The sequence below is a fragment of the Novosphingobium sp. PhB165 genome (assembly GCF_004341845.1).
In the GTDB taxonomy this organism is placed as follows: domain Bacteria; phylum Pseudomonadota; class Alphaproteobacteria; order Sphingomonadales; family Sphingomonadaceae; genus Novosphingobium.
The window spans coordinates 1072279-1129949 of record NZ_SLVB01000001.1; the positions used below are offsets into that span (position 1 = coordinate 1072279).

At 65.0% G+C, this 57671-nt stretch carries 53 protein-coding genes (1 of these 53 running past the window's edge); 22 read left to right on the top strand and 31 right to left on the bottom strand.

The annotated features are described in order from the left end of the window. Positions 1 to 379, bottom strand: partial view of an NUDIX domain-containing protein gene (locus tag EDF56_RS05090; RefSeq protein WP_279389697.1) — the 5' portion only. Its footprint begins 23 nt before the window's first position; the window shows 379 of its 402 coding nt (coding positions 1-379); its start codon is at positions 377 to 379; its stop codon lies beyond the left edge, outside the window. 114 nt (positions 380 to 493) lie between these two features. Between EDF56_RS05090 and EDF56_RS05095 the strand changes: the two genes are divergently transcribed. Both EDF56_RS05095 and EDF56_RS05100 read left to right on the top strand, forming a co-directional pair. Further along, positions 494 to 682 (top strand): Flp family type IVb pilin, encoded by a 189-nt coding sequence (locus EDF56_RS05095; RefSeq protein ID WP_132385584.1) that lies wholly within the window; start codon positions 494 to 496, stop codon positions 680 to 682. A gap of 127 nt (positions 683 to 809) precedes the next feature. Beyond that, on the top strand, positions 810 to 983 hold the full coding sequence (locus EDF56_RS05100; RefSeq protein WP_132385585.1) for a Flp family type IVb pilin: 174 nt from the start codon (positions 810 to 812) through the stop codon (positions 981 to 983). A gap of 298 nt (positions 984 to 1281) precedes the next feature. On the opposite strand, the gene EDF56_RS05105 is transcribed toward EDF56_RS05100, so the two are convergent. Together EDF56_RS05105 and EDF56_RS05110 are read right to left on the bottom strand one after the other, a co-directional pair. After that, complete coding sequence (locus EDF56_RS05105; RefSeq protein WP_279389698.1) at positions 1282 to 2175, bottom strand: tyrosine recombinase; 894 nt, start codon at positions 2173 to 2175, stop codon at positions 1282 to 1284. A 4-nt stretch (positions 2176 to 2179) separates the two neighbouring features. Beyond that, the gene (locus EDF56_RS05110; protein ID WP_243652394.1) at positions 2180 to 4051 is read right to left on the bottom strand and encodes a hypothetical protein; all 1872 of its coding nucleotides are present in this window, start codon (positions 4049 to 4051) and stop codon (positions 2180 to 2182) included. Between the two features lie 213 nt (positions 4052 to 4264). On the opposite strand from EDF56_RS05110, the gene EDF56_RS05115 reads away from it, so the two are divergent. The 4 genes from EDF56_RS05115 to EDF56_RS05130 all read left to right on the top strand — a co-directional run bounded on the left by EDF56_RS05115 (position 4265) and on the right by EDF56_RS05130 (position 7733). Then, complete coding sequence (locus EDF56_RS05115; protein WP_132385586.1) at positions 4265 to 4840, top strand: shikimate kinase; 576 nt, start codon at positions 4265 to 4267, stop codon at positions 4838 to 4840. Beyond that, positions 4831 to 5946: a 3-dehydroquinate synthase gene (gene aroB / locus EDF56_RS05120; RefSeq protein ID WP_132385587.1), complete on the top strand. Its 1116-nt coding sequence runs from the start codon at positions 4831 to 4833 to the stop codon at positions 5944 to 5946. The genes EDF56_RS05115 and aroB overlap by 10 nt, the downstream gene beginning before the upstream one ends. A gap of 83 nt (positions 5947 to 6029) precedes the next feature. After that, complete coding sequence (locus EDF56_RS05125; RefSeq protein ID WP_132385588.1) at positions 6030 to 6215, top strand: DUF3008 family protein; 186 nt, start codon at positions 6030 to 6032, stop codon at positions 6213 to 6215. Positions 6216 to 6338: 123 nt separating this feature from the next. Further along, complete coding sequence (locus tag EDF56_RS05130; protein WP_132385589.1) at positions 6339 to 7733, top strand: peptide MFS transporter; 1395 nt, start codon at positions 6339 to 6341, stop codon at positions 7731 to 7733. 144 nt (positions 7734 to 7877) lie between these two features. On the opposite strand, the gene EDF56_RS05135 is transcribed toward EDF56_RS05130, so the two are convergent. The 11 genes from EDF56_RS05135 to gor all read right to left on the bottom strand — a co-directional run bounded on the left by EDF56_RS05135 (position 7878) and on the right by gor (position 20262). Continuing rightward, positions 7878 to 8660, bottom strand: a complete 783-nt coding sequence (locus EDF56_RS05135) for a thioesterase family protein (RefSeq protein ID WP_132385590.1) — start codon at positions 8658 to 8660, stop codon at positions 7878 to 7880. Then, entirely contained in the window at positions 8660 to 9031 is a 372-nt protein-coding gene (locus tag EDF56_RS05140) for a tRNA-binding protein (RefSeq protein ID WP_132385591.1), read from the bottom strand. Before EDF56_RS05140 ends, EDF56_RS05135 begins: the two co-directional genes overlap by 1 nt. Next, positions 9032 to 11056, bottom strand: coding sequence for an acetyl/propionyl/methylcrotonyl-CoA carboxylase subunit alpha (locus EDF56_RS05145; protein WP_132385592.1), 2025 nt, complete (start codon positions 11054 to 11056; stop codon positions 9032 to 9034). Positions 11057 to 11318: 262 nt separating this feature from the next. Further along, positions 11319 to 11630 (bottom strand): lysozyme inhibitor LprI family protein, encoded by a 312-nt coding sequence (locus tag EDF56_RS05150; RefSeq protein ID WP_132385810.1) that lies wholly within the window; start codon positions 11628 to 11630, stop codon positions 11319 to 11321. Positions 11631 to 11694: 64 nt separating this feature from the next. Beyond that, a complete protein-coding gene (bioB, locus tag EDF56_RS05155) occupies positions 11695 to 12753 on the bottom strand; it encodes a biotin synthase BioB (RefSeq protein ID WP_207904615.1) in 1059 nt (352 codons plus the stop codon). Between the two features lie 89 nt (positions 12754 to 12842). After that, positions 12843 to 15002: a methylmalonyl-CoA mutase gene (gene scpA / locus EDF56_RS05160; protein ID WP_132385594.1), complete on the bottom strand. Its 2160-nt coding sequence runs from the start codon at positions 15000 to 15002 to the stop codon at positions 12843 to 12845. A 137-nt stretch (positions 15003 to 15139) separates the two neighbouring features. Beyond that, entirely contained in the window at positions 15140 to 15577 is a 438-nt protein-coding gene (mce, locus tag EDF56_RS05165; protein WP_132385595.1) for a methylmalonyl-CoA epimerase, read from the bottom strand. Next, positions 15574 to 15810: a hypothetical protein gene (locus EDF56_RS25855; RefSeq protein WP_165912076.1), complete on the bottom strand. Its 237-nt coding sequence runs from the start codon at positions 15808 to 15810 to the stop codon at positions 15574 to 15576. Before EDF56_RS25855 ends, mce begins: the two co-directional genes overlap by 4 nt. A gap of 4 nt (positions 15811 to 15814) precedes the next feature. After that, a complete protein-coding gene (gene bktB / locus EDF56_RS05170) occupies positions 15815 to 16996 on the bottom strand; it encodes a beta-ketothiolase BktB (RefSeq protein ID WP_132385596.1) in 1182 nt (393 codons plus the stop codon). 102 nt (positions 16997 to 17098) lie between these two features. Then, positions 17099 to 18625, bottom strand: a complete 1527-nt coding sequence (locus tag EDF56_RS05175; protein WP_132385597.1) for an acyl-CoA carboxylase subunit beta — start codon at positions 18623 to 18625, stop codon at positions 17099 to 17101. 290 nt (positions 18626 to 18915) lie between these two features. Then, the gene (gor, locus tag EDF56_RS05180; protein ID WP_132385598.1) at positions 18916 to 20262 is read right to left on the bottom strand and encodes a glutathione-disulfide reductase; all 1347 of its coding nucleotides are present in this window, start codon (positions 20260 to 20262) and stop codon (positions 18916 to 18918) included. 271 nt (positions 20263 to 20533) lie between these two features. Between gor and EDF56_RS05185 the strand changes: the two genes are divergently transcribed. Then, complete coding sequence (locus EDF56_RS05185) at positions 20534 to 21181, top strand: alpha/beta hydrolase (protein WP_132385599.1); 648 nt, start codon at positions 20534 to 20536, stop codon at positions 21179 to 21181. 47 nt (positions 21182 to 21228) lie between these two features. Here the strand turns inward: EDF56_RS05185 and EDF56_RS05190 are convergent, their stop codons facing one another. Next, positions 21229 to 23610, bottom strand: coding sequence for a S8 family peptidase (locus tag EDF56_RS05190; RefSeq protein WP_243652395.1), 2382 nt, complete (start codon positions 23608 to 23610; stop codon positions 21229 to 21231). A 102-nt stretch (positions 23611 to 23712) separates the two neighbouring features. Beyond that, on the bottom strand, positions 23713 to 25233 hold the full coding sequence (gene pgi / locus EDF56_RS05195; protein ID WP_132385601.1) for a glucose-6-phosphate isomerase: 1521 nt from the start codon (positions 25231 to 25233) through the stop codon (positions 23713 to 23715). 212 nt (positions 25234 to 25445) lie between these two features. Between pgi and lepB the strand changes: the two genes are divergently transcribed. Genes lepB through EDF56_RS05215 form a run of 4 tightly spaced genes read left to right on the top strand, consistent with a single transcriptional unit; the run spans position 25446 to position 28932 of the window. Then, the gene (lepB, locus tag EDF56_RS05200) at positions 25446 to 26318 is read left to right on the top strand and encodes a signal peptidase I (RefSeq protein ID WP_132385602.1); all 873 of its coding nucleotides are present in this window, start codon (positions 25446 to 25448) and stop codon (positions 26316 to 26318) included. Then, on the top strand, positions 26319 to 26987 hold the full coding sequence (gene rnc / locus EDF56_RS05205; RefSeq protein WP_132385603.1) for a ribonuclease III: 669 nt from the start codon (positions 26319 to 26321) through the stop codon (positions 26985 to 26987). Then, positions 26984 to 27922, top strand: a complete 939-nt coding sequence (gene era / locus EDF56_RS05210; RefSeq protein ID WP_132385604.1) for a GTPase Era — start codon at positions 26984 to 26986, stop codon at positions 27920 to 27922. Before rnc ends, era begins: the two co-directional genes overlap by 4 nt. After that, a complete protein-coding gene (locus EDF56_RS05215; protein WP_132385605.1) occupies positions 27922 to 28932 on the top strand; it encodes an SGNH/GDSL hydrolase family protein in 1011 nt (336 codons plus the stop codon). Before era ends, EDF56_RS05215 begins: the two co-directional genes overlap by 1 nt. Here EDF56_RS05215 and EDF56_RS05220 read toward each other — a convergent pair. Beyond that, positions 28929 to 30356 carry an MFS transporter gene (locus EDF56_RS05220; RefSeq protein ID WP_132385606.1) on the bottom strand — a complete coding sequence of 476 codons (1428 nt, stop codon included), beginning with the start codon at positions 30354 to 30356 and terminating at the stop codon, positions 28929 to 28931. The genes EDF56_RS05215 and EDF56_RS05220 overlap by 4 nt on opposite strands. Positions 30357 to 30553: 197 nt before the next feature. Between EDF56_RS05220 and EDF56_RS05225 the strand changes: the two genes are divergently transcribed. After that, positions 30554 to 32062 (top strand): hypothetical protein, encoded by a 1509-nt coding sequence (locus EDF56_RS05225; RefSeq protein WP_132385607.1) that lies wholly within the window; start codon positions 30554 to 30556, stop codon positions 32060 to 32062. A gap of 2 nt (positions 32063 to 32064) precedes the next feature. Here EDF56_RS05225 and EDF56_RS05230 read toward each other — a convergent pair whose 3' ends face one another. From EDF56_RS05230 to plsY, 5 genes are all read right to left on the bottom strand, one after another. After that, positions 32065 to 32244: a hypothetical protein gene (locus EDF56_RS05230; RefSeq protein ID WP_132385608.1), complete on the bottom strand. Its 180-nt coding sequence runs from the start codon at positions 32242 to 32244 to the stop codon at positions 32065 to 32067. After that, positions 32241 to 34859 (bottom strand): type I DNA topoisomerase, encoded by a 2619-nt coding sequence (gene topA, locus EDF56_RS05235; protein WP_132385609.1) that lies wholly within the window; start codon positions 34857 to 34859, stop codon positions 32241 to 32243. Before topA ends, EDF56_RS05230 begins: the two co-directional genes overlap by 4 nt. 127 nt (positions 34860 to 34986) lie before the next feature. Then, positions 34987 to 35739 (bottom strand): glycerophosphoryl diester phosphodiesterase membrane domain-containing protein, encoded by a 753-nt coding sequence (locus EDF56_RS05240; RefSeq protein ID WP_132385610.1) that lies wholly within the window; start codon positions 35737 to 35739, stop codon positions 34987 to 34989. A 52-nt stretch (positions 35740 to 35791) separates the two neighbouring features. Continuing rightward, positions 35792 to 36928, bottom strand: coding sequence for a DNA-processing protein DprA (gene dprA, locus EDF56_RS05245; RefSeq protein ID WP_132385611.1), 1137 nt, complete (start codon positions 36926 to 36928; stop codon positions 35792 to 35794). Next, positions 36925 to 37512, bottom strand: coding sequence for a glycerol-3-phosphate 1-O-acyltransferase PlsY (gene plsY / locus EDF56_RS05250; protein WP_132385612.1), 588 nt, complete (start codon positions 37510 to 37512; stop codon positions 36925 to 36927). The genes dprA and plsY overlap by 4 nt, the downstream gene beginning before the upstream one ends. Positions 37513 to 37621: 109 nt before the next feature. Between plsY and murI the strand changes: the two genes are divergently transcribed. The 4 genes from murI (at position 37622) to EDF56_RS05270 (ending at position 41942) form a co-directional block, all read left to right on the top strand. Next, positions 37622 to 38455, top strand: coding sequence for a glutamate racemase (murI, locus tag EDF56_RS05255; RefSeq protein ID WP_132385613.1), 834 nt, complete (start codon positions 37622 to 37624; stop codon positions 38453 to 38455). Then, complete coding sequence (locus EDF56_RS05260; protein WP_132385614.1) at positions 38452 to 39267, top strand: hypothetical protein; 816 nt, start codon at positions 38452 to 38454, stop codon at positions 39265 to 39267. The genes murI and EDF56_RS05260 overlap by 4 nt, the downstream gene beginning before the upstream one ends. A gap of 188 nt (positions 39268 to 39455) precedes the next feature. Further along, positions 39456 to 40670 (top strand): 5-aminolevulinate synthase, encoded by a 1215-nt coding sequence (hemA, locus tag EDF56_RS05265; protein WP_132385615.1) that lies wholly within the window; start codon positions 39456 to 39458, stop codon positions 40668 to 40670. Between the two features lie 168 nt (positions 40671 to 40838). Continuing rightward, complete coding sequence (locus EDF56_RS05270) at positions 40839 to 41942, top strand: NADH:flavin oxidoreductase/NADH oxidase (RefSeq protein ID WP_132385616.1); 1104 nt, start codon at positions 40839 to 40841, stop codon at positions 41940 to 41942. 67 nt (positions 41943 to 42009) lie between these two features. Here the strand turns inward: EDF56_RS05270 and EDF56_RS05275 are convergent, their stop codons facing one another. The 4 genes from EDF56_RS05275 to EDF56_RS05290 form a co-directional block, all read right to left on the bottom strand. Continuing rightward, positions 42010 to 43221, bottom strand: coding sequence for a type III PLP-dependent enzyme (locus EDF56_RS05275; RefSeq protein ID WP_132385617.1), 1212 nt, complete (start codon positions 43219 to 43221; stop codon positions 42010 to 42012). 397 nt (positions 43222 to 43618) lie between these two features. Further along, entirely contained in the window at positions 43619 to 44797 is a 1179-nt protein-coding gene (locus EDF56_RS05280; RefSeq protein WP_132385618.1) for a carboxynorspermidine decarboxylase, read from the bottom strand. Between the two features lie 31 nt (positions 44798 to 44828). Next, entirely contained in the window at positions 44829 to 45179 is a 351-nt protein-coding gene (locus EDF56_RS05285) for a DMT family protein (RefSeq protein WP_132385619.1), read from the bottom strand. A 210-nt stretch (positions 45180 to 45389) separates the two neighbouring features. Further along, complete coding sequence (locus EDF56_RS05290) at positions 45390 to 46601, bottom strand: saccharopine dehydrogenase family protein (protein WP_132385620.1); 1212 nt, start codon at positions 46599 to 46601, stop codon at positions 45390 to 45392. Between the two features lie 350 nt (positions 46602 to 46951). Here EDF56_RS05290 and EDF56_RS05295 point away from each other — a divergent pair, with 350 nt between their 5' ends. The 6 genes from EDF56_RS05295 to EDF56_RS05320 all read left to right on the top strand — a co-directional run bounded on the left by EDF56_RS05295 (position 46952) and on the right by EDF56_RS05320 (position 50916). Further along, positions 46952 to 48172 carry a BtaA family protein gene (locus EDF56_RS05295; RefSeq protein WP_132385621.1) on the top strand — a complete coding sequence of 407 codons (1221 nt, stop codon included), beginning with the start codon at positions 46952 to 46954 and terminating at the stop codon, positions 48170 to 48172. Positions 48173 to 48213: 41 nt separating this feature from the next. Beyond that, positions 48214 to 48819: a class I SAM-dependent methyltransferase gene (locus EDF56_RS05300; RefSeq protein ID WP_132385811.1), complete on the top strand. Its 606-nt coding sequence runs from the start codon at positions 48214 to 48216 to the stop codon at positions 48817 to 48819. Positions 48820 to 48835: 16 nt separating this feature from the next. Beyond that, positions 48836 to 49828, top strand: coding sequence for a threonine/serine dehydratase (locus EDF56_RS05305; RefSeq protein ID WP_207904616.1), 993 nt, complete (start codon positions 48836 to 48838; stop codon positions 49826 to 49828). Positions 49829 to 49901: 73 nt separating this feature from the next. Continuing rightward, the gene (locus tag EDF56_RS05310; RefSeq protein ID WP_132385623.1) at positions 49902 to 50324 is read left to right on the top strand and encodes an MAPEG family protein; all 423 of its coding nucleotides are present in this window, start codon (positions 49902 to 49904) and stop codon (positions 50322 to 50324) included. A 61-nt stretch (positions 50325 to 50385) separates the two neighbouring features. Next, on the top strand, positions 50386 to 50622 hold the full coding sequence (locus EDF56_RS05315) for a hypothetical protein (protein ID WP_132385624.1): 237 nt from the start codon (positions 50386 to 50388) through the stop codon (positions 50620 to 50622). A gap of 30 nt (positions 50623 to 50652) precedes the next feature. Continuing rightward, complete coding sequence (locus EDF56_RS05320; protein WP_132385625.1) at positions 50653 to 50916, top strand: hypothetical protein; 264 nt, start codon at positions 50653 to 50655, stop codon at positions 50914 to 50916. A gap of 21 nt (positions 50917 to 50937) precedes the next feature. Here the strand turns inward: EDF56_RS05320 and EDF56_RS05325 are convergent, their stop codons facing one another. The 5 genes from EDF56_RS05325 to ilvD all read right to left on the bottom strand — a co-directional run bounded on the left by EDF56_RS05325 (position 50938) and on the right by ilvD (position 57458). Beyond that, entirely contained in the window at positions 50938 to 52200 is a 1263-nt protein-coding gene (locus EDF56_RS05325; RefSeq protein ID WP_132385626.1) for a class I SAM-dependent RNA methyltransferase, read from the bottom strand. Next, positions 52197 to 53609 carry an NAD(P)H-hydrate epimerase gene (locus EDF56_RS05330; protein WP_132385627.1) on the bottom strand — a complete coding sequence of 471 codons (1413 nt, stop codon included), beginning with the start codon at positions 53607 to 53609 and terminating at the stop codon, positions 52197 to 52199. The genes EDF56_RS05325 and EDF56_RS05330 overlap by 4 nt, the downstream gene beginning before the upstream one ends. After that, a complete protein-coding gene (locus EDF56_RS05335; protein WP_132385628.1) occupies positions 53584 to 53958 on the bottom strand; it encodes a hypothetical protein in 375 nt (124 codons plus the stop codon). Before EDF56_RS05335 ends, EDF56_RS05330 begins: the two co-directional genes overlap by 26 nt. A 153-nt stretch (positions 53959 to 54111) precedes the next feature. Further along, entirely contained in the window at positions 54112 to 54993 is an 882-nt protein-coding gene (locus EDF56_RS05340; protein WP_132385629.1) for an OmpA family protein, read from the bottom strand. 608 nt (positions 54994 to 55601) lie between these two features. Further along, on the bottom strand, positions 55602 to 57458 hold the full coding sequence (gene ilvD, locus EDF56_RS05345) for a dihydroxy-acid dehydratase (protein ID WP_132385630.1): 1857 nt from the start codon (positions 57456 to 57458) through the stop codon (positions 55602 to 55604). Positions 57459 to 57671 lie beyond the last annotated feature (213 nt).

The following is a 57671-nucleotide window of genomic DNA, read 5'->3' on the forward strand; positions in this document are numbered from 1 at the left end:
ATTTGCACAGCGCCGCCGCCAGCGGATAATCGAGCGGCGGCATTGTCAGGCCCGGAACCGCATCCGGGGCATACCAGTCCAGCATTTCCGCCTCATGCGCATGCGGCTCCCCCTGCCATTCCCGGCAAACGTAAAGAAGTATGACAAGCGAACGCGCGCCTGCATGCGCGCCCGCGTGCCCGCTCGCGAAGGCTACCGGCACCAGGGATTCAGCGTGGAGCGCCAGCCCCAACTCCTCCTCCAGCTCGCGAACGGCGGCTTGCTCGGGCGTTTCACCGGGCTCCACCTTCCCGCCCGGAAATTCCCAGAGTCCGCCATGCGCGCTCTTCAAAGGTCTCTGCTGCATCAGCACGCGCCCGTCCGCGCGTATCAGCGCCACGGCGACAACCAGCAGCGGTGTAAAAGAATTTTCCAGCTTCGATATCCTTCTTAGGAACTCATTAACGCCAAGATGGCATTTCCTCGATTGATCTGGCGAACTGTAGGGTTGCTCATGACTATCCGATCGATCGGCATCCGTATTCTCAAGGACAATACAGCCGCGACCGCCGTAGAATATGGCCTCATCTTGGCCCTCATCGTAATTGCGATGATCGTTGCCTTAAACGGCGTCGCCAATGAGACCGTCGGCATGTGGAATACCATTTCTTCGAAGTCAGCTACTGCAATTGAAGCCAGCTAAGAACAACGCGAACTTAAGCATTTTTCAACACTTCATCTCTAAAAACGAAATTGTCCGAAGCGCTGAAGCAAGACGCCAGGCGGGAAGGACCGGGTACATGAAGACTGCTTACATCAGGAGACATACCATGAAGTTTCTCGCCAAGCTGCGTCGCAATGAAGAAGGCGCCACCGCTATCGAATACGGCCTGATTGCCGCTCTGATCGCCGTTGCCGCGATCGCCGCTCTCCAGGGCATGGGCTCGCAGCTCACCTCGACCTTCAACAAGACCTCGTCGGCCATGGGCACGACGACCTCGTAAGAAGCTTTCGAGCTAAACGGTTCGGGGCGGCAGGCACAACCTGCCGCCCCTTTCCGTTTGTGGCCCACGCAGAGGCCCTGACAAGACCCGTGGGACACCCGCGGGTCTTGTATTATGCAGCGAGTTTGGCCTTCTATCCGGGCTCCGGCCAAGCGCCCGGCTACAGGCCGTAGAGCTCTGGAAAGTGGTCCGCCCGCCCTCAGGAAAGGTCATGCCCGCCGCCGACGATGGGAAAGTGTCGCCCAGCTTGACAGCACCCCCCCTCGGGACGAAGCCCCCCCCCTCAGCAGAGATAGCCTTAGCCGCGCCGGGCCAGCGGGTGCCGCGCGTTGACGAGGGCCACCAGCCGCGCGCTCTCGACATGCGTGTAAATCTGCGTGGTGGCGATGTCCGCATGGCCGAGCAGTGTCTGCAACACGCGCAAGTCCGCGCCGCCTTCCAGCAGATGCGTGGCGAAGGCATGGCGCAGCACGTGGGGCGAGACTCGCTCGGGATCGAGCCCGGCACGCGCCGCCAGTTCGCGCAGAAGCTGGAACAGCCGCACCCGCGTGAGATGGCCGCTCTCCCCGCGCGAGGGGAAGAGATGCCGAGAGGTACCCTTCCTCACCGCCAACCACCGTGACAGCACGGCGCGCGCCCGAGTGCTGACCGGCACCATCCGCTGTTGCCCGCCCTTACCCGTAACGTGGAGGAACGGCGCATCGCGCGGCACCGCCGTGACCGGCAGCGAGACCAGTTCGCTCGCGCGCAGGCCGGAGCCGTAAAGCAATTCGAGCAAGGCCAGCAGGCGCACCGATTCGGGCCGGTCTCCCGCAGCCTCCTCTTCCGCTTGTGTCAGGAAGCGCTCGACTTCATCGCGCGAGAGAACGCGCGGCAGCGGACGCCGTGCTCGCGCACGCGGCAAGGCGGGGGAAGGATCGTCCTCGCGCAGCCCTTCATCGACAAGAAAGCCGTAAAACTGCCGTAATGCCGAGCAGCGCCGCGCGAGCGTCGCGGGCGAAACCGCACTCCACGCCTCGCCCAGTGAGGCGAGCGCATCGCCATCGGCCATGACGAGATCGCCCAGTTCGTCGGCCGCCGCATCGAGATCGCGGCGATAGGCCGCCAGCGTATTGGCGGCCGCCCCGCGCTCGGCGGCGAGCATGGTGAGGAAGCGCTCGGGCGCGCCGACCGGCGAGCCGCGCGACGTCACCGGATCAGGCCCGCGCCACGGCCTCGGCCGCGATCATCCGCGCATCGGCCTCAAGCCCCACGGTGCGCAGCGCCGAGACGATGTGGAAGAGATACCGCGGCGTCATCCGGTGCCAGTCGTCACCCTGCATGCCAAGCCCGGCAAGCAGCACCACGCCGGCGGAATCGCCATTGGCAGCAGCGCGGTCAAGCGCGGCGGTGTAGCGGGTGCTGCTATCCAGCCCCAGCCCCAGTTGGCCGGAAAGGCTGCCTGCATCGCTCGAATCGATGCGCCCCAGCGCCGCCAGACCGGCAACGAGGAAAGCACTGCGGCGCTTGTCGGTGCTGTTGTCGGCATCAATATAGGTGTTCACCGGACTGGCCCCGACCGTGCGAATGCGGCCCGGAGCGGCAAGAACCAGCAACGCCCAGCCCTGACTGCCCGAAGCCACCACCGGCGACCAGGCCAGCGCGTTGGAATCGAATCCGGCCGCCAGCATCGAGGTCAGCAGCGCCGGAGCCTGATCCTCCATATCCTTGGTGGGCGCGATGCGTGCAGCAGCAGCGGCGGTCAGCACCTGCCGCGCATAAACGGCATCGGCGCCATTGGCCCCGTTCCACAAGCTCTGCATCGCCGAGAAGCGCGCGGAGGGATCCTCCAGCACATAGGCATTGCGCAGGGTTTCCGCACGCTGTTGCCAGTCGCCGGTCACTTCGGGATCGGAATAGAGCTGGCCGTAGAGGTCGACCATCGCCGCATTCGACAGCACGCCGCTGGAACCGGCGTGATCGGCCGCGGCGGCGCGGCGCTCTAGCCCGACCATCGGCGCAAGCGCGGTCATCGCATTATAAAGCGGATCGGCATCGGCCATGGCACTGTCCGGCGGCGTCAGGCCGACGGCATTGGCCAGTCCGAAGCGCCAGGGCGTCATCGTCGTGACACCGTCCCACTCGATCGTCACCGCCTTGCGCGAACGACCTGCGGCCCCGGCGTATTTCTGTGCAAGCAGCAGATCGATGCGCTCCATCGAACCGTGCACGCGCATCTTGTCGAGCTTCGCCATGGCCGAAGCGCCACTGCCGCGGAATGCCTCGCAGATCGCCTTGGCCGCATCCCACTGCGCATCGTCGCGCAGCGAACCCACGGACGAGAAGACCGGGCAAAGACCGGTGAAATCGGCCGCGCGCTGGTATGTCTCGAACGCCTGGTCGCCGAGTTCCGGCGTGTAATTGGCAATGTCGATATCCTGCAACACGGCGCGCGCGGCATCGCTTTCGCCCATGCGCAGCAGCAGTGCCACGCGCAGTGCAAGGAAGCGCTGCGGGCTCATCCCGGCAGGCGGGGCAAGGCGCGAGATCAGCGCACGGCGGAGCAGGATATGCCCCCAGCGCGACACCAGTTGGCCCTGATTGGCCGCCAGCGCCGCTTCCACCACAGAGGCATTCTGCGATCCCAGCGAGGCGGCAGGCAGGCCGCCTTCGCTGTCATCCATCAGGCCGATCTGCTCCATCGAGCGACGCGCCTGCGGCGGCATGTCGAGATCGATCTTGTTGCCGAGCAGATCCTCGAAATCCTCGGGCGACATGCGCTCAAGCTCTTCGAGCGTGGGCACGCGGGTCAGCCCGCCCTGACCGAGAAGCGCGGGAATCGCCGCTCCCGCATCGACAGCCGCAGGCGCGGTACCGGGAATCGGCTGCACCATGGGCGTGGAAATCGCACGCGGCGCGGCGGTGTTGCCGGCCGCAGCCGGTGCCGCAGCGGGCGTAGGTGTGGGCGTGGGTTCCTCGAAACCCTTGGGCAGAAGCGATTCGGGCGCATCCTGCGCCACCGCCCATACCGACGTGAGCGCAAGAGCGGTGCCGACCAAGACATGCCAGGCGCGGATACGGGAATTCATCGCGGAAGCTCCGGAACAGACACCGGCTGAACGATATCGCGGATCTGCCGGCGACCACCGTCAGCCCAGGCCATGCCCCCGACAACCACCACAATCGCGACGACCACAGCCGCAGTCACGCCCGGAAGCCTTCGCCTGCCCTTTGGTATCGTCACTCACCTTCCTTCACCGATGCTTGCGCTGCGACCTAGCGCAACTATAGGCGGTGGGGCAATGGACGTTCAACAGACCCGCTTTTCCGCGCAAGAAATTGCCGCTCTCGCCCGGCGGATCGACAGGCCTATCGTGCTGGTCGGCATGATGGGCGTGGGCAAGTCCAGCGTGGGCAAGCGGCTGGCCACCCTGCTCGAATTTCCCTTCGTCGATGCGGACGAGGAAATCGAACGCTCGGCGCAGATGACGATCCCCGAGATCTTCGAAACCTATGGCGAGGCCTATTTCCGCGACGGTGAGCGCCGCGTGATCGCGCGCCTGCTGGGAGCGGGCCTAGCACCGTGTGTCGTCGCTACCGGCGGCGGGGCCTTCTGCAATGAAGAGACGCGCGCGCTGATCCTCGATCATGCTATCACTGTCTGGCTCGACAGCGAGGTGGACACGCTGGTCGAACGCACCGCGCGCAAGGACAATCGCCCGCTGCTGCAAGGCGGCGAGCCGCGCGAAATTCTGGCGCGCCTGCGCGAGGATCGCCGGCCGCACTACGCACAGGCACCGATTCACGTGGTCAGCGCCAGCGGACCGCACGTCCAGACGATCAACAAGGTACTTCAGGGACTCTCGCAATGGCTGTGATCTCCGTCGACATCGCTGGACGCCCCTACGAAGTGCGCGTGAGCGCCGGGCTGCTGGCCGAACTCGTGCCGAACTGCCGGGGACTGCTGCGCAAGCGCGGCGTGCCGATCGTCACCGACAGCAATGTCCACGCCGCATGGGGAGGCGTGATCGAAGCCTCGCTGCGCGAGAACGGGCACGAGCCGCACTGGCGCATCCTCCCTGCGGGCGAGGGAACCAAGTCGTGGGAAGAACTGGCCGCTACGGTCAACTGGCTGCTCGAACTCGGCGTCGAGCGCGGGGACAGCGTGATCGCGCTGGGCGGCGGCGTCATCGGCGATCTCACCGGCTTCTGCGCCTCCGTGCTCAAGCGCGGCTGCAAGTTCATCCAGGTGCCCACCACGCTGCTGGCGCAAGTCGATTCGAGCGTCGGCGGCAAGACCGCGATCAATACCCCCGCCGGCAAGAACCTGGTGGGCGCGTTCCACCAGCCCTCGCTGGTCCTGGCCGATCTCTCCGCGCTTGAAACCCTGCCCCGGCGCGAACTGCTGGCAGGCTATGCCGAAGTCGTGAAATACGGCCTTATCGACGATGCGGACTTCTTCGCCTGGTGCGATGCGCATGGCGCGGCAATGATCGATGGCGACGCCTCACTGCGCGAATATGCCGTGGCCCATTCGGTGGCGAGCAAGGCCCGAATCGTTGCCGAGGACGAATTCGAGACCACCGGCAAGCGCGCCCTGCTCAACCTTGGCCACACTTTCGGCCATGCGCTGGAGGCCGAGACCGGCTTTTCGAACCGCCTGCTGCACGGCGAAGGCGTCGCGCTGGGCATGGTACTTGCCGCCCGCTATTCGGCGCGCAAGGGCCTTATGCCGCAGGCCACCGCCGAGCATGTCGCCCGTCATATCGGCGAGATCGGACTGCCCGCGAGCCTCGCGGCGCTGGGCCTCGATTGCGACGGCAAAGCGCTGGTGGATCACATGCTCCACGACAAGAAGATGGACGCAGGCACCCTGCCCTTCCTGCTGATGAAGGGCATCGGCCAGACTTATCTGGACCGCGAAGTCTCGCTTGAGGACGTGGCCCAGTTCCTCGACGCAGAACTGGCGCGCAGCCCGGCCTGACCGGGCGCGGTTTCGGCGTTTTTCGGGAACTTCGATGGCGGGACGCGCGTCCTTCCTTGCATCACGGCAAGGGAGAGACCGCCATGCCCGCCAAGTCCAAAGCCCAGCAGAAAGCCGCCGGTGCGGCCCTCTCCGCCAAGCGCGGAGAGACGGCGAAGAGCGCGCTCAAAGGCGCCTCGCGCGAGATGGTCGATTCGATGAGCGAGAAGCAGCTTGAAAAGCTTGCCGCCACCAAGCGGAAGGGCAAGCCCGAGCACGTCAAAAGCTGACGAGCTAAGCAGCGGAATCCGACGCCATGACGTCAACGACGTGACATTTCCGGGACACGTCATTATAGGCATGCTCCAAGAACACAAACATCCTTAAAATATAACAATATTTCCGGGAATGCGATGACTATTGCCGAAGCCACCCCCGAGCTGGACTTCCCCGAGGAAGCCGAGCGCGACGACCGCGCCTTCCTCGGCCATCCGCGCGGACTGGGTTACCTCTCGTTCGTCGAAGGCTGCGAGCGCTTTTCGTACTATTCGATGCAGACGCTGCTCGTGCTCTACATGGTCAAGTACCTGCTTTTGCCTGAGAACGTGGGCAAAGTGCTGGGTCTTTCGTGGCTGCGCGGCTGGCATTATGCCGGGCTGGAAGGTCAGCCGCTCGCATCGGCGATCTTCGGTGACTATACCTCGCTGGTCTATCTGACGCCGATCCTCGGCGGCGTGATCGCGGACCGTTGGCTGGGCCGCCGGGCCACGCTGATCGCGGGCGGGATCGTCATGTCGCTCGGCCACTTCCTGATGGCGTTCGAAGGGATGTTCCTGCTCGCGCTGATCTCGCTGGTGGTGGGCGTCGGCCTGTTCAAGGGCAACATCGCCAGCCAGGTGGGCGAACTCTACAAGCCGGAAGACTTGCGCCGCGCCATGGCTTTCCAGATCTTCTACATCGGCATCAACGTCTCGGTGATCGCTGCCCCGCTGATCGCCGGTACGCTGGGCGAGAAGGTCGGCTGGCACTACGGTTTCGGCACTGCCGGCGTCGTCATGGTGATCGGCCTGTTGATCTACCTGAAGGCGCGCCCCTGGCTGCCGGAAGACAACCGCGCGGCGCGCGGGCAAAAGGTGCCCCGCCAGCCCCTCACCCGCAGCGATTGGCCGCGGCTTGGTGCGCTGGCAGTGCTAGTGCCGGTGCTGGCCATTTCGATGATGAGCAACCAGCAGATCTTCAACGCCTATCTCGTCTGGGCGGATGCGAAGTTCCAGTTGACCTTCTTCGGTGAGACCCTGCCGACGAGCTGGATGATCACGGTGGATGCGACGCTCAGCTTCTCGATGCTGGTCGCAGTCGCGGCGTTCTGGAAGTGGCATTCCAGCCACACCGGGCGCGAGCCGGACGAACTGGGCAAGATGATCATCGGCTCGCTGTTCTCGATGACCGGCGGCATGTGCCTGGTGATCGCGGCGGCAACGGCCGGGGGCGGGAAGATCGGCCTGTTCTGGCCGGTGATGTTCCACCTGTTCAACTCGATCGGCTTTGCGCACATCATGCCGGTGAGCCTTGCGCTGTTCACCAAGATCGCGCCGCGTTCGCTCAATGCGACCGTGGTGGGCATCTATTATCTGGCGTTCTTCGGGGCCAACAAGATCGTCGGCGTCGTCGGCGGCTGGTACTCGACGATGGACATCGTGTCGTTCTGGCTGATGCACGTGGGCGCGGCCACTTTGGGGCTCGTCGCCTTCTCGGTGTTCAAGATCGTGCTGGGCAAGACGCTGGCGGGTGAGCCGAACCCCGCCTGAGCGGATAAACCCGTCATCCCCGCGAAGGCGGGGATCCCGCTTGTTCTTCAGGCCTTGCGCATGGGGCAAGGAAAGCGGGGCCCCCGCCTTCGCGGGGGCGACGGGGATTTTTGTTGAAATCGCAGGTGGAGTGGCGGCTCGCCCTCAGCCAAACACGGCGACCGACTGCAATCCTGCAATCACCGGCCTGCCCGAGGCGCTCCACTGAAGGATATGCTCGCTCGCCCCGCCATCGCGCGCGAATTCGCTGGTCGAACGCAGCAGCCACCAGCCGTCCTCGGTCGTAGGCGCGGGCTCAAGCATGTTGACGTGCCAGTGCATCGAACTGATCGGCACGCGGAAATTGAGCAGCGGCAGCACCGCCGTCGGCAGCGCGTCCCCTACGAGCACAGCCTCCACCGCCGGATCGAGGCCCTCGCGTTCCTTGAGCCGCACCCACCAGCACAAGTCCGCCTCACCCAGCGCCGATTTCGGCAGCGCGAAACGCGCATCGAAGTTCTGCTTCAGGAATACCGGCGCATGCTCCATCGGCACCGGCTTGGCGCTCTCGACCGGGCTCACGCCTTCCGGCATCGTATAGCCCGCGATATCGGCCGCGCTCTCGATCTGGCGCATGAACACGAAGCTCGCGCTGAAACCCACGCCCTTCTCGTCCGACAGTTCCGCCGCAACCCAGGTGGCATTGCGCCCCTTGCGCACGATCCGCGCCCGCGCCTCGACCCGTCCGGCCAGCGGCGCGATCATCGCGAACTGGCCCGAGCGCAGTGGCGGCAGTTCAGGATCGACCCGCCGCGCGGCGGCCAGAGCGATCGCTGACGTCAGCCCGCCATAGGCAGTGCGCCCCTGCAGCCAATCCTCTGTGATATCGAACGCGAAGCCGCCGTCGATCTCCGGCGCTTCGGACAGGAGCGCGGCAAAACCCGCCATCAGAACAACCTCGAACCGTTGGGAACCGGCTTGTCCGGCGCGAAGAGGACCACCCGGCCCTCCTCGTCCGCAAAGCCGAGCGTCAGCGCTTCGGACAGCGCCTTGCCGATCTGCCGCTTGGGAAAGTTCACGACCGCCGCCACCTGCCTGCCGATCAGTTCCTCGGGAGAATAGAGCGCCGCGACTTGTCCGACGCTTTTCTTCTCGCCGATACCGGGACCGAAATCGATCCGCAGCTTGAGGCTCGGCTTGCGAGCCCCTTCGTAGACTTCCGCCGCGACAATGGTGCCGATGCGGATGTCTACGGAAAGGAACTGATCGAAGGTGATTTCGTCGCCGGCAGGTGCGGCGGGGTCATGATCTAGATGCATTTATTCCATTTCGAGGATCACGGCGTCCACTGCAAGGCTTTCGCCCGCCTTGGCATTGACCGCCTTCACCACGCCCGACTTCTCGGCGCGCAGGATGTTCTCCATCTTCATGGCCTCGACGACGGCAAGCGGCTGTCCGGCTTCGACCTTGTCACCCTCGCCCACATGGAGCGCGACGAGCAGACCCGGCATCGGGCAGATCAGGAACTTCGAAAGATCCGGCGGGATCTTTTCGATCATGTGCTTGGTCAGCGAAGCCACGCGACTGGGCAGGATCTGCACGTCGTGGATCGCGCCGCGCGTGGTCATCTTCAGACCCGTGCGCGTAGGCGCGACACGGATGCCGATAGCCTCGCCGTCGATCTCGGCGTCGATCAGGCGGTCGCCCGGCGTATATTCCATCGCAAGGTCGACGGAGATGCCGTTCACGGTCACGTCCTCATCGTCGATGACGACTTCGAAAGGCGCCTTGTCGATGATGACGGTCCATTCCGACGGCGGCGCCAGACGGCGCGAGGCGAGCTGCCCGTCGACCCGGCGCGCACGGTCGGCCCGCGCGGTGGCGACGAAAGCCCCGACGGCCGCCAGCTTGCCCTTGAGTTCCTCCGACGCAGGCGCACCGGTGAAGCCTTCGGGATATTCTTCGGCGATGAAGCCCGTGGTCAGTTCGCCCGAGCGGAAGCGCGGGTGCTGCATGATGGCCGAGACGAAATCGATATTGTGGCCAAGGCCCTCGATCTCGAACAGGTCAAGCGCGGCAACCTGCTTGTCGGCCGCCTCGTCGCGGGTCTCGCCCCAGGTGATCAGCTTGGCGATCATCGGGTCGTAGAACATCGAGACTTCGCCGCCTTCATAGACGCCGTCATCGACACGCACGCCGTCGATCCCGCGGCGGCCGTTTGCGGAGCCGTCGTCGTCCCAGCCGTCAACCGGCGGCTGATAGCGCACGAGGCGGCCGGTCGAGGGCAGGAAGCCGCGATAGGGATCTTCGGCATAGACGCGGTTTTCGATGGCCCAGCCGTCGATCTTCACATCGGCCTGCGTCATCTCCAGCTTCTCGCCGGCGGCGACGCGGATCATCTGTTCGACCAGATCGACACCGGTGATCGCTTCAGTGACCGGGTGTTCGACCTGAAGGCGGGTGTTCATTTCCAGGAAGTAGAAACTCTCGCCCGTCGGGTCGGCGCCCGACACGATCAGTTCCACCGTACCGGCCGAATAGTAGCCCACTGCACGCGACAGGGCGACGCACTGCTCACCCATGGCCTTGCGCATCTTTTCGGTGACGAAGGGCGACGGCGCTTCCTCCACCACCTTCTGGTGGCGACGCTGGATCGAGCATTCGCGCTCGTTCAGGTAGAGAATGTTGCCGTGCTTATCGCCGAGGATCTGGATCTCGATGTGGCGCGGGTTGAGGATGAACTTTTCGATGAAGACGCGGTCGTCGCCGAAGGAGTTCAGGCCCTCGCGCTTCACGGACTCGAAGCCCTCGCGCACGTCCTTTTCGTCGTAGGCAAGGCGCATGCCCTTGCCGCCGCCGCCGGCCGAGGCCTTCATCATCACCGGATAGCCGATCTCGTTCGAGATGCGCACGGCGTGCTCGGTATCCTCGATCTCGCCGACGAAGCCGGGCACGACGTTGACGCCGGCCTGCTTGGCAAGCTTCTTGGATTCAATCTTGTCACCCATCGCGGCGATGGCGCCGACGGGAGGGCCGATGAACTCGATGCCTTCTGCGGCCAGCGCCTCTGCGAAGGAGGTACGCTCGGACAGGAAGCCATAGCCCGGATGGACGGCTTCGGCGCCGGTCTGCTTGCAGGCCTGAATGATCTTGTCGGCAATCAGGTACGACTGCGCGGCAGGCGCGGGGCCGATGTGGACGGCCTCATCGGCCATCTGCACGAAAGGTGCGCGGGCATCGGCGTCCGAATAGACGGCCACCGTCTGAATGCCCATGCGGCGCGCGGTCTTGATCACGCGGCAGGCAATCTCGCCTCGGTTTGCGATGAGGATTTTCTTGAACAACCCCGTAACTCCCAACTCAGTCGCCGTGCTTGAACCCGGCGTTGAACATCAAAACCAGTGCCGCGACGACCAAGGCCATTCCGGCATGGTCGTCTTTGCATTCACTTCCCGCGCCTTCCTCCATCGTCACCCTGAACTCGTTTAGCTCTGCTGGCCTGACGGCTCAGGGTCCATCGCGCCGCACAGACCATCGGCGCGAGGCGAGAAATGGATGCTGAAACAAGTTCAGCATGACGGATTTGCGAGCGGAAGGCGTGGAGCATCAATTCCCCGCATTCCCATAGTCACGCAGTTGCTTCGTGCGTGCCTCGGTCAATTCCTTGAGGCAACCGTTCTGCTGGAGCGGCCAGATCGTGCCGCTTTCCTCACGCGGGCCGTTCTCTGCAAAGCACTGGGCGTCGCGATAAGCGATCCACTTGCGCTGCGCATCGAGCAGCCGATTGAAATTTCCGCCGGGGCCCTGCTTGTCGGCCCCCTTCGCCGCCGCTGCCGCCTTCCCCCAAGCCTCGTTCATCGCGCGGTCGGCCGACTGGAAGTCGCGGTACGAACACACATTCATGTCCGTCTGCGTCATCGCATTGGCGCAATCGATCGCGGGCTCCGAGGCCAGGAGGAGGATCGGCAGGATCACCCGTGGATCACTCGGCCGCTTCCAGCTTCGCACAGCCCTTGGGCATACGCTGGGCTTCGACTTGCGCCGGGGTCAGTTCGATGGCCATCGGCTTGATGCCGAGGCGCGCGAACATCGCCGCGTCATTGTCGTCGCCGGAGTTCGGCGCGGTCAGCAGCTTGTCCCCGGTGAAGATCGAGTTCGCACCGGCCATGAAGCACATCGCCTGCGTCATTTCGGACATCGATTCGCGGCCTGCCGAGAGGCGCACCATCGACAGCGGCATGGTGATGCGCGCGACCGCCACGGTGCGCACGAATTCCACGTCATCGATCTTGGCTAGCGGGGTGTCGGCCAGCATGTCGCCCAGCACCGTGCCCTTCACGGGAACCAACGCGTTGACCGGCACCGATTGCGGGTGATCGGGCAGCGTCGCCAAAGTGTGGACGAAGCCCACACGGTCGGCGCGCGTCTCACCCATGCCGACGATGCCGCCGGAGCAGACGTTGATGCCCGCCATGCGCACGTTCGACAGCGTGTCGAGGCGGTCGTCCATCGTGCGCGTGGTGATCACCTGATCGTAACGCTCGGGCGAGGTGTCGATGTTGTGGTTGTAGTAGTCGAGGCCCGCTTCGGAGAGCATGTCCGCCTGATCGGGCGTCAGCATGCCCAGCGTCATGCAGGTTTCCATGCCCATGGCGCGCACGCCCTTCACCATCTCGATGATGGCGGGCATGTCGCGGTCCTTGGGGTTGCGCCAAGCGGCGCCCATGCAGAAGCGGGTCGAGCCCTGATCCGCCGCCTGCGCCGCGCGCTGGAGCACCTGCTGCACTTCCATCAGCTTGGTCGCCTTGACGCCGCTGTTGGCCGAAACGGACTGCGAGCAATAGCCGCAATCTTCCACGCAGCCGCCGGTCTTGATCGAAAGCAGCGTGGAAAGCTGCACTTCGTTATGCGGATGGCTGGCGCGATGGACTTCGGCTGCGCGGAACACCAGTTCGGTGAACGGCAGGTCGAACAGAGCCGCGATTTCCTCACGGGTCCAGTCGTTTCGTGCAGTGACGGCGGGGGTCTCGGTCATAGTCATTCCTCAGGCAGCCGGAACGCGCGCGGGATAACGCGGGGCCAAAGCTCCGCCATAATCACAAGCGCGGCGTCGATCCAGCATCGCCGTCCTTATTCCGCCGCTTCCAGCGAAGAACCGAGCGGCGGCATGTTGTGGCCGAGCAGGCGCAGCACGTCAGCGGCGCATTCCACCACGTTCGTGCCGGGGCCGTAGATGCCCTGAACGCCGGCATTGCGCAGGAATTCATAGTCCTGCGGCGGGATGACACCGCCGGCGATCACCTTGATGTCGCTGCGACCGGCTTCGCGCAGCTTCTGGATCAGTTCGGGGATCAGCGTCTTGTGACCTGCCGCAAGGCTTGACGCGCCGACCACGTCGACCGCGCTCTCCAGCGCCAGCACCACGGTTTCTTCCGGAGTCTGGAACAGCGGGCCGGACACGACGTCGAAGCCCATGTCTCCGAAGGCGGAAGCGATCACGTTCGCGCCGCGATCGTGGCCGTCCTGACCCATCTTGGCGACCAGCACCTTGGGCTTGCGGCCGAGACGGCGCTCCACGGCCTGCACACCGTCCAGCACCTGCTGCCAGCGGCTGTCGCCCTCGTAAGGCGCGGCATAGACGCCCTTCACCGGGGTCGGTTGGGTGCCATAGCGCTGGAAGCTGTCTTCCATGGCCGAGCTGATCTCGCCCAGCGTAGCGCGGGCGCGGGCGCATTCGACGGCGAGTGCGAGCAGGTTGTTCTCGATGCTGGCGGGCGCGGCGGCACCGTCGCGCAGGGCCTTGAGCGCGGCCTGGCAGGCGGCCTCGTCACGGTCAGCCTTCATCTTGTTGATGCGGGCGATCTGACCTTCGCGGACCTTGGCGTTGTCCACTTCCAGCGTTTCCAGCAGGTCTTCGCTGGCAAGGCGGTACTTGTTGACGCCGACGATCACATCGTCGCCCCGGTCCACACGGGCCTGACGGGCGGCGGCAGCGGTCTCGATCATCGCCTTGGGCCAGCCAGCGGCGACAGCCTTGGCCATGCCGCCCTCGGCCTGCACGCGTTCGATGATCTCCCAGGCCTGGTCGACCAGCTGCTGCGTCAGCGATTCGATGTAATAGGATCCACCCAGCGGATCGACGACATTGCACATGCCGGTCTCTTCCTGGATGATGATCTGCGTGTTGCGGGCGATGCGGGCCGAGAAGTCGGTCGGCAGCGCAATCGCCTCATCCAGCGCGTTGGTGTGCAGCGACTGCGTGCCGCCCAGCATCGAGGCCATCGCCTCGATCGTGGTGCGGATGACGTTGTTGTAGGGGTCCTGCTCCTGCAAGCTCACGCCCGAAGTCTGGCAGTGCGTGCGCAGCATCTTCGACCGTTCGTCCTTGGCGCCCAGATCGGTCATGACCCGGTGCCAAAGCACGCGCGCAGCGCGCAGCTTGGCCACTTCCATGAAGAAGTTCATGCCGATGGCGAAGAAGAACGAGAGGCGGCCCGCAAACTTGTCGATATCGAGGCCCGATGCCACGCCGTACTTCACGTATTCCGCGCCGTCGGCGATGGTGAAGGCCAGTTCTTGCACCTGCGTCGCGCCGGCTTCCTGCATGTGATAGCCGGAAATCGAGATCGAGTTGAACTTCGGCATCTCGCGGCTGGTGTAGCCGAAGATGTCCGAGATGATCCGCATCGAAGGCTCTGGCGGGTAGATGTAGGTGTTGCGGACCATGAACTCCTTGAGGATGTCGTTCTGGATGGTCCCGTCGAGCAGCTTGCGATCGACGCCCTGCTCCTCGCCCGCAACGATGAAGAAGGCCAGGATTGGGATCACCGCGCCGTTCATCGTCATGGAGACCGACATCTTGTCGAGCGGAATACCGTCGAACAGGATCTTCATATCCTCGACGGAATCGATGGCGACGCCGGCCTTGCCCACGTCACCCACGACGCGCGGATGGTCGCTGTCGTAACCGCGATGGGTGGCAAGGTCGAAGGCGACCGAAAGGCCCTTCTGACCTGCCGCAAGGTTGCGGCGATAGAAAGCGTTCGATTCCTCGGCCGTGGAGAAGCCCGCATACTGGCGGATGGTCCAGGGACGGCCGGCATACATCGAGGCGCGCACGCCGCGCGTGAACGGCGCGAAGCCGGGAAGGCCGGGATCGACGGTCACGTCCTCGGCAGTGTAGAGCGGCTTCACCGCAATACCCTCGGGCGTGTTCCAGGTCAGGTCCTTGCCCTTGACCTCCTTGTCGGCGGCTGCCTTCCAGTCGTTGATGTTCGGTCCCTCGGTCATCGCACTACCCTTGCAGCTTCGTCATCCTGAACGTGTTTCAGGATCCATTCCTCGCCCTCTCACCGTCGTCGCCCGGAGGCGAAATGGATCCTGAAAAGAGTTCAGGATGACGGTGGAGCTTGGGCGACGGCTTCTATTCAATGCGCCTCTTTGGGCGTTTCCATGATCTCGGTGAGCTGACCGCCCATGTCCTTGGGGTGGACGAAGAAGATCAGCGTCCCATGCGCGCCCATGCGCGGCTCACCGAGTACGCGCTTGCCAAGGCCTTCGAACCACGCCTTGGCCGCGTGAATGTCCGGCACTTCGTAGCAGATGTGATGCTGGCCCCCGAGCGGGTTCTTCTCCAGCCACTTGCCCACGGCCGAGTCCGGCGTGGTGGGCTGGAGCAGTTCGATCTGCGTGCCCGCCGTGCCGTCTTCACCCGGCGTGTTGACGAAGCAGACGCGCACTTGCTGGCTTTCCAGCACGAAAGGTTCGGTAATATCGGTGGCGCCCATCACGTCGCGATAGAACGCAATCGAGGCGTCGAGATCCGGCGTGGCGACGCCGATGTGGTTGAGACGACCCAGCTTCATTTAGCAAAAACCTTCAGTTGGGACATTAGCATCATACTTCCAACGACGACCGGCAGAGCTGTCATCAAGACCAGCACCGCTCGAAACAGCTTCGGCCGTTCGTTTTCTGTCAGCCAATGTTCTACCCCGCTCCGTCCAATCTGCAGCCTCAAGCGGCCGAAGCGTCGCATTTCCCATACCGTCAGCCAACAGAACACCGTCAGGACAGCAAGGAAGAGTAACGCCTCCGTCACAGGCTCAGGCCATGTTCTCAAGCACGAGGGCGATGCCCTGCCCGCCGCCGATGCACATGGTGACAAGGCCGTACTTCCCGCCCGTGCGCTTCAATTCGTACATGCACTTGATGGCGAGCATCGTGCCGGTCGCGCCGACCGGGTGGCCGATGGAAACGCCCGAACCGTTGGGGTTCACCTTCTCCGGATCGAAGCCCAGCACCTTGGAAACGGCGGCAGCCTGCGCGGCGAAAGCCTCGTTGCTCTCGATCACGTCGATCTGGTCGAGCGAGAGCCCGGCGCGCTTCAGAGCCAACGGCACCGCCTTGATCGGGCCTTCGCCCATGTAGGCAGGCTCGACACCGGCATGGCCCCAGGCGACGATCTTCGCCATCGGCTTCAGGCCCCGCTTCTCGACTTCCGAAGCGGTCGCCAGCACCACGGCGGCAGCGCCGTCGTTGATGCCCGAGGCGTTGCCCGCAGTGACCGTACCGTCCTTCTTGAACGCCGGACGCATCGCGCCGAGCGTCTCGACGGTGGTGTCCGCGCGGACATGTTCGTCGGTATCGAAGACAGTGACGCCCTTGCGGGTCTTCACTTCGACGGGGAGGATCTGCTCCTTGAAGCGGCCTTCCGCGATAGCCTTGGCGGCGCGCTGGTGGCTGGTCGCAGCGACCGTGTCCATATCCTCACGCGAGATGCAGTGGCGCTCCGCCACGTTCTCGGCGGTGATGCCCATGTGGTAGCCGCCGATGGCGTCCGACAGGCCGACGGTCAGTGCGTCTTCCTGCGTGTTGTCGCCCATCTTCTTGCCCCAGCGCACGCCGTGGTCGTGATAGGGCACGTTCGACATCGATTCCGCGCCGCCCGCTACGGTGATCCCCGCCTCGCCCAGCTTCATCATCTGCGCGGCCGAAACGATCGCCTGCACGCCCGATCCGCAAAGACGGTTGAGCGTCATCGAAGGCACCTCGAACGGCACGCCCGCGTTAAGGCCGATCACGCGGCTGAGCATCTCGTCCTTGGCGCTGGTCGGCATGACCTGCCCGATGACGATGTGGCCGACGTCCTCAGGCGAAACGCCCGCGCGGGCCAGCGCCTCGGTCACGACCTTGCCGCCCAGATCGGAGGGCATGAACGACTTCAGCGAGCCGCCGAAATCACCAACTGCCGTGCGTACGCCGCTGACGATGTAGATGTCTTCCATGACCTGACTTCCCAATCTGGTTTTTCGATGCGTGCCGTCTTTCGCGGCCGGGGTGGATCGCGGTGCTCGCCCAAAGGCGATGCGCCGCGATCCGTGACGCTATCAAAGCGGAATGTTGTCGTGCTTCTTCCAGGGATTTTCGAGGCTCTTGGTCCGCAGCTTGCGCAGCCCCAGCGCGATGCGCTTGCGGGTCGAGTGCGGGTAGATCACCTCGTCGATATAGCCCCGGCTCGCCGCCACGAAGGGGTTGGCGAAGCGGTCTTCGTATTCCTTGGTCTTCTCGGCGATGCCTTCGGGCGAGAGGCCGCGGAAGATGATCTCCACCGCGCCCTTGGCGCCCATCACCGCGATTTCGGCGGTCGGCCAGGCATAGTTGAGATCGCCGCGCAGGTGCTTGGACGCCATAACGTCGTAAGCGCCGCCATAGGCCTTGCGGGTGATCACGGTGATCTTCGGCACGGTCGCCTCGGCATAGGCGAACAGCAGCTTGGCGCCGTGCTTGATGATGCCGTTGTGCTCCTGATCGGTGCCCGGCAGGAAGCCGGGAACGTCCACGAACGTGATGATCGGGATGTTGAACGCGTCGCAGAAGCGCACGAAACGCGCGGCCTTCTTGGACGAGTTGATGTCCAGCACGCCCGCCAGCACCATCGGCTGGTTGGCGACGACGCCCACGGTCTTGCCCTCGATACGGCCGAAACCGACGATGATGTTCCCGGCATGCAGCGGCTGGACCTCGAAGAAGTCGCCCTCGTCGAGCGTCTTCCGGATCACCTCATGCATGTCGTAAGGCTGGTTGGCCGAAGGCGGGATCACCGTGTCGAGGCTTTCCTCAGCGCGGTCCCACGGATCGGCGCAGGGACGCTCGGGCACTTCCTCGCGGTTGTTGAGCGGCAGGAAGTCGAAGAAATCGCGCGCCGCCAGCAGCGCCTCAATATCGTTTTCCAGCGCGAGGTCGGACACCGAGGTCTTGCTGGAGTGCGTGATCGCGCCGCCCAGTTCCTCTTGCGTGACGACTTCGTTGGTCACGGTCTTCACCACGTCCGGCCCGGTGACGAACATGTAGGAGCTATCCTTCACCATGAAGATGAAGTCCGTCATCGCCGGAGAATAGACCGCGCCGCCCGCGCAGGGGCCCATGATCAGCGAAAGCTGCGGCACCACGCCCGAAGCGAGCACGTTGCGCTGGAACACTTCAGCATAGCCGCCGAGCGAAGCCACGCCTTCCTGAATGCGCGCACCGCCGGAATCGTTGAGGCCGATCACCGGCGCGCCGACTTTCATCGCGTTGTCCATCAGCTTGCAGATCTTCTGCGCATGACGGTGCGAGAGCGAGCCGCCGAACACGGTGAAGTCCTGGCTGAACACATAGACAAGGCGGCCGTTGATGGTGCCCGATCCGGTGACGACGCCGTCGCCCGGGATCTTCTGGCTCTCCATGCCGAAATCGGTGCAGTCATGCTCGACGTAAAGGTCGAACTCTTCAAAGCTGTCTTCGTCCAGCAGGATATCGAGGCGTTCGCGCGCGGTCAGCTTGCCCTTGGCGTGCTGCGCGGCAATGCGCTTCTCACCACCACCCAGCTTTGCTGCGGCGCGGCGCTTCTCCATTTCGGCGATATTGGCTGACATCCGTTATCCCTTGGCAGTGACCTTGACGGCACGAATTCGTTGCACTTGCTAAGGCAGGTTGAAACGCCAAGGTCAATAGTTTTAATCGCACGGTTAAACGACAAAAGTGGCACATTCGGGCCGATTTCGCCCCACCGATGGGTTTGGGCATGCAGCCATCGCCTGTGCGACAAGATGCTCCCGCCCTCCATCTTTCCGGCGCCCCGAAGCAAATGCAAAAGGGCCGCGGCAACTGAACGAACAGTCACCGCAGCCCCGGTTGCCAATCAGCCAGACGAAACCGCCCGCGATCACTTCATCAGCACGAGTTCCTCGGACATCGTCGGGTGAACGGCGATGGTGGCGTCGAAATCGGCCTTGGTCAGCTTCGCCTTCACGGCGATGGCGGCGGCCTGGATAATCTCCGGCGATTCCGGCCCGATCATGTGCAGGCCCAGCACGCGGCCCGTGCCCGCCTCGCAGACCATCTTGTAAAGCGAACGCTCGTTGCGGTGCGCGACCACGTTCTTCATCGGCCGGAAGTCGCTCGTGTAGATCTCCACCGTGCCGTACTGCGCGCGCGCCTGCGCCTCGGTAAGGCCCACCGAGCCGATCGGCGGATGGCTGAACACCGCCGAGGGAATGCACGAATAGTCGACCGTCGTCGGCTTGCCGCCGAACACGGTGTCGGCAAAGGCCTGCCCCTCGCGGATCGCGACCGGGGTCAGCTGCACGCGGTTGGTCACATCGCCCACGGCATAGATGTGGTCGATGTTGGTCTGCGAATAGTCGTCGACCTGAATGGCGTTCTTGTCGTCCAGCGCGACGCCGACGTTCTCCAGCCCCAGCCCCTCGACATTGGGCACGCGGCCGGTGGCGAACATCACGCAGTCCACTTCGAGCGGCTCGTGGTTGGTCATCGAGACGGTCAGCGAGCCATCGGCATTCTTCTCGATGCCGCGGAAGTCCGCATTGAACCGGAAGTCGATGCCCTTGGCGATCGAGATCTCCAGCAGGCGGTCGCGCAGCTGCTCGTCATAGCCGCGCAGGAGCTGGTCCGAGCGGTTGATGAGCGTCACCTTGGCGCCGAATTCATTGAAGATGCCGGCGAACTCGTTGGCGATATAGCCTGCCCCGGCGATCAGGATGCGCTGGGGAATGGCGTCGAGATGGAACGCCTCGTTCGAGGTGATGCCCAGTTCGTGCCCCGGGCAATTGGGCACCTGCGGACGCGCGCCGGTGGCGATGAGGATGACCTTGGCGGTCTTCTTCTCGCCGCTGGACAGCGTGATCTCGTGCGGGCCGGTGATCGTCGCGCGCTCGTGGAAGATCTCGACTTTGTTGTTTTCGAGCGTCTGCGTGTAGAGCCCGTTCAGCCGGTCGACATCGCCCAGCACGTTGTCGCGCAGCTTCACCCAGTCGAACTTCGCTTCGGGAATGTCCCAGCCGAACTGCTTGGCGTCTTCCAGATCCTCGGCAAAGTGCGCGCCGTAGACGAGCATCTTCTTGGGCACGCAGCCGCGAATCACGCAGGTCCCGCCGACCCGGTACTCCTCCGCCACCGCCACCCGCGCACCGTGCGACGCCGCAATCCGGCTGGCCCGCACGCCGCCCGATCCGGCGCCGATCGTGAAGAGGTCGTAGTCGAATTCGGACATGCGGCTTGCTCCTGATGCGCCCCTTGGCGCGCTTGGTTCGGGGCCCGGTCCCGGGCCGGGGGCATATGGGGCATGGGCGGGCCGATTGCCAACGCATCATTTGCGGACAGGTGCATGGGGCCCGGCTGCCCTCACCTTAACGGATCGTCGAAAGCGGCCCTCCGCTGGGCGCAGACTCATTGTCAACTCATTTGGTTGAGTTTATAGGAGTCGCATCGCCCTCCGGTCTCCCCCCTCATCGCCGGCGGGCGCCCCTTACGGGAGAAGATAAATGGCACAGACGCAAATCCCTGAAGCGCCTGCCGAAAAGCCGCTCGTCCTGCTCATCCCCGGCCTTGACGGCAGCGGGGCAGGTCATTGGCAGCGCCGCTGGGCAGACGAAATGGAAGACGCCCAGATGGTCGACCTTGGCCTATGGGCAAAGCCGCATCGCAACACCTGGATCAACCGGCTGAACCTTTCCGTGCAGCGCGCCGGACGCCCGGTGGTGCTGGTTGCCCATAGCCTGGGCTGCCTGCTCACCGCGTGGTGGGCCAAGTTCGAGCAGCCCGGCTGGTCGAATCCCGTGATCGGTGCCCTCCTGGTGGCCCCGCCCGAGGTCGACTTCTTCCCGCGCGACGATCGGCTCAACGGCTTTGCACCCACGCCAGCGGATGCCCTGCCCTTCCCCTCGATCCTCGTCGCCAGCCGCAACGATCCATGGATCGGCTTTCCGACGGCCAAGCTCCTGGCCAAGCAATGGGGCAGCCAATTCGAGGACGCGGGCGACGCGGGCCATATCAATGCCGATTCCAAGCTTGGAAGCTGGGACGAAGGCAAGCGCCTGCTGCACCGCCTGATGAATACGCAGCCTGCTGCCGCCACATCGCATGTCCCACTGAACGGCGACTGGTCGGAAGGGCTTGAATACCGCTCCTGAAAGCGAGGGGCCGGGGACGCCGTGTGCGCTCCGGCCCCGATGCGGCTTCAGCGCAGCGAGAGGCGCCAGGTGCCGAGCAGCCGAACGTCCCCGCCGTCCGCCCTCGCCGCCGCCGCAAGCTGCAATTGCGACGCCTTGCTGCCCCTCTCGAAGCCGAACGTGAGCAGCGGATCGATGCCCTTGCCGAAGCCGACTTTGCGCTCGCCGAACACCAGCGACCGGCTCTCAAGATCGTAGCCCGTCGCCAGTGTGTAAGTGCCCTGCCCCGCGATCACGGTCAGCGGCTGCGCGAAGCCGATGCGCAGCACGCCGCCCGCGAGGCCCCGGTTTGCGGTCAGCGCAAAGCGCGTGGTGGCAAGCGTGCCCGCGTGCGTGAGCAGCATGTCGTCCGCCAGCTCGAGCCGCGTTGCGCCAAGGCTGGCATAGCCTGACAGCCCCCAGCCTCCGCCCAGCGGCACGGACTGCGCCGCTTCGACAAACGTAGTGGTCGCGCCGTCTCCGAAGCGCAGCGCACCACCGCCTGTCGGCGTGCCGAAGACCGCGTTGTCCTCGTCGATCACGCCCGCCTTGAGACTGGTCCCCTGCGTGCGCCAGTTCACCACCGCACCCGCCGCGCGGGGCTGCCGGACCGTTTCGCTGTGCTCGGAACCCCCCACCACGGCGATCCCCAGCCTGCCACCCGCCAGCGGATGTTCCGCGCCGAACGCCATGTCGGCGAGCGGCGAATAGGCAAACACCGCGTCCGAACTCGGCGCGATGCCCAAGAACTCGGGCGAGACGGCGTCGGTGGAATGGAGCGAGGCCGTGAGCCATGTCGAGCCCGTGCGCACCGCCAGTTCGCCGCTGGTGAGGAACCCGCGCATTTCGCTGCCGTCCGGCCCGGTCCGCAGCGCGGAGAAGCCCATGCTGGCGTGCAGATCCCCGGTATCGAAGCGGGTGCTTCCGGCGCGGCTTTGCACTTCCACTTGCCGCTCCATGCTGCGCGGCACATCGCGCGGCCGGGCCACGAGACCGGACAGATCGCCGCTGAAATCCCGCCCGAACGCATCGAGCACCGTCACCGACGACAGTGCCTTGGCCTTGATGTCCGTTGCCGCAACGGCATCCGGCAGCAGCAGCTCGGTAGTGCCCGCCGCCGTGGCGACGGTGCCGTTCGAAAGCGTGGGGTTCACCGGAGAGAGCGCGGCCTGCACATCGATCAGCCCGTGGCCGAAAACCGGATCGACACCGGGAACCCCGATGTCTCGCGCGGTGGCGAGGATCACCTGCCCCGCCTGCTGGCCGGTAAGCTGCGGCCATTTGGACAGGATCAGCGCGGCAAGGCCGGAGACTTGCGGCGCCGCCGCACTCGTGCCTGAAAACCAGTCATAGCTGCCGTCCACCGCCTGCGTGGCACTGGTGCCCATCGCCGCAACGCAGTGGTCCATGACGGCAGCGCCGCACTGGTTCGAATAATCGGTAAGCTGGTAGCTGGTCTGTGTGCCTTCGAGCGCGACCACGAAAAGCCACGCATCGCGATTGGCGGCGGTGACATCCAGATAGCCATCGGCATTGGCAAGGCCTTCGTTGCCCGCCGCATTGACGAACAGGCCGCCGGTTGCCGCGTATTTCGCCACTGCCTGCGACCAATAGGCGCTGGGTACGGAAGAATCGACTTTGGCAATCGAGGCGTTGACCACCTTGATCCCGTTCTGCCCCGCGTAGTCGAGCGCCTCGGCCATGTGGATGCCCAGCGTTTCGGCCTTTTCGGTATCGCTCTCGTCAAGATCGACAGCACTGATGCGCAGCGCGACGACCTTGGCATCGGGCGCTATGCCCTGAACCCCTGCCCCGTCGTTCTTCGCGGCGATCACCCCGGCGACCATGGTGCCGTGGTCCGACCAGTCGTCACCCACGACATTGCGGCTCGTCGTCACGCCGCCTTGCGTGACGGTGCCGAAGTCACGGCTGAGCGAGGAAATCTGCCCGGAAAGTTCGGAGACCGCCTTCACCCCGTCGTCGAGCACGCCGACCAGTACGCCCTGCCCGGTATGTCCGGAATCGAGCGCGTAGAGCGCGTTTACATATTCGAACGAGACGTAATTGCGCCGGTATTCGGCGTCATCATTGGCGGAGCGCTTTGCCTGCTGGGCGGCGGGCGTGATGACATAGCCGGACGGTATCGAGGACGTCGGCGTGGGTGTGGGCGTCGGGGTTGGTGTTGGGGTCGGAACGGGCGTCGGGGTCGGCGTGGGAACGGGCGTCGAATTCACGCCGCCGCCACCGCCTCCACCGCAGCCCGCCAAAGCAAGTGCCAGCAGACTCGCCGTCGCAGCGCCGTGCCATGCCGAAGCCGTCCGCCCCGGAGCCTTTCGCGCTCCCCCCATCGCCGCCATTCCCCATGATACGGCCGGCCGCCCGTGCCTTTCGGCACCGGTGGCCCCGGCCATGTCCCCATGGGGTCATTATAGAGCGGGACATCGCAAGACGATTGAAGGCCCCCGCAGTATTGCTGCGGAGGCCTTCAATTTACGAGCAGTGTCCCCGCCGACTTACTTGATGCCCGCCAATGCGAGCAGCGCCTCGGTCGAAGGGTCGAACGCGGTGTCGCCCTTCTCGATCTGCTTGGCGATTTCCTTGCCCAGTTCGACGCCGAACTGATCGAAGGGATTGATGCCCATCAGCACGGCATTGGCGAAGGTGCGGTGCTCGTGGAACGCGATCAGCGCGCCGAACGTGGCGGGGCTGACTTCGTCGAGCAGGATCGTCGCCGAGGGACGGTCGCCCGGATAGGCGCGTGCCGGGTCGTCGCTTTCCTTGCCGGCCATCAGCGCGGCGCCCTGCGCGAAGCAGTTGGAGAGCAGGATGCGGTGATGCGCGGGGTTGAGATCGTCGCCCGGCGCGATGGCGGCGATGAAGTCCACCGGCACGATGTTGGTGCCCTGATGCAGGAGCTGGAACACCGCGTGCTGGGCATCGGTGCCGACGCCACCCCAGGTAATCGGCGCGGTCGGTCCATCGATCGGCGCGCCGTCGGCCGTGACCGACTTGCCGTTCGATTCCATCTCCAGCTGCTGGAGATAGTCCGGCAGCAGTGCAAGACGCTCGTCATAGGCGAAGACGCCGCGCGTCTGGCAGCCGCGCAGGCGCGTATAGTACTGGTCGCCGAAAGCCGCGCGCAGCGGCAAGTTGGCAAGGCCGTCGGTATCACGGAAGTGGACGTCCATCGCCGCCGCCCCGTTCAGGAACTCGGCGAAGTCCGGCCAGCCCAGCGCCATGGCGACCGGGAAGCCGATCGAAGACCACAGCGAATAGCGCCCGCCGACGCTCTCAGAGAACGGCAGGATGCGGGTCTCGTCGACGCCCCATTCGATCGCATTGTCCGGCGCGGCGGTCAGCGCGACGATGCGGCCATAGGGATCCTCGACGCCGTTCTCGCGCAGCCACGTGATCGCGCTCTCGGCATTGGTCATGGTTTCGATGGTGGTGAAAGTCTTGGATGCGACTGCGAGCATGGTCGTGGCCGGATCGCACTTGGCGAAAGCGGCTTCCAGCGCGCAGCCGTCGATATTGGAGACGACGTGAACGTCGACCATCGCACCGTCACGCGCCAAGGCGTCGATCGCCAGTGCCGGACCAAGTGCCGAACCACCGATACCGATGTGGATGAGGTGCTTCACCTCGCCCATGGCGCCGCGGTGAATGGCCTCGACAATGGCGGCCATGCGGTGGTGATACTCGGCCGCGAGTTCGACGCTCTCTTCCTTGCCGACGCCGCGCTGCGCAGTGTGTTCGGCGGCGCGTCCCTCGGTGGGGTTGACGATCTCACCGGCGAACAGCGCGGCGCGGCGGCCGGCGAAGTTCATCGTTTCGGCCAGTTCCTCGAAAGCGGCAACATGGGCGGCATCGAGATGGGTCTTCGACCAGTCGAACAACATGCCGCAGGCGGCTTCCGGATCGCCCGCCTCGAAACGCGTGGCAAAAGTGTCCAGACGGCCGGAATCGGCAGCGAAGAGCTCCTTCAGGCTCAGCTTGGGAAGGCTCTCCAGCTTGTTCCACGCCGCTTTGCTCATGCCTTGTATCCCTTCATTCGAATTTGCGGCCAAATTCCGGCCCGAATTGCACCCTAATCGCGCGGGGCGTTATGCAGGGCTTGACCCACTTGGCCAAGACCATTGTTGCAGACCAATCATCCCCGGATGATGACGATTTTGGTCGATCAACGTCGCCAATTCGGCGGGATTGCGCTTGACGGAAGCGCGCGCGCGCAACAAGGGTTTGCCTCATGAGCGAAACCGACACAGCGGCCTCCGCAAACCCCACCCCAAACCCCGGTGCACCCACGTCGGCCGCGCGCGACAAGCGCTCCGATCAGCCCGCCAAGAAGGACGAGAGCTTCCTCGCGTTCCTGTTCTGGCTGGTGCTCGGCGTGGTGGTCTTGCGCAGCTTCATCATCTCGCCGTTCAACATCCCGAGCGAATCGATGCTGCCGCGCCTGCTCAATGGCGACTACCTGTTCGCCACCAAGTGGTCCTATGGCTATTCGAAATATTCGCTGCCGTTCAGCCTGCCGCTGATCCCGGGCCGCGTCTTCGCCAGCCAGCCCGAGCGCGGCGATGTGGTGATCTTCAAGGCCCCTCCCGGCAACGATGTGGACTACATCAAGCGCGTGATCGGCCTTCCGGGTGACGAGATTCAGGTCAAGGGCGGTCAGGTCTGGATCAACGCCAAGCCGGTGCCGCGCGTGAAGCAGCCCGATTTCGCGCTGCCGGTGACGCCCAATACCCATTGCTACGCCCCCGAGTTCGAGGGCACCGACGCCAAGGGCGGCCCGGTCTGCAACTATCCGCAGTACCGCGAGACGCTGCCGAACGGAAAGAGCTACAACGTGCTCGACCTCGGCCACACGCCGCAGGACGATACCGGCGTCTATGTCGTGCCCGAAGGCCATATGTTCCTGATGGGCGACAACCGCGACAACTCGCTCGACAGCCGCTTCCCCGCCGTCGAAGGACAGGGCATCGGCATCGTTCCGCAGGACAATCTGGTCGGCCGTGCGGCCATCATGATGTTCTCCACCGACGGTTCGGCCAGCTGGTTCGAACCCTGGACCTGGTTCACAGCGGCGCGCTGGAGCCGCATCGGGAGCTTGATCTGAGTGCTTGACGCGCAGGATCGCGCCTTCATCGCCGAAATCTCGGGCGCCGTGCCCGCCGACGAAGCCCTCTGGCTCGCCGCGCTAACCCACGGCAGCACCGGCGAGAAGCGCAATTACGAACGCCTCGAATTCCTCGGCGACCGCGTGCTTGGGCTCACGGTCGCCGAATGGCTTTACGAGAACAGCGAAGAAGCGGAGGGCCGCCTCTCGCAGCGCCTGAACGCGCTTGTCGCCCGCGCCACGTGCGCGCTGGTGGCGCGCGGCATCGATCTGGGTCCACGCATGCGGCTGGGCAAGCAGGCGCGCGACGATGGCGGGCTGGACAGCGACAACATCCTTGGAGACGTGATGGAAGCGCTGATCGGCGCCTGCTTCATCGAGCGCGGCTTCGAATCCGCGCGCGCCATGGTGCGCAAGCTCTGGCACGATGCTATGCAGGGCAAGGCCGGGAAGCGTAAGCACCCCAAGTCCGCGCTACAGGAATGGGCAGCCGGCAATCGCCGGCGAATGCCCGAATACAAGCTGGTCGAGCGCTCAGGCCCCGACCATGCCTCGAAATTCACTGTCGAGGTTTCGATTCACAATGTCGGCTCGGCGCGCGCAACCGCGAACTCCAAGCAGGATGCGGAAACGCACGCCGCCGAGGAATTCATGAGGAAATTCGGATGAGCCAGGATGGCGCTCCCGAGAATATTGGCGAGAATAACGGCTCGCCCCAGAAGTGCGGCCTCGTCGCGGTCATCGGCGCGCCCAATGCGGGCAAGTCGACGCTGGTCAACGCACTCGTCGGCCAGAAGGTGGCGATCACCTCGGCCAAGGCGCAGACCACCCGCGCCCGCCTGATGGGCATCGCCCTGGACGGTCCGGTCCAGATCATCCTGGCCGACACTCCCGGCATCTTCGCCCCCAAGCGCCGCCTTGACCGCGCGATGGTCGCTGCCGCCTGGGAAGGCGCGCAGGAGGCCGACGCGGTCCTGCTGGTGGTCGATCCGATCAAGAAGCGCCGCCACGAGCTGGAACCCCTGCTCGAATCGCTGGCGACGCGCCCGGAACGCAAGATCCTGGTCATCAACAAGGTCGATGCCGGCGCCAAGGAACCGTTGCTGGTGCTGGCGCAGGAACTGACCGGCAAAGTCCAGTTCGACGAAGTGTTCTTCGTCTCGGCCCTTTCGGGCGACGGCGTGCCGGAACTCAAGACGCACCTCGCCGGGCTGATGCCCGAAGGTCCCTGGCACTATCCCGAGGATCAGGTCTCCGACGCCAGCGAGCGCCTGCTCGCCTGCGAGATCACGCGTGAGCAGCTCTACCGCCAGCTTCACGAGGAACTGCCCTACGATGCCGCCGTGCGCCCCGAAGCCTACGAGCAGCGCAGGGATGGTTCGGTGGAGATCCGCCAGCAGATCGTCGTCACCCGCGACAACCAGCGCGCCATCGTGCTGGGCAAGGGTGGCTCCAAGATCAAGGCGATCGGCGAAGCGGCGCGCAAGGAACTGTCCGAAGTGCTGGGCCAGAAGGTCCACCTCTTCCTTCACGTGAAGGTCGAGGAAAACTGGGCCGACGCGCGCGATCTCTATGAGGAAATCGGACTGGACTGGGTGAAGTAATGCCAAGGAATACCCTGGCGGGCTTGACCGCCACGGCATTGTTGCTCGGCGGCTGCGCCACATCGTTCACGACTGCCCACGCCGCCCAGGCGGATCCCACCGCGCAAGTGGAAGAGACGCTGGCCGGCCAGCGCTACGTCGCCATCGGCTCGTCCTTCGCGGCCGGGCCGATGCTGCCGCCCGCCAAGGGCGGCGCGCCGGCGCGCTGCGGGCAGAGCCTCAACAACTATCCCTCGCTGCTGGCCGAACGCTTCGGCATGGTGCTTACCGACCGGTCGTGCTCCGGCGCGACGACCGACAACGTGCTGGGCCCTTGGGGCGACATTGCGCCGCAGATCAACGCGGTGACGCCTCAGACCCGGCTGGTCACGCTCACCATCGGCGGGAACGACCTCAACTACGTCGGCAACCTGTTCAACGCGTCCTGCGCCTATCGTGCGAAACAGTCGCTTGCGGCGGGCGGCAAGCCGCGCCCTTGTGCGGCGGTCAAGATCCCGACCGAATACGACTATGCGCGCGACGAAATGCAGCTGATGGAGATCGCCCGGCGCATCCGCACGCAGGCACCCCATGCGCGGCTCGTCTTCGTCCAGTACCTGACCCCGCTGCCCGCGCCCGGCAAGCTCTGCGCCGATACGCCGATCAGCGAGGAACACGCCGCGATCGTACGCCAGATCGGCGTTCGTCTGGCCGACATTACTACCCGCGTGGCTTCGGCCAACGGCGCCGTGCTGGTGGAAATGAACCAGTCCTCGGCCACGCACACGCCTTGCGACGCGATGCCGTGGATGATCGGTTCTCCCGATGGCTATGACGGTCATCTGGGCCTTCAGTGGCACCTCAACTATGCGGGCATGGAAGCCACCGCCAACGAAATCGCCTGGTGGCTGACGCGCGTGGGGGTCAAATCGGTGCGGCCAAACCTGCTGCCCCTGCCGGTGCCGCTCGTGGTGCCGCCGCCCGTGCCCCCGCAGACGACGTCCCCGACCGGCACCCGCAACCGTAACTAGGCCTTCTCCGCCAGCCTCCACCGCACGAGGCTGGCGAAAGCCGCTACGGCCGCCAGCACCGCGCAAGCGAGCATCGGCACCGGGCCCTCTCCCAAACCCAACGACAGCGTGATGCCGACCAGCGCCGCACCCAGCGTCTGGCCGAAGAGGCGACCTGTCGCGAGTAGTCCGCCCGCCGCCGCCGCGCGCTCACGCGGCGAGTTGCCAACGATCATGCGCGCATTGGGAGAGAAGAACAGCGAGAAGCCGAGCGCGGCGACCACCAGCCGCCATGCAATCGCGACCACGCCTGCATGGTCGGGCAGGAACGCCAGAAAACACAGGCCGGCCACGGCAATGATCATGCCGATCAGCCCCATGATCGAGGGCGAGGCATGGTCCGAAAGCCACCCCGCAATCGGCGCCACCACCAGCATGGTGAGCGGGAACGGCAGGACCAGCAGGCCGACTTCCTGCGGCGTGTAGCCCATGCCCTGCTCCAACCGGAACGGCAGCGCCACGACCAGCGCGGCCGAACCGACGAAGGCGGCGATGGCGGCCAGTGTCGAGAGGCCGATCGACGGCATGGCCAGAAGGTCGACCGGAAACACCGGGTTCGCCCGCTGCCGCTCGCGCCAGGCCAGCGCCAGCGCCGAGCCGAGGCCCGCCAGCGCGATCACGACGCCAAGAGCGACCATGCCGCCATGGGCGGCCAGTTCGATGCCCCCGATCAGCAGGGCGAAGCTCGCCGCGCTCCACAGGCCCGAACGCCAGTCGAACGGCGTGGATCCTCGCACGGGGTCCGGCAAGAATCGCCCGATCAGCAGCGATAGCGCCGCCAGCGGCACCGCCGCCACAAAGACCCAGCGCCAGTCGGCATGGGCCACGATCAAGCCGCCCAGAACCGGCGCGAGCGCGTTGGAACTGGCGACGATCACCGAGTTGATGCCCAGCCCACTGCCAAGGCTGCGCTTCGAATAGATCTGCCGGATCAGCGCGGCCGACACGCTCATCGCCATGCCCGCGCCGAACGCCTGTCCCGCGCGCACGATTAGCAGCGTGGGCAGCGAGTGGGCCAGAAACGCCAGTGCCGAAGCGGCCATGAAGATCAGCTGTCCGGTCTGGTAGACCCGTCGCAGGCCCAGCCGCTCGCCAAGGTTGGCGAAAGGCAGCAACGCCATGACCATGACCAACTGGTAGACCGTCACCACATTGACGACGACGCCTTGCTCAACCGACAGATCGCGGGCGATGGTCGGCAGCGCGACATTGGCAATCGTGCCGTCGAGCACGAAAAGCGCCGTGCCGAAGGAAATCGCCACGATCGCCCAGAGCCGCCGCGGCATTTCCAGACCGGTGTCGATATCGGCCATATCGGGCGCACCGATGTCGGTTTGCCGGGCCTCGGGCACCTTGGCCCGATCATCATCTCGCATTTGCAGCATGCCTTGACCAACGCCCCAAGGCCGCCTTCGAAGCAAGTCCGGCGCTGTAAGAAATTGTCGCAGGCTGCGCCGCAAAGGCAAGCCGCTGATTCTGACCCGTGGCGGCGTCTCTAAATTGCCATCTTCAACTTCCATGACGAAGCGGCGACATCATTGCCCCATCCTGCGGCGGGCGCGGACAATACGAAGGGTCGACCATGATCGCAGCAACCGGGCGCCTGTTTGCCCGTACCGGACGGATTGTCCGCCCGGGCATGGCATCTCCCGCACTCTACATCGTCGCCGGCCTTGTGGTGCGGCTGATGATGCTGGGCAAGCCTGCCTTCCAGTCGGACGAGCAGTTCTACCTGCTGGTCGGCCAGCGCATGGCGGCGGGCGCCCTGCCCTTCGTCGATATCTGGGACCGCAAGCCCTGGGGCCTCTTCGCGATCTATCGCGGGGTCTACCTGCTGCCCTTCGATCCCGTGTTGACCTATCAACTGCTGGGGCTGGCCACGTCGGTCCTGACCGCGCTGGTGATCGAGCGCATGGCCCGCTGGATCGCTCCGCCGCGCGCCGCGCAGGCGGCCGGGATCGTCTATCTGCTCTGGCAGGTCGTATTCAACGCGGCGCTGGGGCAGGCTCCGGTGTTCTACAACCTGCCGGTGGCACTTGCCGCAATGCTGACGATCGAGGCCTGCCAACGGGTCCGCGATCCGCTGCTGGGACGGCGAGCGCTCGTGCCGATGCTGCTGCTCGGCCTGGCCATGCAGGTCAAGTACACGGTGCTGTTCGAGGGGATCGGCTTCGGCCTGCTACTGCTCGCGCGCGGCCGGGCCGATGGCTGGCGGCTGCCACGCCTTGTCGCCACCGGAGCGCTCTGGGCGTTCGTGGCCCTGCTGCCGACCATGGCGGCCGCCGCCGGCTATGCCATGGCCGGGCACTTCGATGCTTTCGTCCAGAGCAACATGCTGTCGATTTTCGGCCGCGCTACCGACCATGCCGACGCTTTTGCGCAACTCGGCAAGGAAGTGCTGGCGATGACGCCCTTTGCGCTGGCGATCCTGCTCGCGCCCTACCGTCTGTCGCCGATCCGGCTCTCCACCTCGCGCGGCGAGCGGCCGGGGGTGCTTCCGGCCCTGCGTATCTGGGCGCTCTTCGCGATCGGCGGTTTTCTGGTGTTCGGGACTTGGTACGATCACTACCTTGGCCCCGTTCTGGTGCCGCTGTCCGTGCTCGCCGCCCCTGCCCTTGCCCGCACACGCAAGGGAGAGCGCTGGTACGGCAATCTGCTGCTCGGCTTTGGGCTGATCGGCGCCGTGCTGGTGCCCGCCTTCCAGATCCGCGAAAAAGGCACGGCCGCCGATTTCGCCCAGGCGAGCGATCTGGTCGCCCGCGAACTCCACGGCCGCTGCCTCTACGTCTATGAGGGTGACAGCGCGCTCTACCGTACGACGAACGCCTGCATCCCGACGCGCTTCGCCTATCCCAGCCACCTCAATGCCATGAACGAGGCCGGAGCGCTGGGGGTCGATCCCAGCGCCGAAGTCGGGCGCGTGTTCGATACCCGCCCGGGCGTGGTCGTGGTGGCCGAATCCGGCCGCCCCAACCTGCCCAACCTCGCCACCCGCGCGCTCGTCCGCCAGCGGCTTGCCGCGGCCTACGAGCGCTATGCGGGGGTGACCCTCGGCACCCGCCAATACGGGCTATACCGCCTAAGGCCGTGAAATCAGCGGGCCTTGGCGACGGCGAACCCATGCTGGCGCGCCGCATCCTTGGTCGATTCCTCGGTGCGGTTGAGGGCCTTGGCGATCTCCTTGAGGCCCTTGCCCTTTCCGGCAAGAACCTGAAGCTTCTGAAGCTCTTCGGGCTTCCACGGCTGCTTGTGCTTGGCGATCTTGTCGCTCATTCGGCGGCCTCCTTCTTCGCTGCCGCCTTGGGAGCGGCCTTCTTGGCCGGAGCCTTCTTGGCAGGCGCCTTTTTCGCAGCAGGTGCCTTTTCCGAAGCAGCCTTGGCCGGGGCTTTCTTGGCAGCAGCCTTCTTCGGTGCGGCCTTCTTCTTGCCCTTCACGGGCCCCTTGGCAGCCTTGGCATCGATCAGAGCGATCGCCTGCTCGGCCGTCAGATCCTCGGGCTTCTGGTCGCGCGGGAGCGTGGCGTTGGTAGTGCCGTCGGTCACATAGGGACCATAACGGCCCGCCATGACCTTGATCTCACCGGCCGTGGTTGGGTGTGCGCCCAGAACCTTGATCGGCTCCGCCTTGGTGCGCGACCCGGCGCCGCCACGATTGGCGGCATCGGCGAGCAGCGAAACGGCGGCATTCATGCCCGTCTCGAACACTTCGGCGGTATTGCGCAGGCGTGCATACTTGCCGTTGTGCGCCAGATAGGGGCCATAGCGGCCAATGCTCGCGGTGATCTCGTTGCCCGTCTCCGGGTGCGGACCGATCGCGCGCGGCAGGCTGAGCAGCTTGATGCCCCATTCCAGCGTCAACTCGTCGATGTCCTTGGGAATCGACGCGCGCTTGGCCTCCTTGCCTTCGCCAAGCTGGATATAGGGACCGAAGCGGCCGGTACGGCGGACGATTTCCAGCCCGGTTTCCGGATCCTTGCCCAGCGCTTCATCATCGCCGCCGCCATCGGCGCTACCGCCGGGCTGCGCGAACTTGCGCGTGAACTTGCACTCGGGATAGTTCGAGCAGGCGACGAACGCGCCATAGCGCCCGCCGCGCAGCGACAGACGGCCTTCGCCGCACTTCGGGCAAAGGCGCGGATCGGTGCCATCGGCCTTGGCCGGGAACAGGTAGTCCGACAGGAACTCATCGAGCGCCTCGGTCACTTCCGAGGGCTTCTTCTCCATGACTTCGTCCGACTTCGGCTTGAAATCGCGCCAGAAGGCTTCGAGCAGTGCCTTCCATTCCTGGCGGCCGCCAGAAACGTCGTCGAGTTCGTCTTCCATGCCTGCCGTGAATTCGTAGGCGACATAGCGCTGGAAGAAGCGTTCGAGGAACGAGGTCAGCAGTCGGCCCGATTCTTCCGCGAAGAAGCGGTTCTTCTCGGTGCGGACGTAGTTGCGGTCCTTGATGACCTGAATCGTCGCCGCATAGGTCGAAGGACGGCCGATGCCCAGCTCTTCCAGACGCTTGACGAGGCTGGCTTCCGAGAAGCGCGGCGGCGGCTGGGTGAAGTGCTGTTCGGCGGTGACGTCCTTCTTGGCCGGCATGTCGCCCGCCTTCATGAAGGGCAGCAAGCCCGAATCGTCATCGTCGGACTTGTTGTCCTGACCTTCCTCGTAAACCGCGAGGAAGCCCGGGAACTTCACGACCTGACCGGTTGCACGCAGTTCGTGCTGGCCGGTGCCGTCCCGCAGGGTGACGGTGGTGCGCTCAAGGCTGGCCGAGGCCATCTGGCTGGCCATCGCGCGCTTGAAGATGAGGTCGTAGAGACGGCCCTCGTCACCCGAGCCGTAACGATCCCTGGTGAACTCGGTGGGGCGAATCGCTTCGTGTGCTTCCTGCGCGTTCTTCGCCTTGGTCTCGTAGTGGCGCGGCTTCTCGGGGAGGTAGTGGCCCGAGAAACGGTCCGAGATCGCCGAGCGGCAGGCCGAAACCGCGCTCGGGTCCATCTGCACGCCGTCGGTACGCATATAGGTGATCGCGCCCGCTTCGTAGAGCGTCTGCGCCACGCGCATCGTCTGACTGGCCGAGAAGCCGAGCTTGCGCGCGGCCTCCTGCTGGAGCGTGGAGGTGGTGAACGGCGGCTGCGGGTTGCGCTTGTGCGGCTTGGTCTCGACCGATTCGACGCGGAACGCGCCGCCCTCGACAGCGGCCTTGGCGCGAAGGGCGGTACCTTCGTCGCCGATGCTGAGACGGTCCAGCTTCTGGCCTTCGAACGTCACCAGACGGGTGGTGAAGTCCGTGCCGTCATGCGCCATCTGCGCCGCGACCGACCAGTATTCCTGCGCCGTAAACGCCTCGATCTCGCGCTCGCGGTCAACGATCAGGCGCAGCGCGACCGACTGCACGCGGCCCGCCGACTTGGCGCCGGGCAGCTTGCGCCAGAGCACCGGCGAAAGCGTGAAGCCGAACAGGTAATCCAGCGCGCGGCGGGCAAGATAGGCATCGATCAGGTCCTGATCGAGCTCGCGCGGGTGCTGCATCGCCTTGGTCACCGTTTCCTTGGTGATGGCGTTGAACGTCACCCGCTGCACGTCCTTCGGCAGCGCCTTTCGCTTGGCCAGCAGTTCCTTCACGTGCCACGAAATCGCCTCACCCTCGCGATCAGGGTCAGTGGCGAGGATCAGGCGGTCAGCCTCCTTCGCGGCGTCGGTGATGGCCTTCACCTGGCGCTGTTTGTCTCCGTAGAGTTCCCAGTCCATTTCGAAGCCCTCGTCCGGGCGGACCGAGCCGTCCTTGGGCGGCAGGTCTCGGACGTGACCGTAGCTGGCAAGGACCTTGTAGTCCTTGCCGAGGTACTTCTCGATGGTTTTGGCCTTGGCCGGCGATTCGACGATGACTAGCTGCATTCGTTACTCTTATAGCCCCTGCGCGCGCGCTCCCACGCGGGCGCATGTGTGTACACGCATAGGGTGAGAAGCTTTGGGGCGCTTCGTCAAGCACCCCGATGCGACAAAAGGATGTCAGCGGCGGGTATCAGGCGAAGACTTCGGTTTCGGCGCCCGCATTTTCGAGCAACAGGGCAAAAAGAGCCACGCTCGAACAGACGACGACACCCGAAACGAGATTTTGCAGCACGCTGCCGACAAGCTGAAGCCCCAATTTGGTCACACTGACCTCTGTGGGAAGGCCCTCGCGAAGACTGATAATGCCAATTCCCGCCATGACAGGAAACGTAATTGCCATGATCACCAGCCCGAACAGGCAATAGAATCCTATGATCGTCCACATACGCGACCGGGTCATCTCCCAGCTTTCGGCCATCGCATCGAACACTCCCGTTCCTCGGGCCGTAATCAGCGGGAGCGCCGCAGACCAGCGCGCCATGAGCAGCAGACCCGGCACGATCAGGAGCAGCATGCCAAAGCAGCTTGCGATACCCATGACGATGGTGGCGCCGAGATAGGGGAAATAGCGCCCTCCGGAAAACGAAGTCGTGGCAAAATCGAGATGATCGAGGATATGCCACACAAGTACGTATCCGGCGATGTTGGAGAGGAGCGTTGCGGCAATCGTGGCCGCCAAGCCGGCCCCTGAGAAGGGATATCCGCCGTTGCGCGCAAGCCCGAATTGCAACCCGCTTGTAAGCAAGGCCACGAACACCGCATAGATGACTGTGGCTCGCCAATTCGCAACGAAGACGGCAAAAGTTTTGGTAAAGATATCGCCCACTGTGAAGGCGCCCAAATAACCGCTCAAGATGTCCCCCATAAAGAATTCCGCAGTCAAGCTGCTAAAAATATACAATGTTTGGCAAGTCGCCCCATCGACCTGCGGATAGTCACCCCAAACTCACCCTGCCACCGGCGTGGCGGACCAGCCTTCCGGCGATCTCCAGTTCCAGCAATTCCAGTTGCACGACAGACGGGCTTGCCCCGGACTGCCGGATGATTTCGTCCACAGCGACCGGCGCCGTGGTGAGCAGTTGGGCGAGCCCGGCCGGCTCACCTGGACCAGCAGGTTCCGAACCGGCTCCTTCCGGCGGCTGCGGCCTTTCGGCCTCGCCTTCCCGAAAAGTCGCGCGCGGGGTGCCGTCGAAATGGGTGAGCAGTTCGATCACATCCGCGACCGACTGAACCAGCACCGCGCCGTCACGGATAAGCTGGTTGCACCCCTGAGACCGTGGATCGAGCGGTGAGCCCGGCACCGCCATGACCTCGCGCCCCATTTCTCCCGCCAGCCTTGCGGTGATGAGCGAGCCCGACTTGGGCGCCGCCTCCACCACCAGCGTTCCCGCCGCGAGCCCGGAAATGATACGATTCCGGGTGGGAAAGTGGCGGGCCAGCGGCTCGGTACCCGGTGGCTGCTCGGCTATCAGCAGGCCTTCCTTGGCCACGCGCTCCTGAAGCTCTGCGTGTTCGGGTGGGTAGGCAATGTCGATCCCGCTGGCGATCACGCCGATCGTCGCCCCACCGGCCAGCGCGCCCTGATGCGCAGCACCGTCGATCCCGCGCGCAAGGCCGGAAACCACCGTGAAACCGGCCTCCGCCAGCCCTTGCGCGAACCCGCGCGCCAATCGCACCGCACCGGCCGAAGCATTGCGCGCACCGACCACGGCAACGCAGGGTCGACCCAGCAGCGCCGGATCGCCGCGCAGCGTCAGGATCGGCGGAGCGCCCTCGCTCTGTGCCAGCAGACCCGGATAGTCCGGAGAATCGTGAAAGAGATAGCTGGCGCCCGCCTTGCGGATGCGGGCGACTTCCGCCTCGACCAGTCCTTCGGGCGCGGGCTGGTAGCGCCGCCCGGCGCGGCCGGCGAGTTCGGGCAAGGCCTTGATCGCCGCCTCGGCGCTGCCGCAGCGGGCAAGCAGCTGACGATATGTGACGGGACCGACATTGGGCGAGCGCAGCAGACGGATGCGCGCGAACGCCTCGTCCTGCGAAAGTGCGCCCTTGCTGTCCCCCCCGGCTCGACTCACGGCTTCTTGCCGCTCCCGACCTTCGGTTCGGTCCCGGCGCGAAGGCGGGCAATGTTCTCGCGGTGCTGGAAGAGCACGAGCGCCGCGATCACCGCGAGCACTCCTGCTGCCTGCCCCTGTCCGAGCGCGAAAGCGGCAATCGGCGCGACGACAGCGGCGGTCATCCCCGCGACGGAACTGATTCGCACCGTCAGCAGCAGCCCGATCCAGGTAAGCGCGTAAGCCAGCCCCACCGGCCATGCGAGGCCGAAGGCCACACCCGCCATGGTCGCCACGCCCTTGCCGCCCTTGAAGCCCAGCCAGACCGGGAAGCAGTGGCCCAGGAACGCGCCGAGCGCGCCCAGCCACGCCCATTCCGGCCAGAAATGCGCGGCAATCAGCACGGCGGCGAGGCCTTTCAGCAAGTCGAGCAGCAGCGTCGCCGCCGCCAGGCCCTTGCGCCCGGTGCGCAGCACATTGGTCGCGCCGATATTGCCGGAGCCGATCGTGCGCAAATCGCCGCCTCCCGCGATGCGCGTGAGGAGGAGGCCGAAGGGGATCGAGCCGAGAGCGTAGCCGAGAACGAGTGGGAGAATCCAATACATGTCCGGCCTCTTAGCTGCTCGGACGCGCAAGGCGAAGTGACTTGCAGCTTTCGAGATTGCCCTCAGCGCCCCGGCGCGGTTAACAGTGTGCAAGGTACAGGGAAAAACGATGCCTTCCGAAAATTCCGCCGTGTCGACCGCCTTGCAGGTCGACCCCGCCGCGCCGATCCTGGTTTTCGATTCGGGCGTGGGCGGTCTCACCGTGCTTGCCGAATTGCGCAAGGCACTGCCGCAAGCGCCAGTGATCTACGCCGCCGATACCGCCGGTCTGCCTTATGGCACCAAGACCGAGGCGCAAGTCGCCGCGCGCGTTGCCGGGCTGCTGGGGCGCATGACCGAACGTTTTTCGCCGCGCCTCGTCTGCATCGCCTGCAACACCGCCTCGACTATCGCGCTGGGCATGGTGCGCGAAGTGCTGGAAGTGCCGATTGTCGGCACCGTGCCCGCGATCAAGCCGGCGGCAGCGATGACGCGCACCGGCACCATCGGGCTGCTCGGCACGCAGGCAACGATCCGGCAGGCTTACGTCGACCGGCTGGAGCAGGAATTCGCCGCCGACAAGCGGCTGCTGCGCCACGGTGCTCCCGAACTGGTAGAGGCCGCCGAAGCCAAGCTGCGCGGCGAACCGGTCAATCCGGCCGTCATTCGCCGCGCGGCAGAGGCCCTGCGCAGCATGCCCGGCGGCACCGAGATCGACACGGTCGTCCTCGCCTGCACGCATTTCCCGCTGCTGGAAGAAGAACTGGCCGACGCCTTTGGCCCCGGCGTCGCCTTTGTCCACGGCGCACAGGGCATCGCCCGCCAGATCACCCGGCTGACCGATGGGCAGGACTTTGCCCGCGCGGTCCCCGACCGGGCCCTTTTCACCGGGACCAGAGACCTGACCTCATCTTACGCCATTGCCCTGGCGCGGTACGGACTTGAAGGGGGCGGGCTGCTTTGACGCCGAAATTCAACGTCTTCGTGCTCGCGCTGCTGCTGCTCGTCGGGCTGCCGCTCTACTGGTTCCAGTTCGACGCCAGCGCGCCCGATGCCCACGCCAAGCCGCTCGACATCGACGAGTTACGCACGCTTGCGAAGTCTATCGACGGCGCGCATCCCACCCAGATCCGTCATGAGCTGATCGGCACGCGCATGTCGCTGCACAACCAGCTCGCGGCCGGAACCGGCCTGCGCCCCATTCGCACCGGCATCCGGGCCTACGAACTGCTGGTGCCCGGCGCGCGTCCAATCGTCATCGACGCCGGCACGACGGCCGAAATCGCCGAGGAAAACAACGTCTCCGAGTTCGATTCCATCGCCCAGCGGCGCGTGGACCACGAAGTCGCGCAGGCCGGCTTGCGACTGCAACTGCTGGACCGGCCCTCGCACCGGGGCAATCCCGCGGTCCATTCTCCCGAAGCGCTGCCCTTGCCCGATCTCAGCGACGGCCACCCGCGCGCGGTCGCCCCCGGAATCGTGGCCATCCCCCAGCTCGATCTGCCCAATCGCGCGACGATGTACTTCGTGCAATTGGCGGACGGCCGGGAATTTCTGTTTACCGGCGATGTCGCGCAAGTGTCCGAAAGCTGGCAGGATTTGCGCCCACCGGCACGGACGTTTGCCGATCTGGGCCACCCCGACAAGCGCATCGCGATCGCGTCATGGTTGATGACCATTCAGGCGCTCAAGCGGGCTGCGCCAAGCCTGGTGGTGATCCCGGGACATGATCCGGCAGCGCCGGACGGCGTGCCCTGGGGTTTCGTGAAATCCTGAGGGCAATCATCTCGAAACCCGCCTCGATGCGAAAATGTCGCCTGCGAGACGGTTTATTTCAAGCCGATCCTGAGGCGATATCAATCACCGTAACTGATACAACCGTCTGGTCAGGCTTCGAACGATGCGGTATTGGCGCCCAATAACAGGTAGAAGCCACTTCACGGCCAGTGCAGGATAGAGCCCAGGTGAACTACGAGCACATTTTCGAACAGGCGATCGAACGTCTGCATTCCGAAGGTCGCTACCGCGTCTTCATCGATATCCTGCGCAACAAGGGGGCCTACCCCAACGCCCGCTGCTTTGCGGGCCACAATGGGCCCAAGCCAATCACCGTATGGTGCTCCAACGACTACCTCTCGATGGGCCAGCACCCCAAGGTGATCGAAGCCATGGAAGAGGCGCTTCACGACGTCGGCGCCGGTTCCGGCGGCACCCGCAACATCGGTGGCAACACGCACTACCACATCGAACTTGAGCAGGAACTGGCGGACCTTCATGGCAAGGAAGGCGCGTTGCTGTTCACGTCGGGCTATGTCTCGAACGATGCCACGCTCTCCACGCTCGCCAAGCTCCTGCCGGGCTGCGTGATCTTCTCGGACGAGCTGAACCACGCCTCGATGATCGCCGGCATCCGCAATTCGGGCTGCGAGAAGAAGGTCTGGCGCCACAACGACCTCGAACACCTTGAGGAGTTACTGGCCGCGACGGACCCGAACCTGCCCAAGCTGGTCGCCTTCGAATCGGTCTATTCGATGGACGGCGATATCGCTCCGATCCATGCGATCTGCGACCTGGCAGAGAAGTACAACGCCCTCACCTATATCGACGAAGTGCACGCCGTCGGCATGTACGGCCCGCGCGGTGGCGGCATTACCGATCGGGACGAGGCGGCGCACCGCATCAACATCATCGAAGGCACGCTGGGCAAGGCGTTCGGCGTGATGGGCGGCTATATCGCAGCCGATCAGAAGGTGATCGACTGCATCCGCAGCTATGCCCCCGGCTTCATCTTTACGACCTCGCTTTCGCCGGTGCTGGTGGCGGGTGTGCTGGCCTCGGTGAAGCACCTCAAGAGCTCCAGCGCGGAGCGTGAGGCGCAGCAGCACTCGGCCGCGACGCTCAAGCAGATGTTCCGCGACGCGGGCCTGCCGGTGATGAATTCCACCACGCACATCGTGCCGCTGATGGTCGGCGATCCGGTCAAGGCCAAGAAGATCAGCGACATCCTGCTGGCCGAATATGGCGCCTATGTGCAGCCGATCAATTTCCCCACCGTGCCGCGCGGCACCGAACGCCTGCGTTTCACCCCCGGGCCGACGCATACCGAAGCGATGATGCGCAGCCTGACGGATGCGCTCGTCGAGATCTGGGAACGCCTGGAAATGCGCCTCGCCGCCTGACCGGGTCAGAGCGGCTTTCGCGGCCGCAACATAATCTTTTCATGGAAGGGCCCCCGCACGCGCGAGGGGCCCTTTTCATTTGGCCGGGGCACCCCAAGTTGCCTGCCGTCGCAGGCGCCTCTCCGCGCGCCCTCCCCCTAGCTGCGACGACATGACCGGAAGGACCCCATGGCCAAGCTTTTCGAACCGACTTCCCTCGGCAAGCTCCCCCTCGCAAACCGCATCGTCATCGCGCCGATGTGCCAATATTCCGCCGAAGACGGCAAGATGACCGACTGGCATGTCCAGCACCTCGGCAACCTGTCCCAGTCGGGCGCCGCCATCCTCACCATCGAGGCCAGCGCCGTCAGCCCGGAAGGCCGCATTTCCTATGCCGACGTGGGGCTGTGGGATGACGAGACCGAGGCAGCCATGGGCAAAGTGCTCGAATCCGTGCGCCGCTGGTCGGACATGCCCATCGCCATCCAGTTGGCCCACGCCGGCCGCAAGGCCAGCACGGCCAAGCCCTGGGACGGAGGCGGCCAGATCGCCCCTCAGGACGCGAACGGCTGGCAGACGGTCTCCGCATCGGACATTCCCTTCCTTCCGCATGAGAACGCCCCTCAGGCGCTCGACAGGGCCGGTCTTGCCCGCATCCGCGATGCCTTCGCCGACGCCGCTCGCCGTGCGGACCGTCTGGGCATCGACGCCATTCAGCTTCACGGCGCCCATGGCTACCTGCTGCACCAGTTCCTCTCGCCGCTCTCCAACACGCGTACGGACGAATACGGCGGCAGCCTTGAAAATCGCCTGCGCTTCCCGCTGGAAGTCTACGACGCCGTGCGCGCCGCCTTCCCGGCCGACAAGCCGGTCACCATGCGCGTCTCCGGCACCGACTGGGTCGAGGGCGGCTGGGACATCGAGCAGACCATCGCTTTCGCCAAGGCTCTTGAAGCGCGTGGCTGCGACGGCTTCCACGTTTCCAGCGGCGGCCTTCATGCCGACCAGCAGATCCCGGTCGGCCCGAACTATCAGGTTCCGCTCGCCCACAAGGTGAAGGAAGCGGTGGACACCATGCCGGTGATCGCCGTGGGCCTCATCACCGAGCCCGAGCAGGCCGAGGCGATCCTTGCCAATGGCGAGGCGGACATGATCGCGATTGCCCGCACTGTACTCTACGATCCGCGCTGGCCGTGGCACGCCGCTGCCGCGCTAGGCGCTCAAATCAAGGTCTCGCCGCAGTTCCTGCGCTGCCAGCCGTTTGGCCTGAAGGACTTGCTCACCGCGAACTGAAGCCCAACGAAAAAGGCCCCCGGTCAGCGATGACCGGGGGCCTTTTCTTGTTTCTATCGACTGGCGATCAGCGCAGCGAAACGACGTTGTCCGAAACGCGCGGATCCTTGCGGTCGCCGCTGTAGAGGCTGGCCATCGGTTCGTCCGAGGCCGTCACCACGTCACCCGTGCCGAAGCCGTTGAACGCCGTGCGCATGGCAGCGCCATAGGCACCCAGCATGCCCACTTCGATCCAGTCGCCCGCCTTGATATCGGCGGGAAGCATGAACGGGCCTTCCATGAAGTCCGCATCGTCGCAGGTCGGGCCGTAGAACGAGAACTCCTGAAGGTCCTCCGAACGCTGGCCATCGCGCGCGATGCACTTCACCGGGAAACGCCATGCCACGTGCGCCGCATCGTAGAGCGCGCCATAGGCACCCTCGTTGATGTAAAGCTCGTCACCGCGACGCTTCTCGACCTTGACGATCATCGAGCTGTATTCGGCGGAGAGCGCACGGCCCGGCTCGCACCACAGTTCGGCGTTGTAGGCGATCGGCAATGCTTCGAAGTGGCGGTGGATGATCTGGAAGTAGTCTTCCAGCGGCGGCGGTTCCATGCCCGGATAGACCGAGGGGAAGCCACCACCGACGTCGATCATGTCGATAACCACGCCCGCGTCGGCAATCGCCGCGCGCGCGCGCTCCAGCGCCTGCACATAGGCAAACGGCGTCATCGCTTGCGAACCGACGTGGAAGCATACGCCCAGCCAGTCGGCAACCTGACGGGTCGCCTGAAGCAGCGGGCCGGCGTCGGCCAGATCGATACCGAACTTCGAGGCGAGGCTCAGTTCCGAATATTCGGACGAGACCCGCAGACGCACGCAGAGGCGCAGGTCGGTCGCCTGATTGCCTTCGGCATCGGCGGTCGCTTCGAGGATCTTCTCGACTTCCTCGATGGTATCGAGGCTGAAAGTGCGGACGCCATGCTCGAAATAGGCTTCGCGGATCGCGCTCGCGGTCTTGACCGGGTGCATGAAGCACAGGGTCGCAGCCGGCAGGGTCTTGCGGACCATGCGGACTTCACCGATCGAAGCTACGTCGAAATGCGTGATCCCATTGTCCCACAGGATCTGGATCAGATCCGGCGAGGGGTTCGCCTTCACGGCATAGAGCGACTTGCCCGGAAACTTCGTGGCGAAGAAACGAGCAGCGCGCGCGGCAGCATGCGGGCGATTGAGGATAACGGGTTCGTCAGGCGCGAGGGTGCGCGCTACGGCCGGTGCATCAAGATGTTCGAGCAACTCAAGGGACCCCCAAACGGAATTGTTAGCGAAAAGCTGCCTTGCGGTTTGGAAGTCCCCATGGGGCAGCGAGGGGCCGGATATAGGGCTGAGCGGATGAATCGCAAGTGAAAAAATCGGGCTTTCATGAAAACGTCACATAAGCTTCATGAACGACCGAAATGCGCGCCCTAAAGCCGAATTTAGTCTTTCAAAACCAGGTGGTTAAACCGTCATTACTGGCCGACCGGGAATGTCCCGGACAGGCGGTAAAAAGCATCGCAATTCACGGTTAAAACGCACCCCTTGCCGTGGGGTTCACGCGACTCGTCCGCGTGGGGGACCGGCCGGGGCACCGGTCGTGGCAGGGGCAGGACGGACCGAGCCGCCCTGCCCCCGCTCAATCAGCGAAGTCCGATCAGCTCAGCCGGGCCCGGAAATCCTCGTAATCGAAGCGGCGGATGCATTCGAGCGAGTCCGTCTCGGAATCCCAGAGCCAGATCGACGGCAGCGGCACGCCATTGAAGGTCGTGGTCTTGACCATCGAATAGTGCGCCTGATCGAGAAACGCGAAGCGCATGCCCGGTTCGGGACGTTCGGGCAGAACATAGTCGCCGATCACGTCACCCGCGAGGCAGGACGGACCACCAAGGCGCACGGGTTGGCCATCGCCATCCTCCCGCTCGCCCAGCATGGCGGGGCGATAGGGTGCCTCGATCACGTCGGGCATGTGGCAGGTCGCGGAGATGTCGACCACCGCCACCGGCATGCCGTTGTGGCCGATGTCGAGCACCGAACCGACGAGAATGCCGGCATCGAGCGCCACGGCCTCGCCGGGTTCCAGATAGACTTCGGCGCCGGTGTCTTCCTGAAGGTCGATCAGGAATTCCACCAGTTCGTCGCGCTGGTAATCGGCGCGCGTGATGTGATGCCCGCCGCCGAGGTTGATCCACTTGAACTGGCCGAAGAAGGGTTCGAGGTAATCGAACGCCTTGTCCCAGGTGCGGCGCAGCGGCTCGAAGTCCTGCTCGCACAGGGTGTGCATGTGGATGCCGTCGATCATCTCGATATGATCTTCGGTCAACTGGTCGATCGGGAAACCGAGGCGCGAGTGCGGCGCGCAGGGGTCATACTTCGGCACTTCGCCTTCGGGGTGCATCGGATTGACGCGCAGGCCGATGTCGAAGGCCTCGCCGCGAGCGCGGGCGGCCTCGATCTGCGACCAGAAGCGCTCGATCTGCATCGGCGAGTTGAAGATCACATGGTCCGACAGGCGCAGAATCTCATCGAGATCCTCGGCCTTGTAGGCGGCGGAATAAGTCGCGATCTCGCCATCGTAGAACTCGCTGGCAAGGCGCGCTTCCCACAGGCCCGAAGTGCAGACGCCGTCCAGATATTCGCCGACGATCGGCGCGGTGGACCACATCGAGAAGGCCTTGAGCGCGGAGAGCACCTTGACGCCTGCACGCTCGCCGATGTCGCTCAGCACACGCAGGTTGTCTCGCAGCTTCGCGGCATCGACCACGAAGCTGGGGCTGTCGACACGCGACAGGTCGAAGTGAACGAAGGCTCCCGGATCGCCGGCGCGGGTTTCCATCACTGAAGTCCTTTGCGAGAGGGGGACGGCCTCAGCCGAACGGCCCCTTGAAGATAAACCATGCCCCCGCCCCGACCAGCGAAAATCCGACCAGCTCGTTGAGGCCCGGCTTCTGGCCGAACAACACCCATGCCACCAGCACGAAGGCGGTCAGCGAAAAGGCCTCCTGAAGCACTTTGAGCTGCCCCAGCGAATAGACCTGGCTGCCGATCCGATTGGCCGGCACGGCAAGGCAGTATTCGAAGAAAGCGATGCCCCAACTCATTAGGATCGCCATCCACAGCGCCTTGCCCGGCATCTTGAGATGCAGATACCAGGCGGTGTTCATGAACAGATTGGAGCCCGCGAGCATCGCTATGGGGGCAACGAAAGACCAGTTCATCAATGCCTCAATAGACGCGGATTGCGTGCGGCGCCTTGCCGCCCCGTGCTTCGGGGTAGCAGCGATAAAGGCTGTCGTCAGCCTGACATTGACCCGTGATCGGCCGCGCTCATATCGGCGCGACGGAAAATTGCGGACCGTCCCCCGAGGGGCGGGCCGCCAGCGCAAAAGCGCCGGGCCCGCCCACAGGGACGGTCCGCAGGATAGGCATCAGAACGCGAGCGGGCCGTCGAGTTCCTCGACCGTCCAGGGCAGGCCGTGCTTGTTCAGCATGTCCATGTAGGGATCGGGATCGAACTGCTCCATGTTGAACACGCCTTCACCCGACCATGCGCCGGTCAGCACCATGGCCGCACCGATCATCGCCGGAACGCCGGTGGTGTAGCTGACGGCCTGGTTGCCGGTTTCGGCATAGGCGTCTTCGTGATCGCAGATGTTCTTGATGTAGAACGTCTTCTCGCCCGAACCGTCCAGCGCTTCGCCAGTCGCGATGTCGCCGATGTTCGTCTTGCCCTTGGTGGTCGAGCCAAGCGAGCTGGGCTCGGGCAGAACGGCCTTCAGGAACTGGAGCGGAATGATTTCCACACCGTTGTAGATCACCGGATCGATGCGGGTCATGCCCACGTTCTGCAGCACGGTGAGGTGCTTGATGTACTCGTCACCGAAGGTCATCCAGAAGCGCGCGCGCTCCATTTCAGGGATGAACCTGGCGAGGCTTTCCAGTTCCTCGTGGTACATCATGTACATGTTCTTGGGGCCGACGGCTTCGAAGTCGAAGCTCTGCTTCACGCCCATCGCCGGGGTCTCGACGAACTGGCCGTTTTCCCAGTGGCGGGCCGGCGCGGTGACTTCGCGGATGTTGATTTCCGGGTTGAAGTTCGTCGCGAAGGCCTGGCCGTGATCGCCGCCGTTACAGTCCAGAATGTCCAGCGTGCGGATGGTCTTCAGCTTGTGCTTCTTCAGCCACATCGCGAAGACCGAGGTGACGCCCGGATCGAAGCCCGAACCCAGCAGCGCCATCAGGCCCGCCTGCTTGAAGCGCTCCTGATAGGCCCACTGCCAGTGGTATTCGAACTTGGCCACGTCCTTGGGCTCGTAGTTCGCGGTGTCCATGTAGTGCGTGCCGGTCGCCAGGCACGCGTCCATGATCGCGAGGTCCTGATAGGGCAGCGCCAGATTGACGACCAGCTTCGGACCGATCGAGCGGATCAGCGCCGAGGTCGCCTCAACATCGTCGGCGTCGATCGCATAGGTGCCGATCGTCACGCCGGTGCGCTGCTTCACCGATTCGGCGATCGCTTCGCACTTGGAAACCGTGCGGCTGGCGAGATGAATGTCGGAAAAGATATCCGGATTCATCGCCATCTTGTGGACCGCGACCGAACCGACGCCGCCTGCGCCGATCACCAGAACCTTGCTCACCAATCTATCTCCTTGAACGCGCAAGCCGCGAAAGGGCCGCATATAGTGCCCCTGTGTGACAACTCAACTGTGAGAGTTTTCTGCCCTCCTCCTTCGTCATTGCGAGGAGGCGAAGCCGACGTGGCAATCCAGAGCGGTTCTGCGCGACGACTCTGGATTGCTTCGCTCCGCTCGCAATGACGAAAGGAGGGTGCGGGATGGTTCCGCCGAAACCAGGCGATCACCGGCAACGCGTCAAACCATATCCAACCACGGCTGTCATAATTCGCCATCATCCCGTCATCACGCGGTCACCCGGTGGAGGCATTGCCGCCGTGCCATTACCGATACGGCACCGGGGGACCACTACCATGCCAAACGCACGCCCTGCTTCCGATCTGATCGAGGGAGCGGTCGTCCGCTCGGAATCCTCACGCGCGTCGCGCCTGCTCGACAAGGCCTTCGCCCTTGCCTTCAAGGGGCTGGTCTATGCGCAGATCTGGGAAGATCCGGTGGCAGACATGGCCGCGCTCCAGATCGGGCCCGAAAGCCGCGTGCTGACCATCGCCAGCGGCAGTTGCAATGCGCTTTCCTATCTCACCGCCGATCCGGCCGCGATCACCTGCGTCGATCTCAACACCGCGCATATCGCACTCGGCCGCCTGAAGATCGCCGCGATCGAGAACCTTGATTATGCCGACTTGCGCAGCTTCATCGCCGAAGCCGACAAGCCGGAAAACGCCGCGATCTACCGCGAGAAGCTGGCGCCGCACCTCGACGAAGCGACGCGCCGCTATTGGGAAGGCCGCGATCTCGCCGGCCGCCAGCGCATCCGGGGCTTTACGCGCGGCATCTACAAGCGCGGCCTGCTGGGCCACTTCATCGGCGCCGCGCACGTGCTCGCCAAGCTCTACAAGATCGACCCCAGCGAAATCCTCGGTGCCGAGACGCTGGAAGAACAGCGCCGCGTGTTCGACGAGCGCTTCGCCCCGATCTTCGAGCGCAAGCTGGTGCGCTGGCTGGCCGACCAGCCCGCCTCGCTGTTCGGCCTCGGCATTCCGCCCGCGCAGTACGACGCGCTGGCCGGCGGCCATCGCATGGCCGACGTGCTCCGCGCCCGCCTCGAAAAGCTGGCCTGCCACTTCCCGCTGGGTGACAATTACTTCGCCTGGCAGGCCTTCGGGCGCGGCTATGGTCGCCAAGCCAAGGCCCCGCTCCCGCCCTATCTGCAGGAAGCCAACGTGCCGATGGTGCGTGAACGTCTGGGCCGCCTGACCCTGCGCCATGCCAACTTCACGCAAGTCCTCTCCGAAAGCGCGGATGCCTCGTTCGATCGCTACATCCTGCTCGATGCGCAAGACTGGATGAGCGATGCCCAGCTCACCGAACTGTGGAGCGAGATCACCCGCACCGCCCGCTCCGGATCGCGCGTGCTGTTCCGCACCGCCGCCGAACCCACGCTGCTGCCCGGCCGCGTACCGGAAGAGATCCTCTCGCGCTGGGATTACCGCGAGGACGAATCGCGCGCGGCGACCGAGGGCGATCGCTCCTCGATCTACGGCGGCGTCCACCTCTACGTGCTGAAAGGCTGACGGTGACCGAGACCACCCTTCCCGCCGATCACGCCGCGCTGATGGACCGCGTCTATCGCGGCCAGCGCCACATCTACGACCTCACGCGCAAATACTATCTGTTCGGCCGCGACCGGCTGATCCGCGAGCTTGATGCGGCGCCGGGCATGTCCGTGCTGGAAGTCGGCTGCGGCACCGGGCGCAATCTCGAACTGGCGGGCAAGGCGTGGCCCGGAGCCACGCTCCACGGCTTCGACATCTCCAGCGAAATGCTCAAGAACGCCCGCAGGCGGCTGGGCGAGCAGGCCGAGCTAACGCCCGGCGATGCCACCCGCTTCGATCCGAAAGCCCTGTTCGGCCGCAGCGGGTTCGACCGCATTTTCCTCTCCTATACGCTCTCCATGATCCCCGGCTGGCAGGACGCCCTGTCGCGCGCGGTGGCGGCGCTTTCCCCCGGCGGCGTGCTCCATGCCGTCGATTTCGGCGACCTCGCGGGCCTGCCTTCCCCCTTGCGGGCGGGCCTGCGGGGCTGGCTGGCGAAGTTCCACGTCACGCCCCGGCTCGACCTGCCCATGCAGGCGGCACGCATTGCCGGAGACCGGGGCCTGTCGGTGGAGTTCACGCGCGGGCCACTCGGCTATTACCAGATGGTGCGGCTGACGCGGTGAGTTTATGGCCTTGGCCATGAACGCGAATCTCCCGAATCCGAATCTTCAACGCCGCCCGACCCACGAAGGCGTGCTCGAAGCCGCCGCCAAAGTCGCGGCGATCCTGCCACGCACGCCGCTGCTGCCGCTTGAGGTCGATGGCCGCACGATCTGGTGCAAGGCCGAGAGCCTCCAGCCGGTCGGCGCCTTCAAGATCCGCGGGGCCTGGCACCGCCTTACCGCGCTGACGGATGGCGAGCGTGGGCGCGGTGTCGTCGGCGTTTCCAGCGGCAACCATGCGCAGGGCGTGGCCTGGGCCGCACGGCGGCTGGGCATTGCCGCCACTATCGTCATGCCGACCGACGCGCCGGAGGTGAAACTCTTCAATACCCGCGCGCTCGGCGCCGAAGTGGTGCTCTATGACCGCCCCGGCGGCGAGGACCGCGACGAAGTGGCCAACCGCCTTTGCGAAGAGCGCGGGGCCACGCTCGTCCATGCCTACGGCGACCCCTGGATCATCGAGGGACAGGGCAGCACCGCGATCGAAATCGCCCAGCAAATGGCCGAACGCGGGCTCGGCGGGCCCGACCAGATCGTCGCCCCCTGCGGCGGCGGCGGGCTCACGGCAGGAATCGCCCTCGCCCTTCCCGATGCGGCCGTGGTGCCGGTCGAGCCCGAAGGATGGGACGATGTCCGCCGCAGCCTTGCGGACGGCGAGATCCGCCGCGTGGCCGCCGATGCCCCGCCCACGGCCTGCGATGCCTTGCAGACGCCGGCCACCTGGCCGATCAACTTCGAGGTTCTGAAAGCCCGCTGTCCCTTCGGACTCGTCGCCACGCCCGCCGAAGTGCGCGCGGCGCAGCGCCTCGCTTTCGCCAAGCTGCGCCTTGTCATCGAGCCCGGTGGAGCCGCCGCGCTCGCTGCCGTGCTGGCCGGCAAGGTCTCCCTGACCGACCGTACTGCCGTGGTGCTTTCGGGCGGCAACACCGATGCCGAGGCCTTCGCCAAGGTATTGTCCGGAAACGCCTAAGTCCTGACCCAAGTACCGCATTGACAAGCCGGCCGGCGCGGCCGAGGCTCGGGTTCGCAGCAAGGGAGATCCCATGACCGGAATGGCAATCCTGCAACCCGTGGTCGCGCTGGCGGCCTGGACCATGGTCATGTGGTTCTGGCTCTACGGATCGCGCCTTTCCTCATTCGGCAAAGTCGATCCGGAAGAACTGATCGACGATCCCCATGTCTCGCTCGACCATGTGCTGCCACCGCAGGTCGAGTGGAAAGCGCATAATTACAACCACCTGCTGCAAGATCCGGTGATCTTCTATGCGATCTCGATCACGCTTGCGCTGCTTGGGCTGGGGGATGGGATGAATGCGCAGGTCGCCTGGGCCTACGTGGGCTTCCGGGTCATGCATTCGATCGTGCAGACGACCTTCAATCGCATGCCGCTGCGCTTCGCGTTTTACGCGCTTTCGACCTTCTGCCTGATGTTCCTGATCGCCCGCGCCGCCGTGGTCATGTTCTAGACGAAGCGCTCCCGGCGTAGTAATCTCCTTATCGGGAGATGCGTAGTTCGGGAGGTGCTGCGTGAAGACAGTTCGCCGGCAATTGGCAAGTCCGCCAGTACTGTGGGCAGTACTCGCGCTGGAAATCGCTTTCATCTTCCTGACTTTGGCCACGCTCGTCAGCAAGGTGATGGCAACCAGCTGGAACCTGAGTTGGTCGATGTTCTTCGTGGGCGTGATCGGCAGCGCCTGGGGCGCGGTGATCTACCAGCTGCTATCCTGCAATGCCGACGAATCCGAGAACGACGGGAATACGTGACGTTCGCGGCGGATCCCTGTAGGGAGCGCCATGGACTTCGACGATCAGCTCCGCCGCTACTTCGGCACCGACGACCTTTCCACCATCGCCCCTTCCACGCTGGAAACCGGGCTCGATCGCATTCGCGTCGACCTTGGCATGGAGAAGGACCGCGCGCGGCGCTTCGCGCTGTGGTGCCTGCTCTATATGTTCAACGCCTCGCCCGATCTCGATGTCGCCTTCGACAACGAAGAGGACCGCAATTTCGCGCGGGACTTCATGGACATGATGGCAAAAGCGCAGGAATCCGACTGAATTCCCGCGCTTTTCACCCGGTCATGCGCGCTCGAAATAGCTCGCGAGTTCGACATGGGTGGACCAGCGGAACTGGCCGACCGGGCGCAGTTCCACCAGCCTGAATCCCGCCTCGATCAGCCGCGCCGCATCGCGCGACCAGCTTGACGGATTGCACGAAACATAGACCACGCGGCCGACGCTCGAAGCCGCGATGCACTCCACCTGCTCGCGCGCACCGGCGCGCGGCGGGTCGAGGATGACGGCATCGAACTTGCTCAGCTCGTCGGGCTGGAGCGGGTTGCGGAACAAGTCGCGGTGGTCGCAGAAAACCGGCAGTTGTGCGCGTCCGGCAGCCGTCTTGCACGCCAGATGGGCATCGCGCGCAGCCTCTGCGGCCAGCACTCTGGTCTGCGGTCCGGCCAGTGCCAGAGCGAATGTGCCGAGGCCGGAGAACAGGTCCGCCACGGTCGCCGCGCCTGCCAGCCAGCCGCGCGCGGCCTCCACCAGCGCCTCTTCGCCGTCCGCCGTCGCCTGCAGGAACGCCCCCGGCGGAAGCGGTACCTGAACGCCACCTAACCGCACCGTAACCGGCACCGGCTCCCACACGGTCTCGAAACCGTAGCCACCATCCATGGTGAAGCGCGCGAGCTTATGTTCGCGCGAGAAATCGAGCATCGCCTCGGTCGCGGCAAGCCCCTCTGCCGTCAGCCCCTTGATGCCGAGATCGACTCCCTGCTCGGTCAGCGTCATCTCGATGTCGGCGGCCATGCGGGGCTGCTGGTGCTTGGTCGGCTTGCCGGGACGGCCACCCTTCTTCGCGGGTGCCGCCTTGCCCATGGTGATGAGCAGCTTGCGCAGCGGCCCGAGCACCGCGAACAGTTCCGGCGCCATCACCGGGCATTCTTCCAGTTCCACCAGCCGGTGCGATTTCGCCTCGCGGAAGCCGATGGTCACGCGCCCGCCCGAGCTTTCGGCGCGCAAGGATACGCGGCGGCGCGCGCCCGGCGGCGAGAGGTAGGGCGGCGCGATCAATTCGGCACCCAGTTCCTGCGAGGCCGAGGCATTGGCAACGCGCGAGGCGACGAAGTGCTCAAGGCTCTCTTCGTCAAGCTGCTGAAGCTGACAGCCGCCGCAGCGGCCGAAATGGCTGCACGCCGGCTGGATGTGGTGCGGCCCCCATTCGAGGGTATCGTCCTCATGCAGCAGGTCGCCCGGCGCCGCGCCCCAGGCGAAGCGGCCGGATGCGGTCACACCATCGCCCTTGGCGGCGATACGCAGAATTTCTTCGGTTCCAATAGTCACAGGCAGGCCGCTAGCGCAGCCGGGACCATTTGTCCAAGCTGGCCGGCGGTAAAGGCGGGTCCGGCGCGGCGCGCCGCCTCTCCGTGGAGCCAGACTCCCTCGCAGGCGGCCGCGAATCCTTCCGCTCCGGCAGCGAGGCGGCTGGCGACGCAACCGGCCAGAACATCGCCGGTTCCTGCGGTCGAGAGCCACGAACTGGCGCGCGGCGCACAGGCGACCCGCCCGTCCGGCGCAGCGATCACCGTGTCCGGTCCCTTGGCGACCACGATCATTCCGGCCGACTTGGCCAGTGCCAGCGCGCGGTCGGCTTTGCTGCCCCCACCATCGCAGCCGAACGTCCGTTCGAGCGTGACCAGCTCACCCTCATGCGGAGTCGCCACTGTCGCGCCCTTCCGCTCGGTCAGCAGGCGCGGCCCGAGCAGTACCAGCGCATCGGCATCGATCACTGCCGGTACCGGATCGGCCAGCGCAATCGCCAGCCGCTCTCGCGCCAGACTGTCTCGCCCTAGGCCCGGGCCCACCAGTACGGCGGTATTCCGGTCGTCGACCAGCACGTCGAACAGCTTGCCCTGATCGACCACGAGATCGGCAGGCACATTGCGCTTGCTGTCCGCGAAAAGCTTCACGTACCCGGCTCCGGCGCCTTGCGCCGCCACACTCGCCAGCACCGCCGCGCCGGGCATCGCGCCGCCGACTACGGCGAGCAGTCCGCGCCGGTACTTGTGCGCATCCACTGCAGGTGCGCCGATCCGGGGCTTGGCGACCGGAACCGCCGCGCCTTCCACCGCGGCCACGCCGATAGGCACTTGCCGCAGCGTGCCCATCGTCGCTGCCGCCGGCATCAGGAAATGCGCGAATTTCCACGCGCCCAGCGCAATCGTCGCATCATAGTGCGGCAGGCCCGGGTTCAGGATCATGCCAGTGTCGGACTGCACGCCGCTCGGCAGGTCGAGCGCCAGCCGGTGGTGATGCGCCTGCGCCAGCCGCGTGAGCAATGCCACATGCTCCGCCGCAAGCGGCCGCGTGAGCCCGCTGCCGAACAGGCAATCGACGAAGACATCGCCATGGATCTCAGTATCAGGCTCTACCACCGCACCGTGGTAGAGAGCGCGCGCCTCGCGCGCCGCGTCGGTTTTCGGATCGCCTGCGGCCACCACGGTAACCTGTCCGCCGCGCTCGCGAATGGCTTCGGCGATCACATAGCCGTCGCCGCCGTTGTTACCGGGACCGCAGAGCACGGTAACCGCCCTGCCCGCCGAAACCCGCCAGACCCATTCGGCCGCACCCAACCCGGCAATCCGCATCAGCGCGGAAACCGAAGACCCCGCCGCGATCAGCGCGTCTTCGGCCGCGCGCATCTGCGCTACGGTCAGGATCTGGTCATTATGGGGCAGCAGCCGATGGGGCATGGGGCTTCCTCGTCGCCGGGAACAGGTAGCGGTCGGCCCCGACCGAAACGTCGAGCCGGTCGCCGTTCAACCTTGTTACCGCCACTTGCGCCCCGTCGGCAACCTCAAGCCCGCGTCCGTCGCTGACGACGGCAAAGCGGCGGAAGCCGCCGTCCGGATGGCGGACCAGCAGGGACAGCCCATCCGGCCCTTCCAGCCGCTCGACCGCGCAGACCGGCTGAAGCTTGCCGAAGCCGGAGACGGCACAGGGAATATGCTCGTCCCCCTCGGCCACTTTCGGCGCTTCATGCCGCGACGAGCAAGCGGCGAGCGCGAGGAGCAAGGCAATGCCTGTAAGGGAGCGGGCCATGCGCCTCTGCTACAAGGACATTCCCGCCAGCGACAAGCATCTATGCGGCACAGCCCGAGAATGGGACACATGCCGCCAGACTTGAATTCGGCCGAGCCGTAGCCCGGCCGGAAAACCCGGGGTGGGACCAAAGCCCACCCCGTGCGTCCTGGCTCAGTAGCCGTCCACGGCCTTGCTGACGAGGATGTTCACCGCAACGCGGCGGTTCTGCGCCTTGCCTTCGGGCGTGCTGTTGTCCGCCAGCGGATCGGCCTTGGCCATGCCGGTGGGGGTCAGCATGCGATAGGGCTTCCAGTGGCAAGCCTGCTGGAGGTAGTTCACCACGCGGGTGGCGCGCTTTTCGCTGAGCGTCTGGTTGTAATCGTCGCTGCCGACGGAGTCGGTGTAGCCGACCACCAGCAGAAGGGCATTATCCATGCCGTCGGCCGAAGTGGCCGCCGAGCAGAGATTGCTCTTCGCCTCGGGCGTCAGGTCAAACTTGCCCGTGTCGAAGTTCACGTTCGTCGTGCCCTTGATGTTGTACTTGTCGATGTCGCCCATGCGGCCACGCAGAGCCTCGGTTGCCGCTTCGTTGGACGCGAAGCGCTGATCCGTGCCGTTGTGGATCATGGAGGCGACCTTCATGTCCTTGTTCTTCAGATCGATCGAGCTGGCCACCAGCGCGCCGCCGCCCTGCAAGGTGTCGATCGAAACCGGCAGACCATTGAGAAGCTGGTTTGTCGCCAGCTTGTTGCTGTTCAGACCCAGGAAGCCGCCGCTGGACTTGACCTTGGTGGCACTGGTGACGGTGACGATCGTCTTGTTGCCGTTGGCGCTGGTAACCTGGACCCGGTCACCGCTGCGCGCGGAGATGATGCCTTCGACCTTGGGACCCTTGGTCATGCCGGCCGTGTCGACCGGCTGCTGGCTGGAGGCGTCTGCCGTAACGCTGCCTTCCAGGCCGTCCTGCTGCTGCGCGGAAACGCTGCCGGCCACCGAAACAGCCAGCGTGCCGATCAGTAAAAGGGCTTTGGGGTTTTTGGAAATGACACTCATTGCGCTACTCCTTCAATCTCGACCAGTCGGGCCTGCGTGATCGCAGCTTCTCGTCCGACTGCCGTCCCCCTGTGATGGTGTAACCGGCTGTCAGAACCCCTCCATTTCGCTTCATAAAATGTGCGACCGGTAAGCCGCACCTGAACCATGGATGTTCTGCCTGTTCAGATTCACCTTGCGGGCACATGAACACTCTCCCTAACAACCGGGCCCGTGCGGGTAATCCGAGTGCAACGTGCGGTGAACCGATGCAGACTGCACGGACGAAACGCACTTTTGCGTGGCCCGGAACTGCATTTTCACTTGCGGCGATTGGGTTAAGTGGCGCGCTGTTGTTGCGAATAGGGCGGGAATGCGTTTTCGGACCGAATCGAGGGCCTTCTGCTCAACTCATTAAAAACATTCGCCTAGCCAGTTCTTCGCGTATGCTTTCCGCGAAACCGGATTTGGTTCCCGAGCGATCAAAATAAAGTGCGGAAGCGATAGCACCGGACCGCTTGCACTCTGATCCGCCTGACCGGGAGTACAATTGACAACGGGGCCCCCGCTTTCGCGGGAGCCCCGTCAGGAATTTGGAGATGGGATGCGCCCTGCCGAAGGGCGTCCCTTTACTTCCGCTTGAGCTGCGTCACATCGCGCACCGCGCCCTTGGCGGCACTGGTGGTCATGGCCGCATAGGCCTGCAGCGCGGCGGAAACCTTGCGCGGGCGCGGATGGACCGGAGACCAGGCATCGGCACCACGTGCTTCCTGCTGGGCGCGACGGTGCGCCAACACTTCGTCCGAGACCATCAGGTTGATCGTGCGGCCCGGGATATCGATCTCGATCGTGTCACCGTTCTCGACAAGGCCGATGGCACCGCCCTCGGCCGCTTCGGGCGAGGCGTGGCCGATCGAGAGGCCCGAGGTGCCGCCCGAGAAGCGTCCGTCGGTCAGCAGCGCGCACGCCTTTCCGAGGCCCTTCGACTTCAGGTAGCTGGTCGGGTAGAGCATTTCCTGCATGCCCGGTCCGCCGCGCGGTCCTTCGTAGCGGATGACCACGACGTCACCCGCGCCGACCTGCCCGCCGAGAATGCCGGCAACGGCGGCATCCTGCGATTCGTAGACGCGCGCGGTGCCGGTGAACTTCAGGATGGAATCGTCCACGCCTGCCGTCTTCACGATGCAGCCGTCCTGCGCGATGTTGCCGTAGAGCACGGCAAGTCCGCCGTCCTGGCTGAAGGCATGCTCCTTGGAGCGGATGACGCCGTTCTCACGGTCGAGATCGAGTTCTTCCCAGCGGCGCGACTGGCTGAAGGCGGTCTGCGTCGGCACGCCGCCCGGCGCGGCCTTGAAGAATTCCTGCACCGAAGGCGCGTTGGTGCGCGAGATGTCCCAGTGGTTCAGCGCATCGCCCAGCGTGCGCGCGTGAACGGTCGGCAGGTCGGTATGCAGCAGGCCCGCGCGGTCGAGCTGGCCCAGGATCGCCATGATGCCGCCCGCGCGGTGAACGTCTTCCATGTGGACGTCGTTCTTCGCAGGCGCAACCTTGGAAAGGCACGGCACCTTGCGGCTCAGGCGGTCGATATCCTCCATGGTGAAGTCCACGCCCGCCTCAACGGCGGCGGCCAGCAGGTGGAGCACGGTGTTGGTGGAGCCGCCCATGGCGATATCGAGGCTCATGGCATTCTCGAACGCCTTGAAGCTGGCGATATTGCGCGGCAGCGCGGTCTCGTCTTCCTGCTCGTAATAACGGCGGCAGAGATCGACCGCGAGACGGCCGGCTTCGAGGAACAGGCGCTGACGGTCCGAGTGGGTCGCCAAGGTCGAGCCATTGCCCGGCAGCGAGAGGCCCAGCGCCTCGGTCAGGCAGTTCATCGAATTGGCGGTGAACATGCCCGAGCAGGAACCGCACGTCGGGCAGGCCGAACGCTCGATCGCCTTCACTTCTTCGTCGGTGTAGCTCTCATCGGCGGCGGCGACCATGGCGTCGACCAGATCGAGCGCCTGCTCCTTGCCGCGCAGCACGACCTTGCCCGCTTCCATCGGCCCGCCCGAAACGAAGACCACCGGGATATTGATGCGCAGCGCGGCCATCAGCATGCCCGGCGTGATCTTGTCGCAGTTGGAGATGCAGACCATGGCGTCGGCACAGTGGGCGTTGACCATGTACTCAACGCTGTCCGCGATCAGGTCGCGGCTGGGCAGCGAATAGAGCATGCCGTCGTGGCCCATGGCGATGCCGTCATCGACCGCGATGGTGTTGAATTCCTTGGCGACGCCGCCCGCTGCCTCGATCTCGCGCGCGACCATCTGGCCAAGGTCCTTGAGGTGGACGTGGCCCGGAACGAACTGCGTGAAGGAGTTTACAACGGCGATGATGGGCTTGCCGAAGTCCGCGTCTTTCATCCCCGTCGCGCGCCAGAGGCCACGCGCGCCCGCCATGTTGCGGCCGTGAGTGGAAGTGCGTGAGCGATAGGCGGGCATTGTGCGAACTCCGGGAAATGACCGGTGCCGCACGTCGCGCGCACCGTCTTGCCCGCGCCCCCTACGCGATGCGGGCGGCTTTTGCGAGCCATAAAATGTCCCGGATGACCGATTTAACTTTCCGGATCATGCGCAGTCGCAAGGCGCCTGGGAAGCCCCGATTGACAGGATGGGGGCTTCCATGAAACCGTTTGCATCAGGGGCATCCGGGCA

Coding starts and splice junctions, on each gene's coding strand:
- EDF56_RS05095 (WP_132385584.1), top strand. CDS start 494: ATGACTATCCGATCGATCGGCATCCGTATTCTCAAGGACAATACAGCC.
- EDF56_RS05100 (WP_132385585.1), top strand. CDS start 810: ATGAAGTTTCTCGCCAAGCTGCGTCGCAATGAAGAAGGCGCCACCGCT.
- EDF56_RS05110 (WP_243652394.1), bottom strand. CDS start 4,051: ATGAATTCCCGTATCCGCGCCTGGCATGTCTTGGTCGGCACCGCTCTT.
- EDF56_RS05115 (WP_132385586.1), top strand. CDS start 4,265: ATGGACGTTCAACAGACCCGCTTTTCCGCGCAAGAAATTGCCGCTCTC.
- aroB (WP_132385587.1), top strand. CDS start 4,831: ATGGCTGTGATCTCCGTCGACATCGCTGGACGCCCCTACGAAGTGCGC.
- EDF56_RS05125 (WP_132385588.1), top strand. CDS start 6,030: ATGCCCGCCAAGTCCAAAGCCCAGCAGAAAGCCGCCGGTGCGGCCCTC.
- EDF56_RS05130 (WP_132385589.1), top strand. CDS start 6,339: ATGACTATTGCCGAAGCCACCCCCGAGCTGGACTTCCCCGAGGAAGCC.
- EDF56_RS05135 (WP_132385590.1), bottom strand. CDS start 8,660: ATGGCGGGTTTTGCCGCGCTCCTGTCCGAAGCGCCGGAGATCGACGGC.
- EDF56_RS05140 (WP_132385591.1), bottom strand. CDS start 9,031: ATGCATCTAGATCATGACCCCGCCGCACCTGCCGGCGACGAAATCACC.
- EDF56_RS05150 (WP_132385810.1), bottom strand. CDS start 11,630: ATGACGCAGACGGACATGAATGTGTGTTCGTACCGCGACTTCCAGTCG.
- bioB (WP_207904615.1), bottom strand. CDS start 12,753: ATGACTATGACCGAGACCCCCGCCGTCACTGCACGAAACGACTGGACC.
- scpA (WP_132385594.1), bottom strand. CDS start 15,002: ATGACCGAGGGACCGAACATCAACGACTGGAAGGCAGCCGCCGACAAG.
- mce (WP_132385595.1), bottom strand. CDS start 15,577: ATGAAGCTGGGTCGTCTCAACCACATCGGCGTCGCCACGCCGGATCTC.
- bktB (WP_132385596.1), bottom strand. CDS start 16,996: ATGGAAGACATCTACATCGTCAGCGGCGTACGCACGGCAGTTGGTGAT.
- EDF56_RS05175 (WP_132385597.1), bottom strand. CDS start 18,625: ATGTCAGCCAATATCGCCGAAATGGAGAAGCGCCGCGCCGCAGCAAAG.
- gor (WP_132385598.1), bottom strand. CDS start 20,262: ATGTCCGAATTCGACTACGACCTCTTCACGATCGGCGCCGGATCGGGC.
- EDF56_RS05185 (WP_132385599.1), top strand. CDS start 20,534: ATGGCACAGACGCAAATCCCTGAAGCGCCTGCCGAAAAGCCGCTCGTC.
- EDF56_RS05190 (WP_243652395.1), bottom strand. CDS start 23,610: ATGGCCGGGGCCACCGGTGCCGAAAGGCACGGGCGGCCGGCCGTATCA.
- pgi (WP_132385601.1), bottom strand. CDS start 25,233: ATGAGCAAAGCGGCGTGGAACAAGCTGGAGAGCCTTCCCAAGCTGAGC.
- lepB (WP_132385602.1), top strand. CDS start 25,446: ATGAGCGAAACCGACACAGCGGCCTCCGCAAACCCCACCCCAAACCCC.
- era (WP_132385604.1), top strand. CDS start 26,984: ATGAGCCAGGATGGCGCTCCCGAGAATATTGGCGAGAATAACGGCTCG.
- EDF56_RS05215 (WP_132385605.1), top strand. CDS start 27,922: ATGCCAAGGAATACCCTGGCGGGCTTGACCGCCACGGCATTGTTGCTC.
- EDF56_RS05220 (WP_132385606.1), bottom strand. CDS start 30,356: ATGCTGCAAATGCGAGATGATGATCGGGCCAAGGTGCCCGAGGCCCGG.
- EDF56_RS05225 (WP_132385607.1), top strand. CDS start 30,554: ATGATCGCAGCAACCGGGCGCCTGTTTGCCCGTACCGGACGGATTGTC.
- EDF56_RS05230 (WP_132385608.1), bottom strand. CDS start 32,244: ATGAGCGACAAGATCGCCAAGCACAAGCAGCCGTGGAAGCCCGAAGAG.
- topA (WP_132385609.1), bottom strand. CDS start 34,859: ATGCAGCTAGTCATCGTCGAATCGCCGGCCAAGGCCAAAACCATCGAG.
- plsY (WP_132385612.1), bottom strand. CDS start 37,512: ATGTATTGGATTCTCCCACTCGTTCTCGGCTACGCTCTCGGCTCGATC.
- murI (WP_132385613.1), top strand. CDS start 37,622: ATGCCTTCCGAAAATTCCGCCGTGTCGACCGCCTTGCAGGTCGACCCC.
- EDF56_RS05270 (WP_132385616.1), top strand. CDS start 40,839: ATGGCCAAGCTTTTCGAACCGACTTCCCTCGGCAAGCTCCCCCTCGCA.
- EDF56_RS05280 (WP_132385618.1), bottom strand. CDS start 44,797: ATGGAAACCCGCGCCGGCGATCCGGGAGCCTTCGTTCACTTCGACCTG.
- EDF56_RS05285 (WP_132385619.1), bottom strand. CDS start 45,179: ATGAACTGGTCTTTCGTTGCCCCCATAGCGATGCTCGCGGGCTCCAAT.
- EDF56_RS05295 (WP_132385621.1), top strand. CDS start 46,952: ATGCCAAACGCACGCCCTGCTTCCGATCTGATCGAGGGAGCGGTCGTC.
- EDF56_RS05300 (WP_132385811.1), top strand. CDS start 48,214: ATGGACCGCGTCTATCGCGGCCAGCGCCACATCTACGACCTCACGCGC.
- EDF56_RS05305 (WP_207904616.1), top strand. CDS start 48,836: ATGAACGCGAATCTCCCGAATCCGAATCTTCAACGCCGCCCGACCCAC.
- EDF56_RS05310 (WP_132385623.1), top strand. CDS start 49,902: ATGACCGGAATGGCAATCCTGCAACCCGTGGTCGCGCTGGCGGCCTGG.
- EDF56_RS05320 (WP_132385625.1), top strand. CDS start 50,653: ATGGACTTCGACGATCAGCTCCGCCGCTACTTCGGCACCGACGACCTT.
- EDF56_RS05330 (WP_132385627.1), bottom strand. CDS start 53,609: ATGCCCCATCGGCTGCTGCCCCATAATGACCAGATCCTGACCGTAGCG.
- EDF56_RS05335 (WP_132385628.1), bottom strand. CDS start 53,958: ATGGCCCGCTCCCTTACAGGCATTGCCTTGCTCCTCGCGCTCGCCGCT.
- EDF56_RS05340 (WP_132385629.1), bottom strand. CDS start 54,993: ATGAGTGTCATTTCCAAAAACCCCAAAGCCCTTTTACTGATCGGCACG.
- ilvD (WP_132385630.1), bottom strand. CDS start 57,458: ATGCCCGCCTATCGCTCACGCACTTCCACTCACGGCCGCAACATGGCG.